This window comes from Xanthomonas sp. LF06-19, from assembly GCF_034105425.1.
GTDB classification, from domain to species: Bacteria; Pseudomonadota; Gammaproteobacteria; order Xanthomonadales; family Xanthomonadaceae; genus Xanthomonas_A; species Xanthomonas_A sontii.
The window spans coordinates 517,880-572,377 of sequence record NZ_JAXGGH010000001.1; the positions used below are offsets into that span (position 1 = coordinate 517,880).

Sequence of the window (54,498 nt, forward strand, 5' to 3'; positions counted from 1 at the left end):
AACCCGGATCCGCACGCGCATCCGGGTCTGCACCTGATCGCACTGCTGGAGGCCGGCAAGGGCCTGCTCGCGGTGCTGGCGGCCACGGGGCTGGAACTGATGGGTCCGGCCCCGCTGCGCGCGGGGGTGGACAAGCTGATCGTGCGTTTCAGCCTGGACCCGGACCACGGCGCCCTGCCCTCGCTGCTGACCATGATCAACCCCGGCGCGGTGCACCTGGCCGCCGCCGGCATGCTCGCCTACGGCGTGCTGCACATCATCGAGGCCTGGGGCCTGTGGCGCGCCAAGGCCTGGGCCTCGCTGCTGGGCTGCATCTCCGCGGCGATCTACCTGCCCTTCGACGTCTACGCGATCGTGCGCCACCCCGGCTGGGCGTCGTGGGCGGTGCTGGCGATCAATCTCGCCGTGGTCGGCATCCTCGCCCGCGATTTGGTGCGGCGGCGCCGGCATCCTCCTGCGGCCTAGCCGCACCCCGCGCCGCGGCGGTGCCGGCTTTCTTCAAGCGATATGCGCCTGCCAGGCACCGGTGGGCGCATTCGCGTTCCTGGCATTCGGCGGGCACCGCTGGCGGTCGCGCAGAAAACCGCATCCCACGCCGCATGATCATGCGGCAAGACCGCTCAGCGATCAGCGGGACGCACGTGCCTCGCCCGCTGTCGCATTCACTGCCGGCGCCCCATCCTCGGCACCGGGCGAACGCATCGCCTCCGAGTCGCTGGCGCGCACCGGCGGATGCGACAGCCGCACCGGCTCCGGCGCCACTTCCGCGCGCAGCAGCGGCAACGCGTAGGCATGCTCGCGCACCAGGAAATCCAGCATGCGTTCGCGCACGATGCAACGCAGGTCGAAGGCGTCGCCGGAGTTGCGCGCACTGACCAGCAGGCGCACCTGGATCGTGCGCTCGCTGGTGTCGGTCACCTGGGTCACGCAGACCCGTCCGTCCCACAGTGGCTCGCTCTTGCAGATCCGCTCCAGCTCGGCGCGCACTTGTGCGATCGGCGTGCGGTAGTCCAGCCACAGGAACGCGGTGCCGAGCAGGTCGGCGCTGTTGCGCGTCCAGTTCTGGAACGGGTTCTCGATGAACCAGGTCAGCGGCACCACCATGCGCCGCTCGTCCCAGATCCGCACCACCACGTAGGAACTGCCGATCTCCTCGATGCGGCCCCACTCGCCTTCGACGATGACCACGTCGTCGAGACGGATCGGCTGGGTCAGCGCGATCTGCAGGCCGGCGATCAGGTTGCCGAACACCGGCTTGGCGGCGATACCGGCGACCAGGCCGATGATGCCGGCCGAGGCCAGCAAGGTGGTGCCGATCTGCCGCACCGCCGGGAAGGTCAGCAGCACGATCGAGGTGCCCACCAGGATGATCGTGCCCATCGCCACCCGCGCCAGCACCCGGGTCTGGGTCTGCACGCGGCGTGCGGTGAGGTTGTCCGCCACCTCGATCGGATGGCTGCGCAGGATCGCCGTTTCCAGCGCCGCCACGCCGCGCACCAGCAGCCAGGTCACGCAGCCGATCATGCCGATGTGCAGCAGGTGCTGCAGGTCGGTCAGCGCCTTCTCGTCCAGCGGCGTGGATTCGAGCGCGAAGCTGAGCATCAGCATCGGCAGCAGGAAAGCGACCGGCACGCTGATCACGCGCACGATGCGCGCACGCCGGTAGTCGCGGCCGCGCATGCGCTGGGCGATGCGCAGCAACAGCCACCAGGCCAGGAAACCGAGAATCAGCGCGGCGCCGATCGGCAGCGTATAGGCACGCCAGGGCACCCAGTGAAGATCGAGGGTCAAGATGCGCTCCTTTGTCGGGGGGAGGAGTCGCGACAGTCTGGCAGTGGAGGGATTAGCACGATGTCGAGCACGCGCGGCGGCGCCGGGCGACGGCAGCCGCCTGGCATACAGGCGCGCGTGCAAACGCGTCCGAAAAGCGGCGCATGTCGCCGGCGACGCGAAGCCGACGGGCGGCATCGCACGCAGCGATGCCGCAGCCCTCGGGCCACGGCACGACAAGGCGCCGCACATGCGGCAGCGGCACGCGCCGCGGACTACACCAACCGACTACGCCAGCGGCGTGGCGACGTTGCGTCCGTTCTGCTTGCGCACGATCGCCATCGCGATCTCCAGCGACTGCTCGTAGTTCAGGCGCGGGTCGACGCTGGAACGGTAGGCCCGCTCCAGGTCGCGCTCAGTCAGTTCGCGCGCGCCGCCGGTGCACTCGGTGACGTCCTCGCCGGTCAGTTCCAGATGCACGCCGCCCAGGCGGGTGCCGGCCGCGGCGTGGATGTCGAACGACTGCTCCACCTCGCCCAGGACGTTCTGGTAGCGCCGGGTCTTGTAGCCGTTGCTGGTGCTTTCGGTGTTGCCGTGCATCGCATCGCACACCCACAGCACGCGGCGGCCGTCGCGCTTCACCGCGTCCAGCAGCGGCGGCAGCTTCTCGGCGATCTGCGCCGCGCCCATGCGGTGGATGAAGGTCAGCCGGCCAGGCTCGTCTTCCGGATTGAGCACGTCCATCAGGCGCAGCAACTGGTCCGGCTGCGCCGACGGCCCGACCTTGATCGCGATCGGATTGCGGATGCCGCGAAAGTACTCCACATGCGCGCCGTCCAGCGCCGCGGTGCGCATGCCGATCCACGGATAGTGCGTGCTGAGGTTGAACCAGCCCCACTGCCGCGGCACCTCTCGGGTCAGCGCTTCCTCGTATGGCAGCAGCAAGGCCTCGTGCGAGGTGTAGAAATCGACGCGGTTGAGGTTGTACAGCTGCGCGCCGGACAGGGTCTCCATGAAGCGCACCGCATCGCCGATCGAGGCCACCATCTTCTGGTAGTCCTCGGCCAGCGGCGAGCAGCCGACCCAGCTCAGGTTCCAGTACTCGGGATGGTGCAGGTCGGCGAAGCCGCCGTCGATCAGCGCGCGCACGAAGTTCATGGTCATCGCCGAACGCGAGTGCGCGGTGATCATGCGCCGCGGGTCCGGCACCCGCGCCTGCGCGGTGAACTCCGGGCCGTTGACCACGTCGCCGCGGTAGCTGGGCAGGGTCACGCCGTCGCGGGTCTCGGTATCGGCCGAGCGCGGCTTGGCGTACTGCCCGGCGTAGCGACCGACCCGCACCACCGGCAGGCGCAGGCCGTGCACCAGCACCAGACTCATCTGCAGCAGCACCTTGAGCCGGTTGGAGATGGTGCCGGATTCGCAATCGCTGAAGTTCTCCGCGCAATCGCCGCCCTGCAGCAGGAAGCGCTTGCCTTCCTGCGCCTCGGCCAGCTGCTTCTTCAGCGCGAAGATCTCCCAGGAGGTCACCAGCGGCGGCAACTGCCGCAGTTCCGTCAGCGCGGTCTCCAGCGCCTGCGGGTCCGGATACACCGGCATCTGCAGCGCCGGCCTGTCACGCCAACTGGCAGGTGACCAGGACGACGAGGCGGATGCGGACACGGCGGCGGCGGACAGATTCATGAAAGGACTCCTTGGCAGTGTGCGATGTTCGCAGAGCCGGGGCGCGCCGCATAGCGCCGCACGCCGGTCACGCTGGCAGCGCCAGGACATGAACGGCAAGCAACATCGCGATGCCACCATGACTTCCGGCCTACGCCGGCGTTTTTGCGAAAGCACACTGTTATTAAGTAACAATTCCTTTCCATTCGGTCCACCTCGCCATGACACGTCGCCCCCTCTCCTCCGCCATCGCCCTGATCCTCCTGGTCGCCCCCGGCCTCGCCCTCGCTGCGGATACCGCCGCCGACAGCAGCGCTGCCGCCGAGCCGACCGTCGATCTCGATCCGGTCACCGTCACCGCCAAGCTGGAAGCTGCGCGCAACGCGCTGTCGCCGGACATCGGCAGCAGCCAGTACGCGATCAGCGCCGAGGACATCGCGCGCCTGCCGCTGGGCGCTTCCACCCCGCTCAACCAGGTGCTGCTGCAGGCACCGGGCGTGGTCCAGGATTCCTATGGCGGCATCCATGTGCGCGGCGACCACGCCAACCTGCAGTACCGCATCAACGGCGTGATGATCCCCGAATCCATCTCCGGCTTCGGCCAGACCCTGGATCCGCGCACGATCAAGAACATCCGCCTGCTCGACGGCGCACTGCCGGCGCAGTTCGGCGACCGCACCGCGGCGGTGGTCGACATCACCACCAAGAACGGCGTGGAACTGGGCAACGGCGGCAGCGTCGGCATCACCGGCGGCTCCTACGGCACGCTCAACCCCAACGCCTCGTGGTGGGGCAGCGACGGCCGCTTCAGCTGGTTCGCCAGCGGCAACTACCTGCAGAACCGCATCGGCATGGAGAACCCGACCGACAGCGACAACCCGATCCACGACAAGACCCACCAGGGCAAGGGCTTCGCCGACCTCAGCTATCTGCTGAACGAGAACACCCGGCTCAGCCTGCTGGTCGGCTACGCCAACAACCGCTTCCAGATCCCCAACAACCCGGGACAGACGCCGGCGTTCACCTACCAGGGCAACAGCACCTTCGATTCGGCGCAGCTCGACGAGAACCAGCGCGAGAACACCCGTTTCGGCACCCTGGTGCTGCAGGGCGCGCTCGGCGACACCAGCTACCAGCTGTCGGCCGGCCAGCGCTACAGCAGCGTCGCGTTCTCCCCGGACATCGCCGGCGACCTGATCTTCAACGGCATCGCCTCGCAGGTGCAGCGCGCCAACCGTGCCAGCACCCTGCAGGCCGACTTCTCCACGCCGTGGGGCAGCACCCACACCTTGCGCTACGGCGTGTACGGCAACTTCGAACACGCCAACGCCAGCAACAACGCCTATGTGTTCCCGGCCAACGACGACGGCAGCCAGAGCAGCGACGTGCCGCTGTTCATTCCCGACAGCAGCCGCTTCCACGCCAGCACCTACGCGGTCTACCTGCAGGACGAGTGGCAGCCGAGCGACGCCTGGACCATCAACTACGGCGTGCGTGGCGACCGCTACAAGGCCTTCGGCACCACCGAGGGCCAGCTCAGCCCGCGCCTGGGCGTGGTCTGGCACGCCAGCGACAGCACCACCCTGCACGCCGGCTATGCGCGCTACTTCACCCCGCCGGCCACCGAGCTGATCTCCACCAGCGACATCGCCCTGTACGACGGCACCACCAACCAGCAGTCGGCGGCGGGCGGCCCGACCAAGCCGCTGAGCGAGCGCAGCGACTACTACGACCTGGGCATCTCGCAGATGGTCGGCGACCACCTGACCCTGGGCCTGGACACCTACTACCGCAAGGCCGATCGCCTGCAGGACGAAGGCCAGTTCGGCGCCGCCTACGTCTACTCCACCTTCAACTACCGCTACGGCCGCATCCGCGGCGCCGAGTTCAGCGCCGACTACAGCAACGGCCCGATCAACGCCTACTTCAACGCGGCCTACAGCAAGGCCATGGGCAAGCGGGTGATGACCAGCCTGTACAACTTCGACCCGGATGCGCTGGCCTACGCCTACGACCACTGGATCCACCTAGACCACGACCAGAAGCTGACCTCCTCCGGCGGCATCAACTACGCCCTGGCCGACGACAGCCGCATCGGCGCCGACTACCTGTTCGGCAGCGGCCTGCGCACCGACGCCGACGGCGTGCCCAATGGCGGCGAGCTGCCGGCGTACTTCCAGCTCAACCTCAGCGCCGGCCACGACTTCGCCCTGGCCAGCAGCCACCCGCTGCACGCACAGCTGGCCGTGCTCAACGTGCTCGACCGCCACTACCAGTTGCGCGACGGCGGCGGCATCGGTGTGTTCGCGCCGCAGTGGGCGCCGCGCCGCGGCGTCTACCTGAGCCTGCAGCAGGACTTCTGAGCAAGTCCCTGACGGCGGCCGGCGGCATGTCGCGCGACGTGCCGCAGGCCACGACACGATGGATGACGGCGGTTGTGGCGGAGTGATGCAAACGCAACGGCGGCCCCCCGCTACCGGTCGGTCTAGGGGCCGCCGCCAATCGCCGGGTAAGATGCATCCGGACCACCCGACCAAGGCACGTCCAGCAGGACAGCGAAGCCGCGCGCCGCGTCGTGGCCGTGGGATCGCCCAGCGGAGGCAGCGCCACACGGCACGCCGATCGCACACGAACCACCACCACGCGTTGCCACGCCCCTCCAGGCAGGTTTCGCACATGCGCCAGCACCTGTTCGCCGCCTTCGCGGCCACCCTTCTCGCCTGCGTTGCGCCATTGCCGGTGCATGCCAAGCGCGTTAAGGACTTCCGGATGCCGGTGGTCTTAGAAGGCGTCGGCTACGATCTCGCCGCGCGCGTGTATCGCCCCAAGGGCCCCGGCCCGTTTCCGCTGATCGTCATCCATCACGGCACGCCCGCGGACAAGCGCAAGCTCGCCGACACCCGGCTTGGTTTCGCCCGCGCCGCGCGCTGGTTCGCCGCCCGTGGCTACATGGTGGTGCTGGCCTTACGGCCTGGCTACGGCAGTTCCAGCGGCAGCTACCTGGAAGGCGCAGGCAACTGCCACGACGTCGATTTCGTCGTCGCCGGGCGCAGGATCGCGGCGGCCGAGGCGGCGATCGTCGACGCCGCCGCACGTCTTCCCGACGTGGACCCGCAACGCATCGTCGTGGTCGGCCAGTCCGCCGACGGCCTCGGCGCGGTGGCGCTGGCCGATGCGCCGCCACCCGGCGTGCGTGGCGTGATCAGCTTCGCCGGCGGGCGCGGCAGCAACGGCAAGGAGGTCATCTGCGCCGGCGAGGACCGCCTGGTCGAGGCGGAGAAGACGCTGGGCGCAGCGAATATGCTGCCCCAGCTGTGGCTGTACGCCGAGAACGATCACTTCTTCCGGCGCGACCTGGCGCATCGCATGTACGCCGCCTACCGCGCCGGCTCGACCCCGCCGGTGACCTTCGTCGATCTGCCGCCGTTCCGCGACGATGGCCACAAGACCTTCGCGCAGGCCGATCCGTCGGTGTGGGCAACACCGGTGGCGGCGTTTCTCGCCCAGGTCCTGCCGCAGGCTGCGAAGGCGCCTGCGCAGGCCGGTCTCGCGCCAGCGATGGAGGCGCCAGCCAAGTAGGTCGGCAGGATCGCAGGGCGACCTGTACGCGACGACAGCGAGCGCCGACGCTTCCCGGCGTGACCGCGGCACCGCCCAGCAACGCTGCCGCCAGGCGCCCGGTCAGGCCGGGCGATCGACGCGCAGCAGGCGCACGCTCAGATCAACGTGCGCTTGCGGCTCTTGAAGCCCGCATACAGCGCGAACACCGCCAGCAGCACGAAGCAGATCAGGCACCACATCGGCATCGACAGGCCGAGGAAGCGCCAGTCGATGTTGCCGCAGTCGCCGGTTCCGGTCAGCACCCGGCGCAGCACCTCGAACGGCCCCATGGTCTCGCGCAGGAAACTCAGCGGCGGGCCGCAGGACGCCATCGGGTCCGGGAACAGCTGCACCGAGACATGCTTGGTGGAGATGCCGGCGCCCACGAGCGCGGCCAGGAACGCCAGAACGCCATAAATCTTGCGCCCGCCGGCGCTGCGCGGCCCGTGCAGGGCACCGAGCAGGAACAGCACGCCCAGTGCGGCGAACGCGATGCGCTGGAAGATACACAGCGGGCACGGCTCGATGCCCAGCTGCAGCTGCACGAAGATCGCATAGCCCAGCAGGCCGGCACAGATCAGAAAGCCGAGCAGGAACTGCGCGCGGAAACCCCAACGTAACGGATTCATCGGACTCGAACTCGCATCGACGATCCACGCATTATCCGCGATCGTGCGCTCCATCACCATGTGTCATGGCGCTGTCCGCCGCCCCAGCCCGCGCCGCGACCGCGCTCTCCCCGTCCCCAAGCCCGACTCCGCGATCCCCCAAAAACAAAAAGCCCGGACATGCCGGGCTTCTTGATGCTGCAGATGCGAACCGATTACTCGGCCACTTCCTCGGCCACGGCCGGGCGATCGACCAGCTCGACGTACGCCATCGGCGCGTTGTCGCCGGCGCGGAAGCCGCACTTGAGGATGCGCAGGTAGCCACCCGGGCGCGCCTGGTAGCGCGGGCCCAGCGTGGTGAACAGGGTGCCGACCGCTTCCTTGTCGCGCAGGCGGGCGAACGCCAGGCGGCGGTTGGCGACGTTGTCGACCTTGGCCAGGGTGATCAGCGGCTCGGCGACGCGGCGCAGTTCCTTGGCCTTCGGCAGGGTGGTCTTGATCAGCTCGTGCTTGATCAGCGACGCCGCCATGTTCTTGAACATCGCTTCGCGGTGGGCGCTGGTGCGGCTGAACTTGCGGCCGGATTTCTGGTGACGCATGGGTTGGGATTCCTATAGAAGAGTGTGACTGTTGGAGATCGCTGTCGCCGTCGTGGCGTTGAAAGTGGACTGCGGATGGTCCGTGCCGGCCGTCCCTGACCGGGCGACGCCGCGGGCTTGGCGACCCGTCGACGTGGTGATGCGGATGAAGCGAACGACACGCGGCCGATGCCTTGCGGCACCGGCCGGATGCGCAAAACTCAGCCGAGCATGCCGTGCTGGGCGACGCCGGCCGGCGGCCAGTTCTCCAGCTTCATGCCGAGCGACAGGCCACGCTGGGCCAGCACTTCCTTGATCTCGGTGAGCGACTTCTTGCCCAGGTTCGGGGTCTTGAGCAGTTCGACTTCGGTCTTCTGGATCAGATCGCCGATGTAGTAGATGCTCTCGGCCTTCAGGCAGTTGGCCGAACGCACGGTCAGTTCCAGATCGTCGATCGGACGCAGCAGCACCGGATCCACGCCGTTGCTGGCCGGCTTGGCCGCGCCACGGTCGCGATGGGTGAAGTCGCCGAACACCGACAGCTGGTCGCTGAGGATGTCGGCGGCGGTGCGCACGGCTTCCTCGGCATCGATCGTGCCGTTGGTTTCGATGTCCAGGACCAGCTTGTCCAGGTCGGTGCGCTGCTCGACGCGGGCCGATTCGACCGCGTAGGCGACGCGGCGCACCGGCGAGAACGAGGCGTCCAGGACCAGGCGACCGATGGTGCGGGTCTCTTCGTCCGGACGGCGGCGCGCGGCGGCCGGCTGGTAGCCGAAGCCACGCTCGATCTTCAGACGCATGTTGATCGCCGTGTCCTTGGTCAGGTGGCAGATCACGTGGTCGTTGTTGAGGATCTCGACGTTGTGGTCGGTCTTGATGTCGGCGGCAGTGACCGTGCCCGGACCCTGCTTGGACAGCGACAGCGTGGCGCTGTCACCGGTATGCATGCGGATGGCCACGTCCTTGAGGTTCAGCAGGACTTCCAGCACGTCCTCCTGCAGCCCTTCGACCGTGGTGTACTCGTGCAGCACGCCGTCGATCTCGACTTCGGTGATCGCGAAGCCGGGAATCGAGGACAGCAGCACGCGACGCAGGGCGTTGCCCAGCGTATGCCCATACCCGCGCTCCAAGGGCTCGATCACGACCTTGGCGCGGTTGTCGGTAAGGCGTTCGATCTGCGGCCCACGCGGGCGCAGAACCTGGTTGGCGGTAACCGTCATGTTGCGGGTTCTCCTGACGAGCCTCCGTGGACCGGAGGCTCTCCGATGTGATTACTTCGAATACAACTCGACGATCAGCGCTTCGTTGATGTCGGCAGGCAGGTCCGCACGGTCCGGCACGGCCTTGAAGATGCCGCTGAACTTCTTCGAATCGACCTCGACCCACGACGGGTTCAGGTCGTGCGTTTCGGCAACGGTCAGCGCTTCCTGCACGCGAAGCTGCTTCTGCGCCTTTTCCGACAGGGCGATCGCGTCGCCGGCCTTGACCTGGTACGAGGCCAGGTTCACCGACTTGCCGTTGACCAGCACGCCACGGTGCGACACCAGCTGGCGCGCGGCCGGACGGGTGACGGCGAAGCCCATGCGATAGACGACGTTATCCAGGCGGGTTTCCAGCAGCTGCAGCAGGTTCTCGCCGGTGTTGCCCTTCTTGGTCGAGGCCTTCTTGTAGTAGTTGCGGAACTGACGCTCCAGCAGACCGTAGATACGCTTGACCTTCTGCTTCTCGCGCAGCTGGGTGGCGTAGTCGGACAGCTTGCCCTTGCGGGCGGTCGCGCCGTGCTGGCCGGGCTTCTGCTCCAGCTTGCACTTGGAGTCCAGCGCACGCGCCGGGCTCTTGAGGGAAAGATCGGCGCCTTCGCGGCGCGCGAGCTTACAGGTAGGACCGATATAACGAGCCATTTCTTATCGCTCCTTTAGACGCGACGCTTCTTCGGCGGACGGCACCCGTTGTGCGGGATCGGCGTCACGTCGATGATGTTGGTGATCTTGTATCCGACGTTGTTCAACGAACGGACGGCGGACTCGCGACCCGGACCCGGGCCCTTGATGCGCACTTCCAGCGACTTCACGCCGTAGTCGAGCGCAGCGCGCCCGGCCTTCTCGGCGGCCACCTGCGCCGCGAACGGCGTGGACTTGCGCGAACCGCGGAAACCGGCGCCACCGGAGGTCGCCCAGGACAACGCATTGCCCTGACGGTCGGTGATGGTCACGATGGTGTTGTTGAACGAAGCGTGGACGTGGGCGACGCCGTCGGTGACGACGCGCTTGATCTTCTTCTTGGTCTTTGCTGCTGCGGGCTTAGCCATGTCGGTCCCTTACTTCTTGATCGCCTTGCGCGGACCCTTACGGGTGCGGGCGTTGGTACGGGTGCGCTGACCGCGCAGGGGCAGGCCACGACGGTGACGCAGGCCGCGGTAGCAGCCCAGGTCCATCAGTCGCTTGATGGCGATGCCGATTTCGCGACGCAGGTCGCCTTCGACGATGTACTTGCCGACTTCGAGACGCAGGCGCTCGATTTCCGGCTCGGACAGGTCGCGGATCTTGGTGGTCGAGGTCACGCCTGCGGCTTCGCAGACCTTCTTCGAACGGGTACGGCCGATGCCGTAGATGCTTTGCAACCCGACCCAGACGTGCTTCTGGGCTGGCAGGTTGACGCCTGCAATACGCGCCATGACGCGGTTCTCCAACTGAGTGATGGCCCGACGGCGCACCACGGCGCCATCCGGCAGGATGGATCAAAAAGTGAACTTGTAAGTCTAGCAAGGTCTCGGGTTACATGGAAGCCCGCGGAACCGCAAGGTTCCGCAAGCCTGGCATGGGGAGTGTGCCCATGCTCCGGCGCCGGACGTCGTTGGCGAGGCGATGTATCCACCTTGCCGCCCGCGCTACTCCAGCGCAGGACCACCACGTCTCACCCGCGCACGAGACCGCTGCACGGGCCGCCCTTCAAGTCGGAAGACTGCGCCCGGGAGCCGGGGGCGTCTTAGCGGAAGGATTCAAACAGTATAGCAATCAACCGCGGGCAAAACCGCCGCCGCGCGAGCCGCCCTTGAGGTTGGCCTTCTTCAACAGGCTCTCGTACTGGTGCGACATCAGGTGCGCCTGGATCTGCGCGATGAAGTCCATCACCACCACGACCGCGATCAGCAGCGAGGTGCCGCCGAAGTGGAACGAGGTGCCAAGCTGGGCACGCATCACTTCCGGCAGCAGGCACACGATCACCAGGTACACCGAGCCGGCCGCGGTCAGGCGGGTCAGCACGCCGTCGACATAGTCGGCGGTGGCCTTGCCCGGACGGATGCCTGGAATCAGCGCGCCGGACTTCTTCAGGTTGTCCGCGGTTTCCTGCGAGTTGAACACCAGCGCGGTATAGAAGAACGCGAAGCCGATGATCAGCGCGGCGAACACGATCATGTGCACCGGCTCGCCCGGGCCCAGCGCGTTGGCGATGCGCTGCAGCCACATACCGAACGTGCTGTTGGAAGCGGCCTGGCCCGACCACATCGACAGCGTCGCCGGGAAGGCGAGGATGCTCGAGGCGAAGATCGGCGGAATCACGCCGGCCATGTTGAGCTTCAGCGGCAGGAACGAGGTCTGGTTCATGTACGCGTTGCGACCGCCCTGGCGGCGCGCGTAGTTCACCGTGATCCGACGCTGCCCGCGCTCGACGAACACCACGAACAGGGTGAAGGCGAGGATGGTCAGGACGATCAGCAACAGCGAGATGAAGCTCATGTTGCCGTCGCGGTAAGCTTCCACGGTCTGGATCGCCGCCGCCGGCAGGCCAGCGACGATGCCGGCGAAGATGATCAGCGAGACGCCGTTGCCGATGCCGCGCTCGGTCACCTGCTCGCCGACCCACATCAGGAAGATGGTGCCGGCGGTCAACGCGATCACCGCGGTGAGCACGAAGCCCATGCCGGGGGCGTAGACGACCGGCGCGCCGCCCGGTGCAGTCTGGTTCTGCAGCGCCAGGGCGATACTGCCGCCCTGCACCACCGCCAGCAGTACTGCGCCGATGCGCGAATACTGGGTGATCTTGCGCCGGCCCGACTCGCCTTCCTTCTGCATCGCCTTCAGCGACGGAAAGATGTGCGTGGCCAGCTGGATCACGATCGACGCCGAGATGTACGGCATCACGTTCAGCGCGAAGATGCTGAAACGGTGCAGGGCGCCGCCCGAGAACATGTTGAACATGTCCACGATGCCGCCGCCCTGCGCCTGCATCAGCGCAAGCATGGCTTCGGGATTGACGCCCGGCACCGGCACGTAGCAGCCGATGCGATAGACGATCAATGCGCCGAGAACGAACAACAGGCGCTGGCGAAGTTCCGTGAACTTGCCGAGCCCGCCGCCGAGGTTACCCATGCCAGCCTGCGCCATCTGCGTGTTACTCCTGCACGCTGCCGCCGGCAGCTTCGATTGCCGCCTTGGCACCGGCGGTCGCCGCAACGCCCTTCAGCACGAACTTCTTGGTCAGTTCGCCCTTCAGGACCACCTTGGCCTTCTTCGCGGTGCTCGGGACCAGCTTCGCGGCGCGCAGCGCAGCGAAATCGATCTCGCCGGCCGGCAGGTTGTCGAGCTGGTAGGACAGCACTTCGGCGGTGTCCTTGGCCATCTTCGAACGGAAGCCGATCTTCGGCAGGCGGCGCTGCATGGGGGTCTGGCCGCCTTCGAAGCCGGCCTTGATCTTGCCGCCGCCCTTGCGCGCGAACGAACCCTTGTGGCCGCGGCCGGCAGTCTTGCCGAGGCCGGAACCGATGCCGCGACCGACGCGGGTACGCTCGGTACGCGCGCCCGGAGCGGGCTTCAGATCATTCAGATGCAAAGTCATGGTCGATTACTCCTCAACCTGGACGAGGTACTGAACCTTGTTGATCAGGCCGCGCACTTGCGGGCTGTCCTTCAGTTCGCGCACATCGTTGAGCTTGTTCAGGCCCAGGGCACGCACCGACAGGCGGTGACGCGACTGGGTACCACGCAGGCCGCGCACCAGGCGCACCTTGACGGTCTTGGTGGATTCATTAGCCATGGGTCAGATCCTCCACCTTCTTGCCGCGCTTGGCCGCGATGCGGGCCGGCGACTGCATGTCTTCCAGGCCGCGCAGGGTGGCGCGCACCAGGTTGATCGGGTTGCGCGAACCGACGGCCTTGGCCAGCACGTTCTTCACGCCCACCGCTTCCAGCACGGCGCGCATCGCACCGCCGGCGATCACGCCGGTACCTTCAGAGGCCGGCATCATGAACACGCGCGCCGCGCCGTGGCCGGACTTCACCGGGTGCCACAGGGTGCCGTTGTTCAGATCGATGTTGAGCATGCCCTTGCGCGCATACTCCATCGACTTCTGGATCGCGACCGGCACTTCGCGCGCCTTGCCGTAACCGAAGCCGATCTTGCCGTTGCCGTCGCCGACCACGGTCAGCGCGGTGAAGGTGAACTGGCGACCGCCCTTGACCGTCTTGCTGACGCGGTTGACCGCGACCAGCTTCTCGATCATGCCGTCGTCGACTTTCTCTTCGCGGTTGCGGTCGCGATCACGACCCCGCGGTGCACGCTGTTCTTCAGCCATTGTGATGTCCTTGATAGAGGAAAAGATTTACGGCTTCGTTGCCGCTTGTGGTTGTGGTCTGGAGCCGTGTTCCCCGGACGCGCGCAGAAGGCGCGCCAAGGTCCGATGCAGCCCGCATCGGCGGGACGGACGCGGCATCGCCGCGCCCGCAAGGATCAGAACTGCAGGCCGCCTTCGCGCGCGGCGTCGGCCAGCGCCTTGATGCGGCCGTGGTAGCGGTAGCCCGAGCGGTCGAAGGCGACCTTCTCGACGCCCGCGGCCTTGGCGCGCTCGGCGATCAGCTTGCCGACCTTGGCGGCGGCGTCGCTGTTCTTGCCGTTCTTCAGGCCGTCCTTGACGTCGGCCTGCAGGGTGTTCGCCGCGGCGAGGACCTTGGAGCCGTCGGCGGTGAAGACCTGCGCGTACAGGTGCTGGCCGGTGCGCAGCACCGACAGGCGGGCGACGCCGAGCTCGCGGATGTGGGCGCGGGTCGACTTGGCGCGACGCAGGCGGGCGATGTTCTTGTTGATGCTCATGGTATGTGTCCTAGGAAAGCTGAAGGGGAACAGGCTTTTGCAGTGGAGAGTCCGGCCATGGATGGCCGGGCTCCTCGCAGAAGGACCTGCCTTAGGCCTTCTTGGCTTCCTTGCGAATGATGGCTTCACCGGCGTACTTCACACCCTTGCCCTTGTAGGGCTCCGGCGGACGGAAACCGCGGATCTTGGCGGCGACTTCGCCGACGCGCTGCTTGTCGGCGCCCTGCACCAGGATCTCGGTCTGGGTCGGAGCGGCCAGGGTGATGCCTTCCGGCGCGCTGAACACGATCGGGTGCGAGAAACCGAGCGCCAGGCTCAGGTCCTTGCCCTGCATCGTGGCACGGTAGCCGACGCCCACCAGCTCGAGCTTGCGCTCGAAGCCCGCGGACACGCCCTGCACCATGTTCGCCAGGATGGCACGAACCGTGCCGGTGATGGCGATGTGCGACGGATCGTTCGCCGACAGCGTGGCGACACCGTTTTCCTGCTTGATTTCGACGCCGGCCGGCTTCGGCAGCGACAGGGTGCCCTTCGGGCCCTTGACGCTGACCTGATCGGCCTGGACGGTGAGTTCGACGCCCTTCGGGAGGGAGATCGGCTTCTTGGCTACGCGGGACATGTGAGTGCTCCTTCCCTTAGGCCACGAAGCACAGGACTTCGCCACCGACGCCGGCCTGACGGGCCTGCGCATCGGTCATGATGCCCTTGGACGTGGAAATGATGGCAACGCCCAGACCGCCGAGAACCTTCGGCAGCTCGGTCTTGCCGCGATACTGGCGCAGACCCGAACGCGAAACGCGCTTGAGCGTATCGATGACCGGACGGCCCTCGAAATACTTCAGCACGATTTCCAGTTCGGACTTGTTGTTCTCGATCGCGTTGACGCGCAGATCGCTGATGTAGCCTTCGGCCTTCAGCACTTCCGCGATCGCAACCTTGATCTTGGAGGACGGCATCTTCACCGTCGGCTTGCCAACCGCGGCCGCATTCTTGATGCGGACCAGCAGGTCGGCGATGGGATCAGTCATGCTCATGGTGTCTACCTTTGAGTGCACCGATATCCGCTTTCGCGAAAATCTTGTGTGGTGGAGCGGTGGAATGACGCAGGGGGTGAAGCGCGCGACCGCCGGAGGAACCCGCGGCGACTGCCATACCCGTCCCTGCCGCGAGGCAAGGAGCGGGAGTATACGACAAAAAGTCCGACTTGCGTCGGACTCGTTGTCTGAACGACACGCGGGCGGCTAGACCGCCCTGCCCGGCCCCGCGAACGGGACCGGCGCCGCTGGCATTACCAGCTGGCCTTGCGCAGGCCCGGAACGTCGCCGTTCATGGTCGCCTTGCGCAGCATGTTGCGGCCCAGGCCGAACTTGCCGTACACGCCACGCGGGCGGCCGGACAGTTCGCAACGGGTGCGCTGGCGGCTCGGCGACGAATCGCGCGGCAGCTTCTGCAGCTTGGTCACGGCCTCGGCCTTCTCGTCGTACGAGGCGGTGCCGGAGGCGATGATCTTCTTCAGCGCATCACGCTTGTCGGCGAACTTCTTCGCCAGCTTCTTGCGCTTGATGTCGCGGTTGACCATGGAGGTCTTTGCCATCTGTAAATCCTCGGGATTCGAGAGTGGGGATTGGAGATTTCCAGAACCCGGGATGTGACGGGCGCAGCGCCCTTCCATCCCGAATCCCGAATCCCGAATCCCGGCTGTCAATCAGTTACGGAACGGGAACTTGAACGCTTCGAGCAGCGCCTTGGCTTCGGCGTCGGTCTTGGCGGTGGTGGTGATGGCGATATCCATACCGCGGATCGCGTCGACGGCGTCGAAGTCGATTTCCGGGAAGATGATCTGCTCCTTCACGCCCATGTTGAAGTTGCCGCGGCCGTCGAACGAACGACCCGAGACACCACGGAAGTCGCGCACGCGCGGCAGCGAGATGTTGATCAGGCGGTCCAGGAACTCGTACATCTTGGCGCGACGCAGCGTGGTCTTGCAGCCGATCGGCCAACCATCGCGGATCTTGAACGAGGCCACCGAGATGCGCGACTTGGTCACCACCGGCTTCTGGCCGGAGACCTTGGCCATGTCGGCAACGGCGTTTTCCAGGATCTTCTTGTTCGTCGCCGCCTCGCCCACGCCCATGTTCAGCGTGACCTTGACCAGCTTCGGCACTTCCATCGGATTGGTGTAACCGAACTTCTTCATCAGAGCCGGTACCACTTCTTCCTTGTAGATCTTTTCGAGACGGGAAGTCATTGTGTCATTCCTCAGGCGTCGAGCGCCTCACCGCTGGAGCGGAACACACGCAGTTTGCGTCCATCCTCCAGCACCTTGAAGCCAACGCGGTCGCCCTTGCCCGTCGCCGGGTTGACGATCGCCACGTTGGAAATATGGATCGACGCTTCGCGCTCGACCACGCCGCCGGCGACGCCCGCCTGCGGGTTCGGCTTGGTGTGGCGCTTGACGATGTTCGCGTTGGAGACGACCACGCGGTCGCCGTCGACGCGGACGACTTCGCCCTGCTTGCCCTTGTCCTTGCCGGTGGTGACGACGACCTGGTCGCCCTTCTTGATACGGTTAGCCATGTGTATGTCCTCCGCTCACAGCACTTCGGGAGCGAGCGAGACGATCTTCATGAACTTCTCGGACCGCAGCTCGCGGGTCACAGGCCCGAAGATGCGCGTGCCGATCGGCTCCTGCTTGTTGTTGAGCAACACCGCGGCGTTGCCGTCGAAGCGGATCAACGAACCGTCCGGACGACGCACACCCTTGCGGGTACGCACGACGACGGCGTCGTAGACTTCGCCCTTCTTGACCTTGCCGCGCGGGATCGCGTCCTTGACGGTGACCTTGATGATGTCGCCAATGTGCGCGTAGCGGCGCTTAGAGCCGCCGAGCACCTTGATGCACATCACTTCCTTGGCACCGGAATTGTCGGCGACGTCGAGGTAGCTCTGCATCTGGATCATGATTCAGATCTCCCTTATTCGGCCGCGCGGGTGACGATTTCCACCACCCGCCAGTTCTTGGTCTTGGACATCGGCGCAATCTCGGTCACGCGCACGACATCGCCTTCGTTGCAGGCGTTGTCGGCGTCGTGGGCATGGAGCTTGGTCGAGCGCTTGATGTACTTGCCGTACAGCGCATGCTTGACCTGACGCTCCACCAGCACGGTGACGGTCTTGTCCATCTTGTTGCTGACCACACGGCCTTCGACCGTGCGCAGCGTCTTGCTTTCGTTATTGTCGCTCATCGCGGCCATCCTTACTTCGTGCTGCCGAGCAGGTGCTTGACGCGAGCGATCTCGCGGCGCACCCGGCGGGTTTCGTGAGTCTTCGGCAGCTGCCCGGTGACCTGCTGCATGCGCAGGGCGAACTGCTCCTTGCGCAGATCGGTCAGGTGGGCCTTCAGATCGTCGGCCGACTTCTCGCGGAGTTGTTTGATGTCCATCAGCGTACCGTCCGGGTCACGAAGGTGGTGGTCACCGAAAGCTTGGCAGCGGCCAGGCGGAACGCCTCGCGCGCGACATCTTCGCCGACGCCTTCGATTTCATAGATCATGCGACCGGGCTGGATCTGCGCGACCCAGTACTCGACGTTACCCTTACCGGAGCCCATTCGCACTTCGATCGGCTTCTTGGTGATCGGCTTGTCCGGGAACACGCGGATCCACATCTTGCCGCCGCGCTTGACGTAGCGGCTGATCGAGCGGCGCGCCGCTTCGATCTGGCGCGCGGTCAGCTGACCGTGCGCCGTGGCCTTCAGCCCGTACTCGCCGAAGCTGACGGCGTTTCCGCTCCACGCCAGGCCGTCGTTACGACCCTTGTGCATCTTGCGGTATTTGGTTCGCTTGGGTTGCAACATTGCCGTTACCTCGCTTCACGGGCCGGACGCGACGGACGGTCGCCACGGTCGCCGCGATCGTTACGATCGTTGCGCGGGGAATCGTCCTGCTTTTCCTGGCCAACCTGGGAGAAATCGAAGATCTCGCCCTTGTAGATCCAGACCTTGATGCCGATGATGCCGTAGGTCGTCTTGGCTTCGGCGAAGCCGTAGTCGATGTCGGCACGCAGCGTGTGCAGCGGCACGCGGCCCTCGCGGTACCACTCGGAACGGGCGATTTCCGCACCGTTCAGACGGCCGGCGACGTTGACCTTGATGCCCAGGGCACCCAGGCGCATCGCGTTGCCGACCGAGCGCTTCATCGCGCGGCGGAACATGATGCGACGCTCCAGCTGCTGCGCGATCGACTCGGCGACCAGCTGCGCATCCAGCTCCGGCTTGCGCACTTCGGTGACGTTGATGTGGGCGGGGACGCCCATCATCTCGCTCACTTCCTTGCGCAGCTTCTCGATGTCCTCACCGCGCTTGCCGATCACCACGCCCGGACGGGCGGTGTGGATCGTCACGCGCGCGGTCTTGGCCGGACGCTCGATCAGGATCTTGCTGATGCCCGCCTGCGCCAGCTTCTTGCGCAGCATTTCGCGGACCTTGAGGTCGGCTGCCAGGTAACCGGCAAACTCGGCCTTGTTGGCGTACCACTTGGAATTCCAGTCCTTGGCGATACCCAGGCGGATTCCGATCGGATGAACTTTATGACCCATCGTCTTTTCCTTTCCGCTTACTTGGCGGCGCCCACAACCACAGTGATGTGGCTGGTGCGCTTGAGGATGCGGGTACCGCGGCCTTTCGCCCGCGCCATGAAACGCTTCAGGGTCGGACCTTCATCAACCATGATGGTCTTGACCTTCAGCTCGTCGACATCCGCGCCTTGATTGTTCTCGGCATTGGCGATCGCCGACTCCACCACCTTCTTGATCAGGTGGGCAGCCTTCTTGTCCGAGAACTTCAGCAGGTTGACCGCCCGCTCGGCGGAAAGACCGCGCACCTGGTCGGCGACCAGGCGGGCCTTCTGCGGGGAGATGCGCGCGGTGCGCAGGATTGCTTTCGCTTCCATCGTCATCTCTCCTTACCGGCCCGACTTCTTGTCGCCACCGTGACCCTTGAAGGTCCGGGTGACGGCAAATTCGCCGAGCTTGTGGCCGACCATGTTCTCGTTGACCAGCACCGGAACGTGGTTCTTGCCGTTATGCACGGCGATGGTGAAACCCACCATCTCCGGCAGGATCATCGAACGACGCGACCAGGTCTTGATCGGACGCTTGCTACCGGCCGCGGCCTCCACCTTCTTGACGAGGTGGTGATCGACGAACGGGCCCTTCTTGAGTGAACGTGCCATGGTCGATTAGCCCCTACGATCGCGGACGATGAATTGTTCGGTGCGCTTGTTATGGCGCGTCTTGTAACCCTTGGTCGGGACACCCCACGGGGTGACCGGATGCGGATTACCCTGACCGGCCTTCGCCTCACCACCACCGTGCGGGTGGTCGACCGGGTTCATGGCCGCACCGCGAACGGTCGGACGCACGCCGCGCCAGCGCTTGGCGCCCGCCTTGCCCAGCTTCTCGAGGTTGTGCTCGTCGTTGCCGACTTCACCGATGGTGGCGCGGCACTCGGACGGCACCTTGCGCATTTCGCCGGAGCGCAGACGCAGGGTGGCGTAGATGCCTTCACGCGCGACCAGCTGCACCGCGGCGCCGGCGGCACGCGCGATCTGCGCGCCCTTGCCCGGCTTCAGCTCGATCCCGTGGACGGTGGTACCGACCGGGATGTTGCGCAGCGGCAGGGTGTTGCCGGTCTTGATCGGCGCATCCGAACCCGCGATCACCTGGTCGCCGGCCTTCAGGCCCTTCGGCGCGATGATGTAGCGGCGCTCGCCGTCGGCGTAGCACAGCAGGGCGATATGGGCGGTGCGGTTGGGATCGTATTCGATCCGCTCCACGCGCGCCGGGATACCTTCCTTGTTGCGCTTGAAGTCGATGACGCGGTAGTGCTGCTTGTGGCCACCGCCGACGTGGCGGGTGGTGATGCGGCCGTGGTGGTTACGACCACCGGACTTGCTCTGCTTTTCCACCAGTGCAGCGTGCGGGGCGCCCTTGTGCAGATCGGGCGTGACCACGCGCACGGCCGAACGACGGCCTGCGGAGGTGGGCTTGAATTTCATCAATGGCATGGGATGTACCTCAGGCCTTGGCCGTTACGTCGATGGACTGGCCTTCGGCCAGACGCACGTACGCCTTGCGCCAATCGCCGCGACGACCGCTGCGCGAACGAAAGGACTTGTTCTTGCCCTTGACGTTCAACACGTTGACCGACTCGACCTTGACGTCGAACAGCTGCTCGACCGCGGCCTTGACATCGGCCTTGGTGGCTTCGTTCGAAATCTCGAAGACGTACTGATTGGAGAGTTCCTGCAGGCGCGCGGTCTTTTCGGAGACACGCGGAGCGCGCAGCACGCTGAAGATTTTTTCGTTGCTGCTCATGCCAGCCACTCCTCGACCTTCTTGACCGCATCGGCGGTGATCACGACCGTATCGGCCCCGACCAGCGACACCGGATCCAGGCCCTGCACGTCGCGCACTTCCACGTAGGGAAGGTTGCGGGCGGACAGGTACAGATGCTCGGACGCTTCTTCGGTCACGATCAGCGGGCGATTGCCCACTTCCAGACCCTTCAGCTTCTCGACCAGGCCCTTGGTCTTGCTGGCCTCGACGTCGAACGCGTCGACGACCATCAGGCGGCCCTGGCGGTTCAGTTCCGAGAGGATCGCGCAAATGGCCGCGCGGTACATCTTGCGGTTGACCTTCTGCTCGAAGCTGCGCGGCTTGGCCGCGAAGGTCACGCCACCGCCGACGAAGATCGGAGCGGTCAGCGCGCCGTGGCGAGCGCCACCGCCCTTCTGCTTCTTCGACTTCTTGGTGGTGCCGTTGACTTCCGAACGCGTCTTCTGCGCCTTGGTGCCGGCGCGGCCGGCGTTGCGATAGGCGACGACGACCTGGTGAACCAGATCCTCGCTGAAATCGCGGCCGAACACGGCGTCGGAGACCGAGACCTTGTTGTTGCTACCCGTGATAACGAGTTCCATCGTCATCTCTCCTTATGCCTTGCTAGCCGGACGCACGATCACGTCGCCACCGGCAGCGCCAGGCACAGCGCCGCGAATGGCGATCAGGCCACGCTCGACGTCGACCTTGACCACTTCCAGATTCTGCGTGCTCTGCTGCACCGCGCCCATGTGGCCGGACATCTTCTTGCCCGGGAAAACGCGACCCGGGGTCTGGCGCTGACCCAGCGAACCCGGCGCGCGATGCGACAGCGAGTTACCGTGGGTGGCATCGCCCATGCGGAAGTTGTGCCGCTTGATGGTGCCCTGGAAGCCCTTACCCTTGGTGACGCCCTGGACGTCGACCTTCTGGCCGACGGCGAAGATGTCCGCCTTGATTTCGCCGCCGACGGCGAACTCGCCCAGCTGCGCGTCCTCGACGCGGAACTCCCACAGGCCGCGACCCGCTTCGACCTTCGCCTTGGCGAAATGGCCGGACGCCGGCTTATTGACCAGCGCGGCGCGACGGGCGCCCACGGTGATCTGCACGGCGCTGTAGCCGTCGGCTTCGACGGTCTTGAGCTGGGTGATGCGGTTCGGGGTCGCTTCGATCAGGGTGACCGGGATGGAGCGGCCGTCTTCGGTGAAGACGCGGCTCATGCCGGCCTTGCGGCCCACGAAGCCCAACGAATACTTCTTCGTCATGGTCGTAGTCCTCAGGTCAACTTGATCTGGACATCGACGCCAGCCGCGAGCTCGAGCTTCATCAGCGCGTCCACGGTCTTGTCGTTGGGGTCGACGATGTCGAGCACGCGCTTGTGCGTGCGGGTCTCGTACTGGTCACGCGCGTCCTTGTCGACGTGCGGGGAAACGAGGATGGTGTAGCGTTCGATCTTGGTCGGCAGCGGGATCGGGCCACGCACTTGCGCGCCGGTCCGCTTGGCCGTCTCGACGATCTCGCTGGCCGAACGGTCGATCAAACGATGATCGAACGCCTTCAGCCGAATCCGGATCTTTTGGTCCGCCATGACGGTGGGTTCCTTCGTTAAAAGAGCGACGGGCAAGGCCTCTGGGATACCTGCCCCGGTTGTTTCCTGATGTCGTACCGCAGAGCATCCGGCTCGGCGGGGGCATTCCTCCGCCCCAAAAACTGGGGCAGACCAGTCGACCCGGCCTGCCCAGACGGAAAAGTATAATGCGCAGCTAGAGCAGCGTCAACAACCCGGGGCTGTTGAGTGCTCCATGCGACGCGACCTTCCCGGTCCTGCGAACACGAGCGGCGTCCTGCCTCTCTTTTCGCTGTCTTACCGGCGCCCTACCCAGGAACGCCGAGCCGCGCATTATAGCGACGACTTCACACCTCCGCAACACCTCGCGCCAACAAATCGCCAGAACGTTCGCATGCCCGGAAACGACGAAGGGCCGGCTTGCGCCGACCCTTCGCGATGCCGGCGACCGAGGTCGCTGGCGATCCCAGCCGGCGGCCTGCGCCGCCGGAGGGCATTACTTGATGATCTTGGCCACCACGCCGGCGCCGACGGTACGGCCGCCCTCGCGGATCGCGAAGCGCAGGCCTTCGTCCATCGCCACCGGGTTGATCAGCGTCACCACCATCTTGACGTTGTCGCCCGGCATCACCATCTCCACGCCTTCCGGCAGCTGCACCGCACCGGTGATGTCGGTGGTGCGGAAGTAGAACTGCGGACGGTAGCCCTTGAAGAACGGGGTGTGACGGCCGCCCTCGTCCTTCGACAGCACGTACACCTCGGCTTCGAACTCGGTGTGCGGCTTGATCGAACCCGGCTTGCACAGCACCTGGCCGCGCTCCACGTCGTCACGCTTGGTGCCGCGCAGCAGCAGGCCCGCGTTGTCGCCCGCCTGGCCCTGGTCGAGCAGCTTGCGGAACATTTCCACGCCGGTCACGGTGGTCTTCTGCGTCGCACGGATGCCAACGATTTCGATTTCGTCGCCCACCTTGATGATGCCGCGCTCGATACGACCGGTCACCACGGTGCCGCGGCCCGAGATCGAGAACACGTCTTCCACCGGCATCAGGAACGGCTTGTCCACGTCGCGCTGCGGCTCCGGGATGAACGAATCCAGCGCGTCCACCAGCTTCAGGATCGCCGGCACGCCGATCTCGCTCTGGTCGCCTTCCAGCGCCAGACGCGCCGAACCGTGGATGATCGGGGTGTCGTCGCCCGGGAAGTCGTACTTGCTCAGCAGCTCCCGCACTTCCATCTCGACCAGCTCGAGCAGCTCGGCGTCGTCGACCATGTCGGCCTTGTTCAGGAACACCACGATGTGCGGCACGCCGACCTGGCGCGACAGCAGGATGTGCTCGCGGGTCTGCGGCATCGGGCCGTCAGCGGCCGAGCACACCAGGATCGCGCCGTCCATCTGCGCCGCACCGGTGATCATGTTCTTGACGTAGTCCGCGTGACCCGGGCAATCCACGTGCGCGTAGTGGCGCGTCGGGGATTCGTATTCCACGTGGGCGGTCGAGATCGTGATGCCGCGCGCCTTCTCTTCCGGCGCCGCGTCGATCGCGTCGTACGCCTTGAACTCGCCGCCGAAGCGCTCTGCGCCGATCTTGGTCAGCGCCGCGGTCAGCGTGGTCTTGCCGTGGTCGACGTGACCGATGGTGCCGACGTTGACGTGCGGCTTGGTGCGCTCGAACTTACCCTTTGCCATGTCTTCTCTACCTCGTGATTCGTATTGGGGGACGAGCGAGCGGGATGCGGCGCGGATCGAGTCCGCGGCACGCATCCCGTCGCTCTAATCTCAGTTCTTCTTGATGACCGAGTCGGCGATGTTGGCCGGCGCTTCGGCGTAGTGGTCGAACTCCATCGAGAAGGTGGCGCGACCCTGCGACATCGAGCGCAGCGTGGTGGCGTAGCCGAACATTTCGCCCAGCGGCACCATCGCGTTGATCACCTTGCCCGACGGGCTGTCGTCCTGACCCTGCAGGATGCCGCGACGACGGCTCACGTCGCCCATCACGTCGCCCAGGTAATCCTCCGGGGTGACGATCTCGACCTTCATGATCGGCTCCAGCAGCACCGGGTTGGCCTTGTTGAAGCCTTCCTTGAAGCCCATCGAGCCGGCGATCTTGAACGCCATTTCCGACGAGTCGACGTCGTGGTACGAACCGTCGATCAGGCGCACCTTGACGTCCACGATCGGGTAGCCGGCCATCACGCCGTTGGCCACCGCTTCCTGGATGCCCTTATCCACCGCCGGGATGTATTCCTTCGGCACCACGCCGCCGACGATCGCGTTCTCGAAGGTGTAGCCCTGGCCGCGTTCCTGCGGCTCGATCTCGAGCACCACGTGACCGTACTGGCCCTTACCGCCGGACTGACGCACGAACTTGCCTTCCTGCTTGACCGCCTTGCGGATGGTCTCGCGGTAGGCCACCTGCGGCTTGCCGACGTTGGCTTCGACGTTGAACTCGCGCTTCATGCGGTCGACGATGATTTCCAGGTGCAGCTCGCCCATGCCGCGGATGATGGTCTGGCCGGACTCTTCGTCGGTGTTGACGCGGAACGAGGGATCTTCCTGCGCCAGACGGCTCAGCGCGATGCCCATCTTTTCCTGGTCGGACTTGGTCTTCGGCTCGACCGCCATCGAGATCACCGGCTCCGGGAACACCATGCGCTCCAGGGTGATGATGTGGTCCTGCGCGCACAGCGTGTCGCCGGTGGTGACGTCCTTCAGGCCCACCGCCGCGGCGATGTCGCCCGCGCGCACTTCCTTGATCTCTTCGCGGTTGTTGGAGTGCATCTGCAGGATGCGACCCACGCGCTCCTTCTTCGACTTGACCGGGTTGTACACCTGGTCGCCGGAGTTCAGCGTGCCCGAGTAGACGCGGAAGAAGGTCAGCGAGCCGACGAACGGGTCGGTCATGATCTTGAACGCCAGCGCCGAGAACGGGGCGTTGTCGGTGGCCGGACGGCTGTCTTCCTTCTCGTCCTCGTCGATGCCCTTGACCGGCGGACGGTCGCTGGGCGACGGCAGCAGCTGGATCACGCCGTCGAGCATGGCCTGCACGCCCTTGTTCTTGAACGCGGTACCGCAGTACACCGGCACCACTTCCACCTTCAGGGTGCGCTCGCGCAGACCGCCCAGGATCTCGGCCTCGGACAGGTCGCCCTCGTTGAGGTACTTGTCCATCAGGTCTTCGTTGGCTTCGGCCGCGGCCTCGACCATGAACGCGCGCGCTTCGGTGGCCTTGTCGACCAGGTGCGCGGGGATGTCGCGGTATTCGAACACGGTGCCCTGCGAGGCGGTATCCCAGTGGATCGCCTTCATCTTGACCAGGTCGACCACGCCCTCAAAGCCGTCTTCGGCGCCGATCGGCACCTGCATCGGCACCGGGTAGGCGCCCAGGCGGGCCTTCAGCTGCTCGACGACCTTGTCGAAGTTGGCGCCGGTGCGGTCCATCTTGTTGACGAACGCCAGACGCGGCACCGCGTACTTGTTGGCCTGACGCCACACGGTCTCGGACTGCGGCTGCACGCCGCCGACCGCGCACAGCACGAACACCGCGCCGTCGAGCACGCGCAGCGAGCGCTCGACTTCGATGGTGAAGTCCACGTGCCCGGGGGTGTCGATGATGTTGAAACGGTGCTGCGGCATGGACTTGTCCATGCCGGTCCAGAACGCGGTGGTGGCCGCGGAGGTGATCGTGATGCCACGCTCCTGCTCCTGCTCCATCCAGTCCATCGTCGCGGCACCGTCATGCACCTCGCCGATCTTGTGGCTGACGCCGGTGTAGAACAGGATGCGTTCGGAGGTGGTGGTCTTGCCGGCATCGATGTGAGCCATGATGCCGAAGTTGCGGTAACGCTCGATGGGAGTGGTACGGGCCACAGGGAGCCTCTCAAATTTCTTGGATTTCGGATGGCCGAACGCCGCCTTGCGGCGGCCTTCGGATTTGTGCCACGCGCAACGGCGCGGCTAGCGGCACTCAGATGGTGCCAGCGGGCCCCGTTTCCAAGGCCCGGAAGGTCACCAGCGGTAGTGCGCGAACGCCTTGTTCGCTTCCGCCATGCGGTGAGTCTCTTCGCGCTTCTTGATGGCGCCGCCACGGTTTTCCGAAGCATCGACCAGCTCGGCCGCGAGCTTGCGCGGCATCGAGTTCTCGCCGCGCTTGCGCGCCGAGTCGATCAGCCAGCGCATCGCCAGCGCCATGCGACGGGAGGAACGCACCTCGACCGGCACCTGGTAGGTGGCACCGCCGACGCGGCGGGACTTGACTTCGACCGCCGGAGCGACGTTGTCCAGCGCCTTCTGCACCAGCTCGATGGCGTTGGGGTTCTTCTCGCCGATCACGTCCATCGCGCCGTACACGATCTTTTCGGCGACCGACTTCTTGCCGCTCAGCATCACCATGTTGATGAAGCGGGCGATGGTTTCGCTCCCGTGCTTGGGGTCCGGGAGAACGGCGCGCTGCGGCGTATTACCTTTACGAGACATGTGTACTTTCCCTTAGCTCTTCGGGCGCTTGGCGCCGTACTTGGAACGACCCTGGCGACGCTTGGCAACGCCGGCGGCGTCGAGCGAACCGCGCACGGTGTGGTAGCGCACGCCCGGCAGATCCTTGACGCGGCCGCCGCGGATCAGGACCACGGAGTGCTCCTGCAGGTTGTGGCCTTCGCCGCCGATGTAGCTAATGACCTCTTCCTGGTTGGTCAGGCGCACCTTGGCGACCTTGCGCAGGGCCGAGTTCGGCTTCTTCGGGGTGGTGGTGTACACGCGCGTGCAGACGCCACGGCGCTGCGGGCACTTGTCCAGCGCCGGAGAGGCGCTCTTGTAGGTGGTCGCCTGCCGCGGCTTGCGGACCAGCTGGTTGATCGTCGCCATCAGTGGATTCTTCTGATTGAGGCCGTCGGGCCTGGATGCGTGAAAACGAAGGCAGGCCGAAGGACGGCCTGCCGAGACAGGAAAGTATAGCGGGCAAGTCAAAGCGCCGTCAACACAACGGAATTTTTACTTGCTGGCCCATCCGGGGCCGGAATACGGGGCGCTTCCGCTGCGCCCCCTTTCGCGTGGTAGACCGGCCCCGCGGGCGGGACCGGTCCGGCGTGTTGCTTACTCTTCGCTGCCGGCAGCCGCCGGGGCGGAGGTCTCGACCGCCGGCTCGGCGCTGCCGCCGGACAGGGTCTGCATCTCCGACTCGGTCAGGCCGCTGGCGTTGCGGCGGCGCGTGTTGTGGTACGCCAGGCCGGTACCGGCCGGGATCAGGCGACCCACGATCACGTTTTCCTTCAGGCCGCGCAGCGTGTCACTGGTGCCGCGGACCGCCGCCTCGGTGAGGACGCGGGTGGTCTCCTGGAACGACGCGGCCGAGATGAACGACTCGGTCGCCAGCGAGGCCTTGGTGATGCCCAGCAGCACCGGCTCGTACTTGGCCGGCAGTTCGTTGCGGGTCACCAGGCGGGCATTCTCCTCGATGACGCGCTGGCGCTCGGCCTGCTCGCCGTTGAGGAACTTGCTGTTGCCCTGGTCGGTGATCTCGACCTTGCGCAGCATCTGCCGGGTGATGACCTCGATGTGCTTGTCGTTGATCTTCACGCCCTGCAGGCGGTACACGTCCTGGATTTCCTTGACCAGGTACGCGGCCAGCGGCTCGACGCCCAGCAGACGCAGGATGTCCTGCGGGCTCGGCTCGCCGTCCACCACGGTTTCGCCCTTGGCCACGTGCTCGCCTTCGAACACGATGATCTGGCGGTACTTCGGGATCAGCTCTTCGTGCTCCGACCCGTCGGTGTCCTTGATGATCAGGCGCTGCTTGCCCTTGGTGCCCTTGCCGAAGCTGATGATGCCCGAACGCTCGGCCAGGATCGCCGGATCCTTCGGCTTGCGCGCCTCGAACAGGTCGGCCACGCGCGGCAGACCACCGGTGATGTCGCGGGTCTTGGACGCTTCCTGCGGGATCTTGGCGACCACATCGCCCACGCCGACCGGCGCGCCGTCCTGCAGGTTGACGATCGAGCGCGGCGGCAGCAGGTACTGCGCCGGCAGATCGGTGCCCGGGATGGTCAGGTCGTTGCCCTTGGCGTCGACGATGCGCACGATCGGGCGCAGGTCCTTGGCCTGGGTGCCGCGACGCTTCGGATCGGTGATCTCGCGCGAGGCCAGGCCGGTCAGTTCGTCGGTCTTCTCGATGACGGTGACGCCGTCGATGAAGTCGATGAAGCGGATGAAACCGGCCACTTCCGACACGATCGGGTGGTTGTGCGGATCCCAGTTCGCCACCGACTGGCCGGCCTTGACGGCGTCGCCGTCCTTGGCGGTGATGGTGGCGCCGTACGGCAGCTTGTAGCGCTCGCGCTCGCGGCCGTGGCCGTCGAGCACCGACAGTTCGCCCGAACGCGACACCGCCACCAGCGAGCCGTTGGCGTGCTCGACCGACTTGAGGTTGTTGAACTTGATCGAACCGGTGGTCTTGACCGTGATGTTGTCCACCGCCGCCGCACGCGAGGCCGCGCCGCCGATGTGGAAGGTACGCATGGTCAGCTGGGTACCCGGCTCGCCGATCGACTGCGCGGCGATGACGCCGACCGCTTCGCCGATGTTGACCAGGTGGCCACGGGCCAGGTCGCGGCCGTAGCAACGCGCGCACACGCCGAACGCCGATTCGCAGGTGATGGTCGAGCGGACCTTGACCGACTGCACGCCGGCCTCTTCCAGCTTGGCCACCCACTGCTCGTCGAGCAGGGTGTTGCGGGTGACGATCGGATCCTCGTCGTTGCCCGGCAGGAACACGTCCTCGGCCACCACGCGGCCGAGCACGCGGTCGCGCAAGGGTTCGACCACGTCGCCGCCTTCCACGATCGGGGTCATGGTCAGGCCGTCGGTGGTGCCGCAATCCGGCTCAGTGATCACCACGTCCTGCGCCACGTCGACCAGGCGGCGGGTCAGGTAACCGGAGTTGGCGGTCTTCAGCGCGGTATCGGCCAGACCCTTACGGGCACCGTGGGTGGAGTTGAAGTACTCCTGCACGTTCAGGCCTTCGCGGAAGTTCGCCTTGATCGGCGTCTCGATGATCGAGCCGTCCGGGCGGGCCATCAGGCCGCGCATGCCGGCCAGCTGGCGGATCTGCGCCTGCGAACCACGCGCGCCGGAGTCGGCCATGATGTACAGCGAGTTCATCGACTTCTGGTCGATGGTCTCGCCCTTGGCGTTGACCACCTTCTCGGTGCCGATGGTGTCCATCATCGCCTTGGCGATGCGCTCGTTGGTGCGCGACCAGATGTCCACGACCTTGTTGTAGCGCTCGCCGGCGGTGACCAGGCCGGACTGGTACTGCTCCTGGATTTCCAGCACTTCCTGCTCGGCTTCGCCGAGGATGCCCTTCTTCTCCGACGGGATCAGCATGTCGTCGATGCCGATCGACACGCCGGCGCGGGTCGCGTAGGCGAAGCCGGTGTACATCAGCTTGTCGGCGAACACGACGCTGTCCTTCAGACCCAGCTGGCGGTAGCTGGAGTTGATCAGGCGGCTGATGTTCTTCTTGGTCAGCTCGGTGTTGGCCAGCGCGAACGGCAGGCCTTCCGGCAGGATCTCGGCCAGCAGCGCGCGCCCGATCGTGGTGTCCACGATCGAGGTCTTCTTGCTGCGGTTGCCTTCTTCGTCGATCACCGTCTCGGTGATGCGGACCTTGACCTTGGCGTGCAGTTCGACCGCACGGTTGTCGTAGGCGCGCTTCACTTCGGCGATGTTGGCGAAGACCATGCCCTCGCCCTTCTTGTTCTCCAGGGCGCGACTCATGTAGTACAGGCCCAGCACCACGTCCTGCGACGGCACGATGATCGGCTCGCCGTTGGCCGGCGACAGGATGTTGTTGGTGGACATCATCAGCGCGCGCGCTTCCAGCTGCGCTTCCAGCGACAGCGGCACGTGCACGGCCATCTGGTCACCGTCGAAGTCGGCGTTGAACGCGGTGCAGACCAGCGGGTGCAGCTGGATCGCCTTGCCTTCGATCAGCACCGGCTCGAACGCCTGGATACCCAGACGGTGCAGGGTCGGCGCACGGTTCAGCAGCACCGGGTGCTCGCGGATCACCTCTTCCAGGATGTCCCAGACTTCGGCTTCTTCGCGCTCGACCAGCTTCTTGGCGGCCTTGATGGTGGTGGCCAGGCCGCGACGCTGCAGCTTGGCGAACACGAACGGCTTGAACAGCTCCAGCGCCATCTTCTTCGGCAGGCCGCACTCGTGCAGACGCAGGGTCGGGCCGACCACGATCACCGAACGGCCGGAGTAGTCCACGCGCTTGCCGAGCAGGTTCTGGCGGAACCGGCCCTGCTTGCCCTTGATCATGTCGGCCAGCGACTTCAGCGGACGCTTGTTGGTGCCGGTGATGGCACGGCCGCGACGGCCGTTGTCCAGCAGCGCATCGACCGATTCCTGCAGCATGCGCTTTTCGTTGCGCACGATGATGTCCGGCGCGTTCAGCTCGAGCAGGCGGCGCAGGCGGTTGTTGCGGTTGATGACGCGGCGGTACAGGTCGTTCAGATCGGAGGTCGCGAAGCGGCCGCCGTCCAGCGGCACCAGCGGACGCAGATCCGGCGGCAGCACCGGCAGCACGGTCATCACCATCCACTCCGGACGGTTGCCGGACTCGATGAAGGCCTCGATCAGCTTGATGCGCTTGGTCAGACGCTTGAGCTTGGTTTCCGAACCGGTGCTGGCGATCTCTTCGCGCAGGCGGGTCATTTCCGACTGCAGGTCGATGGTGCGCAGCAGTTCGTACACGGCCTCGGCGCCCATGGCGGCGTCGAAGTCGTCGCCGTGCTCCTGGCGCGCGGTCAGGTACTGCTCTTCGGTCAGCAGCTGGCGGCGCTCCAGGGCGGTCAGGCCCGGCTCGGTCACCACGTAGGCTTCGAAGTACAGCACGCGCTCGATGTCGCGCAGGGTCATGTCCAGCATCAGGCCGATGCGCGACGGCAGCGACTTCAGGAACCAGATGTGCGCGACCGGCGAAGCCAGGTCGATGTGGCCCATGCGCTCGCGGCGCACCTTGGCCAGGGTCACTTCGGTGCCGCACTTCTCGCAGACCACGCCGCGGTGCTTCATGCGCTTGTACTTGCCGCACAGGCACTCGTAGTCCTTGATCGGGCCGAAGATGGCGGCGCAGAACAGGCCGTCGCGCTCGGGCTTGAAGGTCCGGTAGTTGATGGTTTCCGGCTTCTTCACTTCGCCGAAGGACCACGAACGGATCAGGTCCGGCGAGGCCAGCGCGATCTTGATCGCGTCGAAGTCCAGCGTCTGGCGCTGCTGGTTGAAGAGGTTGAGCAGGTCTTTCATTTGATTTCTCCGGGAATCGGGAATAGCGAATAGGGAATCGTTGGAAGCGGAGAGGCGGGACAGGAAACGCCGGCGGCCTGTGGGCAAACGCCCGGGCGGTTTCCTAGTCCCGACTCCTCATTCCCTGCCCTCAGTCTTCCAGTTCCATGTTGATCGCCAGCGAGCGGATTTCCTTCACCAGCACGTTGAAGGACTCCGGCATGCCGGCGACCATCTCGTGCTCGCCGTCGACGATGTTCTTGTACATCTGGTTGCGGCCCTGCACGTCGTCGGACTTCACCGTCAGCATTTCCTGCAGGGTGTAGGCCGCGCCGTAGGCTTCCAGCGCCCAGACTTCCATTTCGCCGAAGCGCTGGCCGCCGAACTGCGCCTTGCCGCCCAGCGGCTGCTGGGTGACCAGCGAGTACGGGCCGGTGGAGCGCGCGTGCATCTTGTCGTCGACCAGGTGGTTCAGCTTCAGCATGTGCATGTAGCCCACCGTGGTGTGGCGATCGAACGCCTCGCCGGTGCGGCCGTCGTACAGCTGGGTCTGGCCGCTGATCGGCAGGTCGGCGAGTTCGAGCATGTGCTTGATCTCGGCCTCGGTGGCACCGTCGAACACCGGGGTGGCCATCGGCACGCCGTCGGTCAGGTTCTTCGACAACGCCAGCAGTTCCGCGTCGCTGAACTGGTCCAGGTCCACGCGGTCCTCGCCCAGCTTCTGGTCGTGGTTGTAGATCTGCGCCAGGAACTTGCGCAGGTCGGCGACCTTGGCCTGGGCCTCGAGCATGTTCTGGATCTTGCGACCCAGGCCCTTGGCGGCCCAGCCCAGGTGCACTTCCAGCACCTGACCGATGTTCATACGCGACGGCACGCCCAGCGGGTTCAGCACGATGTCCACGGTCTCGCCGTTGGCCATGTACGGCATGTCCTCGATCGGCTGGATCATCGACACGACACCCTTGTTGCCGTGGCGACCGGCCATCTTGTCGCCGGGCTGGATGCGGCGCTTCACCGCCAGGAACACCTTGACCATCTTCAGCACGCCCGGGGCGAGGTCGTCGCCGGCGGTGATCTTGCCGCGCTTGTCGGCGAAGCGACGCTCGAACTCCTTCTCGTGCGCCTGGATCTGCTTCTGCGCGCGTTCGATCGCCTCGGAGGCGTCCTCGTCCTTCATGCGCAGCGCGAACCAGTCGGACTTCTTCAGGCCGTCCAGGTAGGCGTCGCTGATGGTGTCGCCCTTCTTCAGGTTCGGACCGCCGTTGGCAACCTTGCCGATCAGCTGGCCACGCAGACGCGCGTAGATCGCGCTTTCCAGGATGCGGAACTGGTCGTCGAAGTCCTTCTTGACCCGCTTGATCTCGTTTTCCTCGATCTGGCGGGCACGCTTGTCCTTCTCGATTCCGTCGCGGGTGAACACCTGCACGTCGATGACGGTGCCGTCCATGCCCGGCGGCACGCGCAGCGAGCTGTCCTTCACGTCCGAGGCCTTCTCGCCGAAGATCGCGCGCAGCAGTTTCTCTTCCGGGGTCAGCTGGCTCTCGCCCTTCGGCGTGACCTTGCCGACCATGATGTCGCCGGCGCGCACTTCCGCACCGATGTACACCACGCCGCTCTCGTCCAGACGGTTCAGCGCCTGCTCGGACACGTTGGGGATGTCGGCGGAGATTTCCTCCGGCCCCAGCTTGGTGTCGCGCGCCACGCAGGTCAGCTCTTCGATGTGGATCGTGGTGTAGCGATCCTCTTCCACCACGCGCTCGGAGAGCAGGATGGAGTCTTCGAAGTTGTAGCCGTTCCACGGCATGAACGCGATCAGCATGTTCTGGCCCAGAGCCAGCTCGCCGATGTCGGTCGAGGGGCCGTCGGCCAGCACGTCGCCGCGCGCGATCACGTCGCCCACGTTCACCAGCGGACGCTGGTTGATGCAGGTGTTCTGGTTGGAGCGGGTGTACTTGATCAGGTTGTAGATGTCGACGCCGGCGTCGGTGCCGCCGCCGATCTCGGCCTCGTTGACCTTGACCACGATGCGGCCGGCGTCGATCTGCTCGATCACGCCGCCACGGCGGGCGTTCACGGTCACGCCCGAGTCGCGCGCCACGGCGCGCTCGATGCCGGTACCGACCAGCGGCTTCTGCGCACGCAGCGTCGGCACGGCCTGGCGCTGCATGTTCGCGCCCATCAGCGCGCGGTTGGCGTCGTCGTGCTCCAGGAACGGCACCAGCGCGGCCGCGATCGACACGGTCTGCATCGGCGACACGTCCATGAAGTGCACTTCCGCCGGCGGCTTCAGCAGCGACTCGCCCTGGTAGCGACACGGCACGAACTGCTCGGTCAGGCGGCTCTTGGCGTCGTGCAGCGCGTTGGCCTGGGCGATGACGTACTCGTTCTCTTCGATCGCCGACAGGTACTCGACTTCGTCGGTGATCTGGCCGTCCACGACCTTACGGTACGGCGTCTCGAGGAAGCCGTACTGGTTGGTGCGGGCATACACCGCCAGCGAGTTGATCAGGCCGATGTTCGGGCCTTCCGGCGTTTCGATAGTGCAGACGCGGCCGTAGTGGGTCGGATGCACGTCGCGCACTTCGAAGCCGGCACGCTCGCGGGTCAGACCGCCCGGACCCAGCGCGGAGACGCGACGCTTGTGCGTCACTTCCGACAGCGGGTTGTTCTGGTCCATGAACTGCGACAGCTGCGAGGAGCCGAAGAACTCCTTGATCGCGGCGGCCACCGGCTTGGCGTTGATCAGTTCCTGCGGGGTCAGGCCTTCGGACTCGGCCATCGACAGGCGCTCCTTGACCGCGCGCTCGACGCGGACCAGGCCCACGCGGAACACGTTCTCGGCCATTTCGCCGACCGAACGCACGCGACGGTTGCCCAGGTGATCGATGTCGTCGACCACGCCGCGACCGTTGCGGATCTCGGTCAGGACCTTGATCACGTCCAGGATGTCGGAGCTGTCGGCGTGCTCGGCGACCAGGCGCTTGGACTCCTCGTCGTTGCGCTCGCCGAAGTACTTCTTGTCGTACAGCACCGACTCGCCGGTGACTTCCTTGCGGCCGACACGGCGGTTGAACTTCATGCGGCCGACCGTGGACAGGTCGTAGCGCTCGAAGGTGAAGAACAGGTTGTGGAACAGGTTCTGCGCGGCGTCCTTGGTCGGCGGCTCGCCCGGACGCATCATGCGGTAGATCTCGACCAGCGCCTCGAGCTGGGTCTTGGTCGGATCGATGCGCAGGGTGTTGGACAGGTACGGGCCGCGATCCAGGTCGTTGACCCACAGCGTGCCCACGGCATCGACGCCGGCCTTGCGGAACGCGGTCAGCTGATCTTCGCTGATTTCGTCGTTGGCGCTGGCCAGCAGTTCGCCAGTCGAGGCATCGACCACGTCGTGCGACAGGATGCGGCCGACCAGGTACTCGTCGGGCACGGCCAGCGCGGCGATGCCGGAGGCCTCGAGTTGCTTGACGTGGCGCGCGGTGATGCGCTTGCCGGCTTCGACAATGACCTTGTCGCCGTCGGCCAGATCGAAGTTCAGGGTCTCGCCGCGCAGGCGCTCGGGCACCAGCTCCAGCTGCACGCCTTCCTTCGGGTCGATGTGGAAAGTGTTGATCTCGAAGAACTCGGACAGCATCTCCTCGTTCGAGTAGCCGAGCGCGCGCAGCAGGATCGACACCGGCAGCTTGCGGCGGCGGTCGATACGGGTGAACAGCGCGTCCTTCGGGTCGAACTCGAAGTCCAGCCAGGAGCCGCGGTACGGGATGATGCGGGCGCTGTACAGCAGCTTGCCCGAGCTGTGGGTCTTGCCGCGGTCGTGGTCGAAGAACACGCCCGGCGAGCGGTGCAGCTGCGAGACGATGACGCGCTCGGTGCCGTTGACGATGAAGGTGCCGTTGTCGGTCATCAGCGGGATTTCGCCGAGGTAGACCTCCTGCTCCTTGACGTACTTGATCGCCTTGGTCGAGGACTCGCGGTCGTAGATCACCAGGCGCACGGTCACGCGCAGCGGCGCGCCGTAGCTCATGCCGCGCTGGCGGCATTCACGCTCGTCGAACACCGGTTCGCCGAGCTTGTAGCCGACGTACTCCAGTGCCGCGTTGCCGCTGTAGCTGGAGATCGGGAACACCGATTTCAGGGCCGCGTGCAGGCCGTGGTCCGAACGCTTGTTCGGGTCGGTGTTCTCCTGCAGGAACTCGCGGTAGGAATCCACCTGGATGGCGAGCAGGAACGGCACTTCGAGGATCGAGCGCTGCTTGCCGAAGTCCTTGCGGATACGCTTCTTTTCGGTGAACGAATAAGACGTCATGAGGTATCACCTTGGCTGATGCGGGCCACGCGTCCGCGGCCCTGAGTGAACATAAATTGTCAGTTGGAAGTCGCTGGTATTGCCGGCACCAGCACGCCTTCTCCCGCTACTTCCAACTACCAACTCGATGAGAACGAGATTGGGGATGAGGGGATTCGGGATGGGTCGACGACCGCCTCTCGAATCTCCGATGCCGAATATCCAATCCCGGCATTGCAACAACGGCCAAAGGCCGGGGGCTTTCGCCCCCAGCCTTCAGTGCATCGCCTTGAACGGCTGGCGATGCAAGGGACTGCTTACTTGACTTCGACCTTCGCGCCAGCGGCTTCCAGGTCCTTCTTGAACTTGTCGGCGTCTTCCTTCGACACGGCTTCCTTCAGGACGCCGCCGGCCTCGGTGAGGTCCTTGGCTTCCTTCAGGCCCAGGCCGGTGATGGCGCGGACGGCCTTGATGACGTCGACCTTCTTGGCGCCGGCGTCGATCAGGATGACGTTGAACTCGGTCTGCTCTTCGACCGGCGCGGCGGCCACGGCCGGACCGGCAGCGGCGACCGGGGCGGCGGCGGAGACGCCGAACTTGTCTTCGATGGCCTTGACCAGCTCCATCACTTCCATGAGGGTCTTTTCGGCGATTGCGTCGACGATCTGCTCGTTAGACAGGGACATTGTGATTACCTTTGGAATTTTTTCTGGATGAGGTTCTAGTGAACCGTTTCAGGTGTCGCGAACTTAAGCCGTTTCGGCCGGGGCTTCCGCTTCGGCGTCGGCAGGCGCGGCGTCGCCACCACCCTGCTTGTCGCCCACGGCCTTGACCGCACGGGCGAACATGCTCGCCGGCTCGGCCAGGACGCGTGCCAGCATGGCCAGCGCCTGCTCGCGGGTCGGCAGCGACGCCAACACCTCGAGATGAGCGGCCGGATACAGCTGACCACCCAGCGACACGACCTTGGCCTGCAGCTTGTCGTTACCCTTGGCGAATTCCTTGATCAGACGACCGGCAGCGCCGGGTTCTTCCGTCGAGAACGCATACAGCAGCGGACCGACCAGCGCGTCCTGGACGCACTCGTATTCGGTACCGGCAACGGCACGCGCGGCCAGGGTGTTCTTGACAACACGCAAGTACACACCGGTTTCGCGCGCCTTCTTGCGCATCGCGGTCATTTGCGAGACCGTGATGCCGGCGTACTCGGCAGCAACCAAGGAGTGGGCCTTCGCGGCGACGTCGGCCAGTTCGGCGACGACTTCTTGCTTCTGGGACAGATTGAGAGCCATTGCACTCCTCCGTTAAAGCCGGGAGTTGAAATGCGCGACCTGGGATGCGTCAGGAGCGATACCGCCGCTCTTGCCAATCCCCAATCCCGAATCCCGAATCCCTGCTTCAAACTTACTCCGCTCGCGGCTCCTGCCGCTTGCGGTCCTGGGCGGCCTCCTTCCTGGATGCCGGGGATGCCGCATGGCATCCCAGTTGGTGGCCGTTCCAGACCTGGAGTGAGCGCGCCCGGAACACCGGGCTGGCCTGCACCAGAAAAACTCCAGAAAGGCGGCACCATCTACGCCGGCTGGCCCCGAGGGGCTGATTAAGCGATCCCGCTGTACCGACGGCGACTCCTTGCCGTGTCGAGCTTCCGTGCCCGTCGTCGGTGTGCGCAGACCGCGCCTGCGGTCTTTGACGGCTTCGCGTCGGGTTGCCCCGGGCGACGCCTTCAAAAGGGTGACACCGGCGCCGCACCTGTCGGGCGGCGCCGTGTTGCGATTACTTCAGGGACAGCGAAGCCTGATCGATGGTGACGCCCGGACCCATGGTCGAGCTCACCGAGATCTTCTGCAGGTAGGTGCCCTTCGAGGTCGCCGGCTTGGCCTTGACCAGGTCCAGCAGCAGCGCCTGCAGGTTGCTCTTCAGCGCGTCGTCTTCGAAGCTGGCCTTGCCGATGGTGCAGTGGATGATGCCGGCCTTGTCGGTGCGGTAGCGCACCTGGCCCGACTTGGCGTTCTTGACCGCTTCGGCCGGGTTGGCGGACACGGTGCCGACCTTGGGGTTCGGCATCAGGCCGCGCGGGCCCAGCAGGGTGCCCAGCTTGCCGACGACGCGCATCGCGTCCGGGGTGGCGATGACCACGTCGTAGTTCAGGTCGCCGCCCTGCATCTTCTCGGCGAGGTCGTCCATGCCGACGGCTTCGGCGCCGGCGGCCAGCGCCTCATCGGCCTTGGCGCCGGCGGGAGCGAACACCGCCACGCGCACGCTCTTGCCGGTACCGGCCGGCAGCACGGTGGAACCGCGCACCTGCTGGTCGGACTTCTTCGCGTCCACGCCCAGGCGCACGGCCACGTCGACGGCTTCGACGAACTTGGCCTTGCTGGTGGTCTTGACGATCTTCAGCGCTTCGTCGATCGAATACGCCTTGCCCGGCTGCACGGCAGCACGGATCGCTTTCTGTCGCTTGGTCTGTGCCATTGCTTAACCCTCCACCGTCAGGCCCATGCTGCGGGCGGAACCCGCAATCGTGCGTACCGCCGCTTCCAGCTCCGCCGCCGTCAGGTCGGCTTCCTTCGCCTTGGCGATCTCTTCGAGCTGCTTGCGGGTCACCTTGCCCACCTTCTCGGTGTTCGGGCGCTTGGAGCCGGAGCTGACGCCCGCGGCCTTCTTCAGCAGCACGCTGGCCGGGGTGCTCTTGGTGACGAAGGTGAAGGTACGGTCCGAATAGGCCGTGATGATGACCGGAGTCGGCAGGCCCGGCTCCAGCTTCTGCGTGGCGGCATTGAACGCCTTGCAGAATTCCATGATGTTCAGGCCACGCTGACCCAGCGCAGGACCGACCGGCGGCGAGGGGTTGGCCTGACCGGCCTTCACCTGCAGCTTGATGTAACCGACGACTTTCTTTGCCATTTTAGTGTCTCCGGGTGCTAGCGCCTAAACCGCAGGCTCCCCATCGCGACGGGAAAATCACGTGTCCCGCCATCACGTTTTTGAAGTGCGCAGAAAGCCGCCTCGCGGCGGCTTCCGTTCTGCCCGACGGCTTGCCTGGACAGGGAGCCGCGCAGTATAGCAGAGATTTTGGCGCCCGGCGCAGCCGCGCCGGGACGGGCTCAGGCCTTCTCGACCTGACCGAATTCCAGTTCCACCGGGGTGGAACGGCCGAAGATCAGCACCGCCACGCGCAGGCGGCTCTTCTCGTAGTTGACTTCCTCGACCACGCCATTGAAGTCGTTGAACGGGCCGTCGGTGACGCGGACCATCTGGCCCGGCTCGAACAGCACCTTCGGACGCGGCTTCTCCACGCCATCCTGAACGCGCTGCAGGATCGCATCAGCCTCTTCGTCGCGGATCGGCAGCGGACGATCGGCGGTACCGCCGATGAAGCCCATCACCTTCGGCGTTTCCTTGACCAGGTGCCAGCTTTCGTTGTCGATGCGCGGAATGCCGCCTTCGTCGTGGGTTTCGATCTGGACCAGCACGTAACCCGGGAAGAACTTGCGCTCGGAACGGCGCTTCTGGCCGGAGCGCATCTCGATCACTTCCTCGGTGGGGACCAGCACGTCACCGAAGCGCTCCTGCATCTCGTCACGCGCAATACGGTCGCGCAGCGCTTGGGCCACGGACTTCTCGAAGCCTGAATAGGCGTGAACGACATACCAACGCTTCACTGCTGCACTCTCCTCAACGGCTCACGAACCACTGCATCAGCTTCTGGATCAGGAAATCGAACCCGCCCAGCAACAGACTCAGAATGATCACCACCACGATCACCACCCAGGTGGTGCGGATGGCTTCCTGGCGGGTCGGCCACACCACCTTGCGCAGTTCGAAACGGGATTCGGACAGGAACTCGCGGCCCTCGCGGCCCTTGGCCGTCAACAGGAACACCGCGGCACCGGCGACCAGACCGGCCACAACCGCCAGTCCGCGCAGCGGACCGGACCAACTCCCTAGCTGTGCAGCACGGCTCGCATCGCCGAACCAGAACCAGACAAACAGGCCGGCGACCACCAGCAACGCAGCGATGACGTACTTGACGATATCGCCACCGACAGAGGCGGCGGGGCCTTTGGAATGCTCGATCTTGCTGTTCATCCGACTCTTGCTGCTATGCGACCGAGGTCACTGGATAGGGAGCGGCAGATTGGCACGCCAGGAGGGACTCGAACCCCCAACCTGCGGTTTTGGAGACCGCTGCTCTGCCAATTGAGCTACTGGCGTGTAGTAAGAACGACTGCACTTCCCTGAGACGGCGAAGGCGGACCGAAGGTTCCGGCCCGCCCTTCGCTGAACCCGACGGCCATAGCCGCCTGCACCTCGTCGGATTCCGGCGACCGAGACCGCCATCCTGCCGTCGAGCCCGGCGGCCTTCGCCGCCGGAGGGCATTACTTGATGATCTTGGCCACCACGCCGGCGCCGACGGTACGGCCGCCTTCGCGGATCGCGAAGCGCAGACCTTCGTCCATCGCCACCGGGTTGATCAGCGTCACCACCATCTTGACGTTGTCGCCCGGCATCACCATTTCCACGCCTTCCGGCAGCTGCACCGCACCGGTGATGTCGGTGGTGCGGAAGTAGAACTGCGGACGGTAGCCCTTGAAGAACGGGGTGTGACGGCCGCCCTCGTCCTTCGACAGCACGTACACCTCGGCTTCGAACTCGGTGTGCGGCTTGATCGAACCCGGCTTGCACAGCACCTGGCCGCGCTCCACGTCGTCACGCTTGGTGCCGCGCAGCAGCAGGCCCGCGTTGTCGCCCGCCTGGCCCTGGTCGAGCAGCTTGCGGAACATTTCCACGCCGGTCACGGTGGTCTTCTGCGTCGCACGGATGCCAACGATTTCGATTTCGTCGCCCACCTTGATGATGCCGCGCTCGATACGACCGGTCACCACGGTGCCGCGGCCCGAGATCGAGAACACGTCTTCCACCGGCATCAGGAACGGCTTGTCCACGTCGCGCTGCGGCTCCGGGATGAACGAATCCAGCGCGTCCACCAGCTTCAGGATCGCCGGCACGCCGATCTCGCTCTGGTCGCCTTCCAGCGCCAGACGCGCCGAACCGTGGATGATCGGGGTGTCGTCGCCCGGGAAGTCGTACTTGCTCAGCAGCTCCCGCACTTCCATCTCGACCAGCTCGAGCAGCTCGGCGTCGTCGACCATGTCGGCCTTGTTCAGGAACACCACGATGTGCGGCACGCCGACCTGGCGCGACAGCAGGATGTGCTCGCGGGTCTGCGGCATCGGGCCGTCAGCGGCCGAGCACACCAGGATCGCGCCGTCCATCTGCGCCGCACCGGTGATCATGTTCTTGACGTAGTCCGCGTGACCCGGGCAATCCACGTGCGCGTAGTGGCGCGTCGGGGATTCGTATTCCACGTGGGCGGTCGAGATCGTGATGCCGCGCGCCTTCTCTTCCGGCGCCGCGTCGATCGCGTCGTACGCCTTGAACTCGCCGCCGAAGCGCTCTGCGCCGATCTTGGTCAGCGCCGCGGTCAGCGTGGTCTTGCCGTGGTCGACGTGACCGATGGTGCCGACGTTGACGTGCGGCTTGGTGCGCTCGAACTTACCCTTGGCCATGGCTGCTTCTTCTCGGTGATCGTAGAAAGATTTGACGACTGAATATGGTGCTCACGAAAGGAATCGAACCTTCGACCTCCTCCTTACCAAGGAGGTGCTCTACCGACTGAGCTACGTGAGCGTTGTTCTATTGTGACACAAGCGCGTTCAATGGAGCGGGAGACGGGAATCGAACCCGCACCATCAGCTTGGAAGGCTGAGGTTCTACCGTTGAACTACTCCCGCTACGGGATGCCGCACTGCCACAACAAAATAACTGGTGGAGGGAGGTGGATTCGAACCACCGAAGGCGTAAGCCAGCAGATTTACAGTCTGCCCCCGTTGGCCGCTTGGGTATCCCTCCAACTTACCCACTCGAACCCGGCTGCGAGGCCGAAATCAGAGAGGGGTGAAACAGCCCGCTATTCTTCCCTGACATCCCCGCCTTGTCAACAGTATTTTGACGCGATGTCGCAGGAAATCGTCGTTGCCCGCGCGCGCCCGGCCAGGACACGCGCACGCATCAGACGTTGAAGCGGAAATGCAGGATATCGCCTTCCTGCACGCGGTACTCCTTGCCTTCCAGACGCAGGCGCCCGGCTTCCTTGGCGCCGGCCTCGCCCTTGTACTTGATGAAGTCGTCGTAGGCGATGGTTTCGGCGCGGATGAAGCCCTTCTCGAAGTCGGTGTGGATCACCGCCGCGGCCTGCGGCGCGGTCGACCCGGCCTTGACCGTCCAGGCGCGCACTTCCTTCACGCCAGCGGTGAAGTAGGTCTGCAGCCCCAGCAGGGTGTAGCCGGCGCGGATCACCCGGTTCAGGCCCGGCTCGCTCAGACCCAGATCGGCCAGGAACGCATCGCGGTCGGCGTCGTCCAACTGCGACAGCTCTTCCTCGATCGCCGCCGACACCGGGACCACCTCGGCGCCCTCGGCGGCGGCATGCGCGCGCACCGCATCCAGGTGCGGATTGTTCTCGAAGCCGTCTTCCAGCACGTTGGCGATGTACATCACCGGCTTGAGGGTGAGCAGGAACAGGTCGCGCACCAGCGCCTTCTCCTCCTCGTCCAGCCCGGCGTTGCGCCCGGCCTTGCCCTCGGCCAGCGCGGCCTGCAGCTTGGCCAGCACCGGCTTGCGCGCCGCCGCGTCCTTGTCTCCGCCCTTGGCCGAACGCTCGGCGCGGTTGAGCGCCTTCTCGACGCTGTCCAGGTCGGCCAGGGCCAGTTCGGTGTCGATGGTCTCGATGTCGGAAACCGGGTCGACCTTGTTGTTCACGTGGATGATGTCGCCATGCTCGAAGCAGCGCACCACGTGGGTGATCGCATCGACCTCGCGGATGTGCGCCAGGAACTTGTTGCCCAGGCCCTCACCGCTGGCCGCACCGGCGACCAGGCCGGCGATGTCGACGAACTCGACCGCGGTCGGCACGACCTTCTGCGGATTGATGATCGCCGCCAGCGCGTTCAGGCGCGGATCCGGCACCGGCACCACGCCCACGTTCGGCTCGATGGTGCAGAACGGAAAATTGGCCGCGGCGATGCCCGCCTTGGTCAGCGCATTGAACAGGGTCGACTTGCCGACGTTGGGCAGGCCGACGATGCCGCATTTGATGCCCATGTGTGTAATCCGGGAATGGAGAATCGGGAATAGGGAATCGGAAAGCATAGCCGCCTTTCCATTCCCCATTCCCCATTCCCTATTTCCCCTGCGTATGCAACCGCTTCATCGCCTCGTTGAAGTCGCCCTGCACGGCCAGCGGCAGCACGTCGATGGCGTCGTCGATGGCGCGATCGATGAGCACCTGGTCGTCCTTGCCGGCGCGCCCCAGCACCCACGGCACCACCTTGTCCTTGTGGCCGGGATGGCCGATGCCGATGCGCAGGCGGTGGAAGCCGGCGTGCCCGAGCAGGCGGATGGTATCGCGCAGTCCGTTCTGGCCGCCGTGGCCACCGTCGAACTTGAGCCGCGCCGTGCCTGGCGCCAGGTCCAGCTCGTCGTGCGCCAGCAGCGCCTGCGCCGGTTCGATCTTCCAGAAGCGCAAGGCGGCCGTGACCGATTTGCCGCTGAGGTTCATGAAGGTGGCCGGCTTCAGCAGCCACACCGACTGCCCCGCGACCTCGACCCTGGCGGTCTCGCCGAACAGCTTGGCGTCCACACTCCAGCGCGCGCCGGCCCGCTCGGCCAACGCGTCGACAAAACGAAACCCGGCGTTGTGCCGGGTATTCGCGTGTTCGGCGCCGGGGTTGCCCAGGCCGACGATCAGACGCAGACCAGTCATGCGCAATGCATCGCCGCGGCGTCCGGACCGATGGCCCGGACGCCGCGCAGGCGATTACTTGCCGTCCTTCTTGGCCGGCTCGGCGGCGGCCGCCGCGTCGGTGGCTTCCGGCTCTTCCTCGACACGGCCGTGCTTGGCGATGACCACCGCCACGTCGTGCTCCTTGCCCAGCTTCAGTTCCGGCAGCTCGACGCCGGCCGGCAGCTTCAGGTCGGACAGGTGGATCACGTCGCCGACCGACAGCGCGGCCAGGTCGACTTCGACGAACTCCGGCAGGTCCTTCGGCAGGCACACGACCTGGATTTCGTTCAGCTCGTGGGTGACGACCACTTCGGCCGACTTGCCGGCCGGGGACACGTCCTCGTTGATGAAGTGCAGCGGCACCGAGGCATGCAGAGCCTCGTTGTCGTTTACGCGCTGGAAGTCGATGTGCATGATCAGCTGCTTGAACGGGTGACGCTGCATATCGCGCAGCAGCACCTTCTGCACGTCGCCGTTCAGACTCAGGCTGAGGATGGACGAATAGAACCAGTCGTTCTGGCTGGCCAGCCAGACTTCGTTGTGGTCGAGCTGGATGTTGACCGGCTTCAGATCGCCACCGTAGACGATCGCCGGGATCAGGCCGTCGCGACGGAGGCGGCGGCTCGCACCCTTGCCCTCGACTTCGCGGCGCTGAACCTTGATTTCATGCGTGGTTGCCATTTGCGTTTACTACCTTGGTTGAATGAACCGCCTCGCGGCGGTTTGAAGGACTCTTCCGCGACCAGAAGAGTCTGTGAAGCCGGGAGTGGGGAATCGGGAATGGGGAATCGCAACAGCGCAATACCGCGCTTCGCCCATTCCCTATTCCCGATTCCCCATTCCCAGCCTTTAATCCACGTACAACGAGCTCACCGACTCGCCGAAGGCGATGCGGCGGATGGTTTCGGCCAGCAGCTCGGCGACGCTGAGTTGGCGGATCTTGCCGCAGGCGCGGGCGGCCTCCGACAGCGGGATGGTGTCGGTGACCACCAGTTCGTCCAGTTGCGAATTGCTGATGTTGCTCACCGCCGGTCCGGACAGCACCGGATGCGTGCAGTACGCGGCGACCTTCAGGGCGCCACGCTCCTTCAGCGCGGCCGCGGCGGCGCACAGGGTGCCGGCGGTGTCGACGATGTCGTCGACCAGCACGCAGGTCTTGCCCTCGACGTCGCCGATGATGTTCATCACCGTGGACACGTTGGCGCGGGGACGGCGCTTGTCGATGATCGCCAGGTCCGCATCGTCCAGGCGCTTGGCCACCGCGCGGGCACGGACCACGCCACCCACGTCCGGCGAGACCACGATCAGGTTGTCGGTGCCGTAGGCGCGCCAGATGTCGGCCAGCAGCAGCGGCGAGGCGTAGACGTTGTCGACCGGGATGTCGAAGAAGCCCTGGATCTGGTCGGCGTGCAGGTCGACGGTCAGCACGCGGTCGGCGTTGACCGCGCTGAACATCTTCGCCGCGACCTTGGCGGTGATCGGCACGCGCGAGGAGCGCATGCGCCGGTCCTGCCGCGAGTAGCCGAAGTACGGCACCACCGCGGTGACGCTGGCGGCGCTGGCGCGCTTGAGCGCGTCGATGATCACCAGCAGCTCCATCAGGTTCTCTGCGCTGGGCGCGCAGGTCGGCTGGATCACGAACACTTCCTGCCGGCGCACGTTCTCCTCGATCTCCACCTGCACTTCGCCGTCGGAGAAGCTGGAGACCATCGCCTTGCCCGGACGCACGCCCAGCTCGCGGCAGATGCTTTTGGCCAGGGGCTTGTTGGCGTTGCCGGAGAACACCAGCAGGTTGCGTTGGTCTTGCATGAGGGGTCTCTCGGGTGGCTGCAAAGAGCGTGTGGCGACGATAACTACGTGGATCAGGAATCCAGGAGGAGCGATGCTTCTACCTGTTGAATTCCCGCACATGGATGTGCGGGCTTTTGCGAGGGACTCGCATAATGGCAGGGGCGGTAGGATTCGAACCTACGAATGCCAGGATCAAAACCTGGTGCCTTGGGCCTCTTGGCGACGCCCCTGCGTAAACCTGTGTCAAGCCTCCAGCGCGTCGAGCAGCGGCGAACGCGGGACGCCGCCTGCCACCCAGGCGCGCATCCCGTCCGGCAAGTCCGCCAGCGCGCGCACGGCGGCAGCGCGATCGGCGAACTCGACGAAACAACCGCTCCCCGACCCGGTCAGGCGTGGCGTGCCGATCCGCGCAAGCGCCTGGAACGTGGCCTGGACGGCCGGTTCGCGGCGAAGCAGGACCGGCTCGAACGCATTGCCGAGCAGGAAACCTGAAACGAAGTCCGCTATTTTCGCGGGCGCAGCATCCCGCGTCAAATCCGGGGACTGGAACAGGGCCGCGGTGGGCACGTGCACCCCCGGATCGGCCAGCACATACCAGGCCGGCGGCAGGGTGATCGGGGTCAGTTGCTCGCCCACGCCCTCGGCCCAGGCGTCGCGCCCGCGCACGAACACCGGCACGTCCGCGCCCAGCGACAGGCCTAGGCCGGCCAGGGCGTCTTCGTCCAGCCCGGCGCCCCACAGGGCGTTCAGCGCCACCAGCGCGGTCGCCGCATCGGACGAACCGCCACCGAAGCCACCGCCGGCCGGGATACGCTTTTCGACGCGGATATCCACACCTTGGGCGATATTTGCCGATTTTTTCAGCAGACGCGCGGCACGCACCAGCAGATCGTCGGCCTCGGCGACGCCGGCCACGGACGGACCGATCCGCGCCACCACCCCGTCCGCACGCGGCCGCAGATGCACCGTATCGCCCCAGTCCAGCAGGCGGAACACGGTCTGCAACTGGTGGTAGCCGTCCGGCCGGCGGCCGGTGATCTGCAGGAACAGGTTCAGCTTCGCCGGGGCCGGCCAGGACGACCAGCCCCCGTCGGTGCCCCCGCTCATGGCGCAGGCACGGTCCAGGCGTCGACCAGCAGGCGCACCTTGGCGTCGCCGTTGCGCGCCTCGATGCGCCGCGGCAGCGCCGGACGACCGTCGCTGGGCGGATACCAGTCCTGGAATTCGATCTCCCAACCCATCTGCCGCAGCGTATGCGGCCGGCCCTGCGCGTCGTAGTCGACCCGCTCCGGCGCCTGCGCGTCGGTCGCCACCAACCCGCGCACCCAGTCGGGCAGCAGGTTGACCGGGATCTCCCAGCCGGTCGCCTCCAGCAGCAGCTGCTCGGCGTTCTCGCCGTCGCGCGGACCGCCCTCCAGCCCCTCCAGGCGCCCGGCCTCGGAGTGGCTGTCGCCAGTCAGGCGCCAGCTCTGCCGGGTCACCGGCGCACTGAGTTGCACCTCGTACTGGCGCTGCCGCTGGGTCCAGTCGATGCGGCCGCTGCCGCCGTTGCGTCCCTTGGTGATCGCCACCCGCCCCTGGAACGACCAGTCCGGATGCGCCCGCAGCCACTGCGCACGCGCGGCCTCGGCCTGCTGCGCAGCGGCGTCGGGGGCGGCGACGGCGACCGGCGACGGGGTGCGGGTCGGCAGCGCACTGCAACCAGCCAGCAGCAGCCCGGCGGCCAGCGCCCAGGCGGTGCGCAGGCCGGCGGTCACGGCGCCACCTTGTCCAGGGCGCGGCGCAGCGCGCGATTGTCCGGATCGAGCTTGCGCGCCTCGTCGAAGTACTTGTTGGCCTCCTCGTGCTTGCCCTGCTCCCACAGCACCTGGCCGATGTGCGCGGCGATCTCCGGATCCTTCACCAGGCTCCAGGCACGGCGCAGTTGCACCAGCGCCTCCTGGGTCTTGCCGAGCCGGTACAGCACCCAGCCGTAGCTGTCGATGATCGCGGCATTGTCGGGATCGGCGGTGCGGGCGCGGTCGATCAACTGCAGCGCCTCGCGATAGCGCTTGGTGCGGTCGGCCAGGGTGTAGCCGAGCGCGTTCAGCGCCGCCACGTTCTCGGGATCGGTGACCAGGATCTTGCGCAGGTCGGCCTCGGCGCGGTCGATGCGGTCGCGACGCTCCCAGGACAGGCCGCGCGCGTACAGCAGCGCATTGTCGTCCGGATACGCAGCCAGGCCGCGCTCGAACACCTGCAGCTCGCCGGCGTCGTCCCCGCTGCGCTGGCGCAGTTCCGCTTCCAGCACGTAGGCGTCGCGGCGCGCGGCATCGTCGGCCTCGGCATCGTCCTGCAGCGCGCGCGCCTCGGCGAAGGCCGCGTCCTTCTGGCCGAGCGCGTACAGCGCGCCGGCGGCGCGCAGCCGCGCCTCGCTACGCAGCGGGCCGCCCGGCACGCCGCGGTACCAGTCCACCGCCTCCTGGTTGCGCTTGAGGAACTCGGCGATCTTGCCGAGCAGCAGGCGCCGCTCCGGATCGGGCCGGTCGGCACCCTTGCGCAACTCGTCGTACAGCGCGGTCAGGGCCGCATTGTCCTGCAGCTTGGCCAGCATCGAGGCGCGCAGGCCGTAGTTCTGGGTGGTCTGCGGACCCAGCGCCAGCACCCGCGCCGCGGCGGCGGTGTCGCCGATCGCGTCGTAGGCATAGGCCAGCGCCGTGCGCAGTTCCGGGTCGCCGGACACCTTGGGCTCCACGCCCTGCAGCAACGCGCGCGCCTGTTCGGTCTTGCCCGCCTGCTGCAACTGCGTGGCATGCAGCAGCGCCACCCGCGGCTCCTGTGGGAAGCGCTTGACCAACTGGTCGACGATGCGCTCGGCCAACTTGGGCTGATCCAGGCGCAGCGCCAGGCGTCCGAATTCCTGCCAGGCCTCGAGCTGGTCGGGGATGGCATTGGCGTCGAGCAACTGGTCCAGGGCCTTGGCCGCCACCTCCGGATCGCGGTTGCCGCTGACCAGGGCGATCAGCGCGAAACGCCAGCCGCGCGGGTCCTTGTCGCGCAACAGGGCCACCAGCAGGCTGCGCGCCTGGCGCAGGTTGCCGTTGCGCAGGGCCAGCGAGGCCTCGGCGCTGCGCATGGCCAGCGACTCGGGCGCACGCTGCCGCCACAGCGCCAGCGCCTGGGTGGCGGCGGCGCTGTCGTTGGCGAGCATGGCGATGCGGGTGGCGCGCTCTGCCAGGCCGGCATCGCCGGGGCTGTCGTTGGCGGCCTGCAGATACCAGCGCGAGGCGTCGGCCAGTTGCCCGGCCTGCAGGGCGAACTCGCCGGCCAGCACCGGGGTCATCACATCCTGGGCGGGACTCGGCGCCTTGGCCGCGGCCGGTGCGGCCACGGCGGCGATTGCGGACAGCAGCAGAAAGGTACGGATGCGAATCAGTGCGGGCATCGGAAGCGGCCGGGCCGTAAAATGGGGCCCTGAATGGCCAGCAGCTTATCGCAAGCAACTGAACAGATGACGTTGTGGGTGCTCGGATTGAACCACCAGACCGCGCCGGTCGACCTGCGCGAACGGGTGGCATTCGCCGGCGACGCATTGCCGCGCGCGCTGCAATCGCTGCGCGGGCTGCCCGACGTCGCCGAGGCGGCGCTGCTGTCCACCTGCAACCGCACCGAGCTGTACGCCATCGCCGGCGATGCGCAGCACCTGGCCGACTGGCTGGACTCGCATGCCGCCGGCCTGCACGGCTATCTGTACCAGCATCAGGACGCGGACGCGGTGCGGCACCTGTTCCGGGTCGCCACCGGGCTGGACTCGATGGTGCTGGGCGAACCGCAGATCCTCGGCCAGGTGAAGGACGCCTGGTCGCTGGCGCGCGAGCACGGGGCGATGGGCAGCCGCCTGGACCGCCTGTTCCAGCAGACCTTCTCGGTGGCCAAGCGCGCGCGCACCGACACCCGCGTTGGCGCCAATCCGGTCTCGGTCGCCTCCACCGCAGTGCGCCTGGCGCAGAGCTCGTTCGCCCGGCTCAGCGAATCCACCGTGCTGCTGGTCGGCGCCGGCGAGACCATCGAGCTGGCCGCCAAGCATCTCAGCGAAGGCCGCGTACGGCGCCTGCTGATCGCCAACCGCACCCTCGCCCACGCGCAGGAACTGGCCAGCCGCCACGGCGGCGTGGCGCTGCCGCTGAGCGAGCTGGAGCGCCACCTGCACGAGGCCGACGTGGTGTTCTCGGCCACCGCCGCGCGCGAGCCGGTGGTGACGCGAGCGCAGGTCGAGCAGGCGCTGCGCGCGCGCAAGCACAAGCCGATGCTGCTGTTCGACCTGGCGGTGCCGCGCGACATCGAGGCCGGCGTGGCCGATCTCGCCGACGCCTACCTGTACACCGTCGACGACCTGGAGCGCGCGGTCGAGGACAACCGCCGCGGCCGCCGCGAGGCTGCCGAGGCGGCCGAGGCGATCATCGACCTGCAGGTCGTGCGCTACATGGAGGCGCTGCAGGCCAGCACCCGCCAGGCGCCGCTCAAGCGCCTGCGCGCGCACGGCGACAGCACCCGCGACGACGTGCTGGCCAAGGCGCGGCAGCAACTGGCGCACGGCAAGCCTGCCGACGAGGTGCTGGAATTTCTCGCCAACACCCTGACCAACCGCCTGCTGCATCCGCCCACCGCGGCGCTGCGCGAGGCGGCGCTGCGCGGCGACGCCGAGCTGGCCCGCGCTGCCGAGCGCCTGTTCCCGGAGAAGCCGGGCTATTTCCACCCCATTCTGAAGACCGATGACACCGACCCTGCGCCGTAAGCTGGAGGCGCTGGCCGAGCGTCGCGAAGAACTCGAACGCCTGCTGTCCGACCCCGAGGTGGTGAGCGACAACACGCGCTTCCGCGACTACTCGCGCGAATTCGCGCAACTGGAGCCGGTCGCCGCCGCGCTGGCCGCCGAGGCGGCGGCCAAGGCCGACCTGGCCTCGGCCGAGGCGATGCGCGCCGATCCGGAACTGCGCGAACTGGCCGAGGAGGAAATCGCCGCCGCGCAGGCACGCCTGGCCGAACTCGACGCGGAACTGGCGCTGCTGCTGGTGCCGCGCGACCCGCGCGACGACGGCAACCTGTTCCTGGAAGTGCGTGCCGGCACCGGCGGCGACGAGGCGGCGATCTTCGCCGGCGACCTGTTCCGCATGTACGCCCGCTACGCCGAACGCCAGGGCTGGAAGGTGGAAGTGGAATCGGACAGCCCCGGCGAGCACGGCGGCTACAAGGAAGTCGTGGCGCGCATCGTCGGCCGCGGCGCCTACTCCAAGCTGAAGTTCGAATCCGGCACGCACCGCGTGCAACGCGTGCCGGCGACCGAGTCGCAGGGCCGCATCCACACCTCCGCGGCGACGGTGGCGATCATTCCCGAGGCCGACGACGTGGAGGAGATCGCGATCAATCCGGCCGACCTGAAGATCGACACCTTCCGCTCCTCCGGCGCCGGCGGCCAGCACGTCAACAAGACCGAGTCGGCGATCCGCATCACCCACGTGCCCAGCGGCGTGGTGGTGGAGTGCCAGACCGAGCGCAGCCAGCACGCCAACCGCGACAAGGCGCTGAAGCGGCTCAAGGCGCAGCTGCTGGAGGCCGAGCGCAGCAAGCAGGCCGCGGCCGAGGCGCAGGACCGCAAGCTGCAGGTCGGCAGCGGCGACCGCAGCCAGCGCATCCGCACCTACAACTTCCCGCAGGGCCGCATCACCGACCACCGCGTCGAGGGCCTGACCCTGTACGACCTGCCGAACGTGATCGAGGGCGACCTCGATGCACTGATCGGACGCCTGAGCCACGAGCACCAGGTCGACGAACTGGCGCGCCTGAGCGACAGCCCATGAGCGTGCGCGTGCGCCAGGCCGATGCGCACGACCTGCCGGCGCTGGCAGCGCTGTTCGATGCCTACCGGCAGTTCTATGGGCAGGCGCCGGACCCGGCGACCGCGCACGCGTTCCTGGCTGCGCGCCTGGCCAAGGCCGAGTCGGTCGTGCTGCTGGCCGAACGCGATGCGCAGGCCGCCGGCTTCGTGCAGTTGTATCCGTCCTTCTCTTCGGTGCGGGCAGCGCGGCTGTGGATCCTCAACGACCTGTACGTCGCCCCGGCGCACCGCCGCCACGGCGTGGCGCAGGCGCTGCTGCATGCCGCCGAACGCCATGCCGCGAACGATGGCGCGGCACGCATCGTGCTGGAGACGGCGCAGGACAATCTGTCCGCGCAGGCCCTTTACCGCGCCTGCGGCTGGCAGCAGGACCTGAGCGCGCAGCACTACGCCAAGGCGCTGGTGCCGTGAGCGTGCACCGCCCGCGGTCGATCGCGGCCGCCACGGCCGCATGAACGGCGGCGGCGTCGACGAACGCCTGCAACTGCAGGCCGCGGTGCGGCGCGATCCGCAGGACTTCCTGGCCTGGGTGATGCTCGCCGACGCCGAACTCGGCGCCGGCGCAGTGGCGGCCGGCGAACAGGCCGCCGTGCGCGCGCTGCAGTTGCGCCCGGGGCATCCGGAGGCGCTGGCGCGACTGGGCCGGGTGCGCTGGACCCAGGGTCGTCATGCCGACGCAGCGCAGGCATTGCGCGAGGCACTGCGGCAGGCGCCCCAGCACCCCGGCATCGCGGTATGGCTCGGCCACGCCCTGGAAGACAATGGCGAGGCGGAAGCCGCGGCGCAAGCCTATGCCCACGCGCATGCACTGTTGCCGCAGGAACCGTCGATCGCCGCCTACCTGCTGAACTGGCGGCGCAAGCTGTGCGACTGGCGCGGACTGGACGCGCTATCGCAGCAGGTGCGCGGCGCGGTACGGCAAGGCCACCCGGCGATCGAACCGTTCGCCTTCCTCAACGAGGACACGGGCGCGGACGAACAACTGCGCTGCGCGCGCAACCGCGCCCAGGCGCTGGCGCGCGCTCTCGCGCCGCTGCCCGCTGGGCAGGTACGCGGCGATGGCCCGCTGCGCATCGGCTTCCTGTCCAACGGCTTCGGCGCGCATCCCACCGGCCTGCTGACCGTTGCCCTGTTCGAGCGCTTGCGCGCGCATGCCGACCTGCAGGTGCACCTGTTCGCGCTCAACGGCGACGACCGCAGCGCGCTGCGTGCGCGGCTGCAGGCGGCTGCACATGCCTGGCACGACGTGGCCGGACAGCCGCATCGGCAGATCGCCCAGCGCATCCGCGATACCGGCATCGACCTGCTGTTCGATCTGCGCGGCTGGGGCGGCGGCGGCACGCCGGAAGTGCTGGCGCTGCGTCCGGCGCCGGTGCAGGTGAACTGGCTGGCCTACCCCGGCACCTCCGGCGCACCCTGGATCGATTACGTGGTCGGCGACGCCTACGCGTTGCCGCCGGCGCTGGCCGCGCACTACAGCGAGCGGGTGCTGCGGCTGCCGCGCGCGTTCCAGCCGTCCGACGATACCCGCCATGTCGGCACCCCGCCCGCGCGCCGCGACTGCGGCCTGCCCGAGCACGGCACCGTGTTCTGCTGCTTCAACAACAGCTACAAGCTCGGCCCGCGCAGCATGGCGCGGATGCTGGAGGTGCTGCGCCAGGTGCCGGACAGCGTGCTGTGGCTGCTGTCCGGCCCGGGCCAGGCCGATGACCGACTGCGTGCGGCCGCCGCGGCGGCCGGCGTGGACCCGACGCGCCTGCGTTTCATGCCCAAGCTGGCGCATCCGGACTATCTGGCACGCTACCGGCAGGCCGACCTGTTCCTGGACACGCATCCGTACAACGCCCACACCACCGCCTCCGATGCCTTGTGGGCCGGCTGCCCGGTGCTGACCTGCCCCGGCAGCACCTTTGCCGCACGCGTGGCCGGCAGCCTCAATCATCATCTCGGCCTGGACGACATGAATGCCGCCGACGACGCAGCGTTCGTCGCCACCGCGGTGCGCCTGGGGCGCGATCCCGCGGCGCGGCAGGCGCTGCGCGAGCGGCTGCAGGCGCGGCGCGCGGACAGCGGCCTGTTCGACATGCGCGGCTTCGCCGACGACTTCGCCGCGCTGCTGCGCGACACGGCTTCGCGGCATGGATGGGAAGGCGCAGGCTCGACCTGATCGATCGCTCACGGATGCGCCACAAGGCCGCGGCGGCACATCCAGCAACGGACGGCGTAGCGACGTATCGCCAGTCAACGTCGCCATCGACATCACCGCCGGTACATCCGCATCGCCGTCTCCCATCGCCGAGCGCGCTTGCGTCACAGCGCACGGGTGGTGTGGACGAGCGTCGCTGCAGGTCGCAGCGACCCAGCCAACGGCAGCCCGTGAGGCGCAGGGGCGCAGTCGCCAGCGTGCAAGTCGAGCTACCGAAGCGCTTGACCTCAAGCGAACTTGAGGTCCGACACTGCGCGTACGCTCCTCGTGCAGATCCCGCAATGTCGCTGCCGCTCCCGATTCCGACGCCCGCTCCTTCCGCCTCCGTACGCAGCATGCTGCTCGCCGAAGCCCCCATTCCGGATCGCGCCGCGCTGCTCGACTGCATGCGCGGCCTGTGCGACCACCGGCTGCATGCCCTGACCTGGATGGAATCGCTGGGCGATGCCCCCGACCTGCTGTACGCACGCTGCTGCTGCGACGCGGCGCCAGCACTGCATGGACTGCTGCGCGCACGCCTGCCGGCGCTGCGGCGGACGCTGCGGCGCTACCGGCGCATCCGCAGCGGCGTATCCGATCCGCACCGGGCAGCGTCCTGCGTGGTGATGACCCGCGTCCAGACCCGCAATGCAGCGCAGGCGCAGGGCCGCGCCGATGCCGCCTTCGCCGCCCTGCAGGATGGCGCACATGCGCTGCGCGGCCTGATCGCCGCGCACCTGTATCTGTCGGACGACGGCCGCACCCTGCTCGAATGCACCGAGTGGCACAGTGCGGAGGCACAGCGACGTGCCCTGCAGCGCGAACCCGAGCGCTTGCCGCTGGCCGCCGATCGCGCCGCCAGCGTCCGTCGCTTCCGGCCACGCACCCTGGTCCTGCCATGCGACGGCACGACCCCGGTCCACCTCCACGCCTGAATCGGCGGGCGCGCGCCAGCAACGTGCGCGGATGCGGCTCCCCGCCCGGGC

The 54,498-nt window shown here is 66.6% G+C and carries 58 protein-coding genes and 5 tRNA genes (1 of these 63 running past the window's edge); 8 read left to right on the forward strand and 55 right to left on the reverse strand.

Annotated elements, in window-relative coordinates; all coding sequences use genetic code 11:
- Positions 1–465, forward strand: the 3' portion of a protein-coding gene (locus tag SLW55_RS02290) for a DUF2127 domain-containing protein (protein ID WP_017913015.1). Its footprint begins 21 nt before the window's first position; the window shows 465 of its 486 coding nt (coding positions 22–486); the start codon falls outside the window, past its left edge; its stop codon occupies positions 463–465.
- A 162-nt stretch (positions 466–627) separates the two neighbouring features.
- On the opposite strand, the gene SLW55_RS02295 is transcribed toward SLW55_RS02290, so the two are convergent.
- Both SLW55_RS02295 and SLW55_RS02300 read right to left on the reverse strand, forming a co-directional pair.
- Positions 628–1,791, reverse strand: a complete 1,164-nt coding sequence (locus SLW55_RS02295) for a mechanosensitive ion channel domain-containing protein (RefSeq protein ID WP_026143871.1) — start codon at positions 1,789–1,791, stop codon at positions 628–630.
- Between the two features lie 267 nt (positions 1,792–2,058).
- Positions 2,059–3,453 (reverse strand): 3-deoxy-7-phosphoheptulonate synthase class II, encoded by a 1,395-nt coding sequence (locus SLW55_RS02300; RefSeq protein WP_043093024.1) that lies wholly within the window; start codon positions 3,451–3,453, stop codon positions 2,059–2,061.
- A gap of 200 nt (positions 3,454–3,653) precedes the next feature.
- Between SLW55_RS02300 and SLW55_RS02305 the strand changes: the two genes are divergently transcribed.
- Positions 3,654–5,795, forward strand: coding sequence for a TonB-dependent receptor (locus SLW55_RS02305; protein ID WP_267100337.1), 2,142 nt, complete (start codon positions 3,654–3,656; stop codon positions 5,793–5,795).
- Between the two features lie 313 nt (positions 5,796–6,108).
- Complete coding sequence (locus SLW55_RS02310) at positions 6,109–7,011, forward strand: CocE/NonD family hydrolase (RefSeq protein WP_267100338.1); 903 nt, start codon at positions 6,109–6,111, stop codon at positions 7,009–7,011.
- Positions 7,012–7,148: 137 nt separating this feature from the next.
- Here SLW55_RS02310 and SLW55_RS02315 read toward each other — a convergent pair whose 3' ends face one another.
- From SLW55_RS02315 to SLW55_RS02575, 53 genes are all read right to left on the reverse strand, one after another.
- The gene (locus SLW55_RS02315; RefSeq protein WP_043095224.1) at positions 7,149–7,661 is read right to left on the reverse strand and encodes a disulfide bond formation protein B; all 513 of its coding nucleotides are present in this window, start codon (positions 7,659–7,661) and stop codon (positions 7,149–7,151) included.
- Positions 7,662–7,855: 194 nt separating this feature from the next.
- Complete coding sequence (gene rplQ / locus SLW55_RS02320) at positions 7,856–8,239, reverse strand: 50S ribosomal protein L17 (RefSeq protein ID WP_010340456.1); 384 nt, start codon at positions 8,237–8,239, stop codon at positions 7,856–7,858.
- A 200-nt stretch (positions 8,240–8,439) separates the two neighbouring features.
- Entirely contained in the window at positions 8,440–9,438 is a 999-nt protein-coding gene (gene rpoA, locus SLW55_RS02325) for a DNA-directed RNA polymerase subunit alpha (RefSeq protein WP_010340455.1), read from the reverse strand.
- A 51-nt stretch (positions 9,439–9,489) separates the two neighbouring features.
- Positions 9,490–10,119, reverse strand: a complete 630-nt coding sequence (rpsD, locus tag SLW55_RS02330) for a 30S ribosomal protein S4 (RefSeq protein ID WP_010340454.1) — start codon at positions 10,117–10,119, stop codon at positions 9,490–9,492.
- A gap of 14 nt (positions 10,120–10,133) precedes the next feature.
- Positions 10,134–10,526 carry a 30S ribosomal protein S11 gene (gene rpsK / locus SLW55_RS02335; protein WP_003470632.1) on the reverse strand — a complete coding sequence of 131 codons (393 nt, stop codon included), beginning with the start codon at positions 10,524–10,526 and terminating at the stop codon, positions 10,134–10,136.
- 9 nt (positions 10,527–10,535) lie between these two features.
- Positions 10,536–10,892 carry a 30S ribosomal protein S13 gene (rpsM, locus tag SLW55_RS02340; protein WP_010340453.1) on the reverse strand — a complete coding sequence of 119 codons (357 nt, stop codon included), beginning with the start codon at positions 10,890–10,892 and terminating at the stop codon, positions 10,536–10,538.
- Positions 10,893–11,232: 340 nt separating this feature from the next.
- Positions 11,233–12,603, reverse strand: coding sequence for a preprotein translocase subunit SecY (gene secY / locus SLW55_RS02345; protein ID WP_026143874.1), 1,371 nt, complete (start codon positions 12,601–12,603; stop codon positions 11,233–11,235).
- Positions 12,604–12,610: 7 nt separating this feature from the next.
- Positions 12,611–13,054 (reverse strand): 50S ribosomal protein L15, encoded by a 444-nt coding sequence (gene rplO, locus SLW55_RS02350; protein WP_010340451.1) that lies wholly within the window; start codon positions 13,052–13,054, stop codon positions 12,611–12,613.
- 6 nt (positions 13,055–13,060) lie between these two features.
- A complete protein-coding gene (gene rpmD, locus SLW55_RS02355) occupies positions 13,061–13,252 on the reverse strand; it encodes a 50S ribosomal protein L30 (protein ID WP_010340450.1) in 192 nt (63 codons plus the stop codon).
- Complete coding sequence (rpsE, locus tag SLW55_RS02360; protein ID WP_010340449.1) at positions 13,245–13,790, reverse strand: 30S ribosomal protein S5; 546 nt, start codon at positions 13,788–13,790, stop codon at positions 13,245–13,247. The genes rpmD and rpsE overlap by 8 nt, the downstream gene beginning before the upstream one ends.
- Positions 13,791–13,945: 155 nt before the next feature.
- Entirely contained in the window at positions 13,946–14,305 is a 360-nt protein-coding gene (rplR, locus tag SLW55_RS02365) for a 50S ribosomal protein L18 (protein ID WP_010340448.1), read from the reverse strand.
- A gap of 91 nt (positions 14,306–14,396) precedes the next feature.
- Positions 14,397–14,924, reverse strand: a complete 528-nt coding sequence (gene rplF, locus SLW55_RS02370; RefSeq protein WP_017908703.1) for a 50S ribosomal protein L6 — start codon at positions 14,922–14,924, stop codon at positions 14,397–14,399.
- 16 nt (positions 14,925–14,940) lie between these two features.
- Positions 14,941–15,339: a 30S ribosomal protein S8 gene (gene rpsH, locus SLW55_RS02375; protein WP_010340446.1), complete on the reverse strand. Its 399-nt coding sequence runs from the start codon at positions 15,337–15,339 to the stop codon at positions 14,941–14,943.
- A gap of 254 nt (positions 15,340–15,593) precedes the next feature.
- The gene (gene rpsN, locus SLW55_RS02380; RefSeq protein WP_010341607.1) at positions 15,594–15,899 is read right to left on the reverse strand and encodes a 30S ribosomal protein S14; all 306 of its coding nucleotides are present in this window, start codon (positions 15,897–15,899) and stop codon (positions 15,594–15,596) included.
- A 111-nt stretch (positions 15,900–16,010) separates the two neighbouring features.
- A complete protein-coding gene (gene rplE, locus SLW55_RS02385) occupies positions 16,011–16,553 on the reverse strand; it encodes a 50S ribosomal protein L5 (protein ID WP_010341606.1) in 543 nt (180 codons plus the stop codon).
- 11 nt (positions 16,554–16,564) lie between these two features.
- Positions 16,565–16,882 carry a 50S ribosomal protein L24 gene (rplX, locus tag SLW55_RS02390; protein ID WP_043093029.1) on the reverse strand — a complete coding sequence of 106 codons (318 nt, stop codon included), beginning with the start codon at positions 16,880–16,882 and terminating at the stop codon, positions 16,565–16,567.
- 15 nt (positions 16,883–16,897) lie between these two features.
- Complete coding sequence (gene rplN, locus SLW55_RS02395) at positions 16,898–17,266, reverse strand: 50S ribosomal protein L14 (RefSeq protein WP_003486699.1); 369 nt, start codon at positions 17,264–17,266, stop codon at positions 16,898–16,900.
- A gap of 14 nt (positions 17,267–17,280) precedes the next feature.
- Positions 17,281–17,550: a 30S ribosomal protein S17 gene (rpsQ, locus tag SLW55_RS02400; protein WP_010341599.1), complete on the reverse strand. Its 270-nt coding sequence runs from the start codon at positions 17,548–17,550 to the stop codon at positions 17,281–17,283.
- An 11-nt stretch (positions 17,551–17,561) separates the two neighbouring features.
- Positions 17,562–17,747, reverse strand: a complete 186-nt coding sequence (gene rpmC / locus SLW55_RS02405; protein ID WP_010341597.1) for a 50S ribosomal protein L29 — start codon at positions 17,745–17,747, stop codon at positions 17,562–17,564.
- The gene (gene rplP / locus SLW55_RS02410) at positions 17,747–18,160 is read right to left on the reverse strand and encodes a 50S ribosomal protein L16 (protein ID WP_003470657.1); all 414 of its coding nucleotides are present in this window, start codon (positions 18,158–18,160) and stop codon (positions 17,747–17,749) included. Before rplP ends, rpmC begins: the two co-directional genes overlap by 1 nt.
- A gap of 5 nt (positions 18,161–18,165) precedes the next feature.
- A complete protein-coding gene (gene rpsC / locus SLW55_RS02415) occupies positions 18,166–18,900 on the reverse strand; it encodes a 30S ribosomal protein S3 (protein ID WP_010341595.1) in 735 nt (244 codons plus the stop codon).
- A 17-nt stretch (positions 18,901–18,917) separates the two neighbouring features.
- Positions 18,918–19,253: a 50S ribosomal protein L22 gene (rplV, locus tag SLW55_RS02420; RefSeq protein ID WP_003470663.1), complete on the reverse strand. Its 336-nt coding sequence runs from the start codon at positions 19,251–19,253 to the stop codon at positions 18,918–18,920.
- 12 nt (positions 19,254–19,265) lie between these two features.
- The gene (gene rpsS / locus SLW55_RS02425; RefSeq protein ID WP_010341594.1) at positions 19,266–19,535 is read right to left on the reverse strand and encodes a 30S ribosomal protein S19; all 270 of its coding nucleotides are present in this window, start codon (positions 19,533–19,535) and stop codon (positions 19,266–19,268) included.
- 6 nt (positions 19,536–19,541) lie between these two features.
- Positions 19,542–20,369, reverse strand: a complete 828-nt coding sequence (gene rplB / locus SLW55_RS02430) for a 50S ribosomal protein L2 (RefSeq protein ID WP_010341593.1) — start codon at positions 20,367–20,369, stop codon at positions 19,542–19,544.
- A 10-nt stretch (positions 20,370–20,379) separates the two neighbouring features.
- On the reverse strand, positions 20,380–20,679 hold the full coding sequence (rplW, locus tag SLW55_RS02435) for a 50S ribosomal protein L23 (protein WP_010341592.1): 300 nt from the start codon (positions 20,677–20,679) through the stop codon (positions 20,380–20,382).
- Entirely contained in the window at positions 20,676–21,281 is a 606-nt protein-coding gene (gene rplD / locus SLW55_RS02440; protein WP_295966166.1) for a 50S ribosomal protein L4, read from the reverse strand. Before rplD ends, rplW begins: the two co-directional genes overlap by 4 nt.
- A 12-nt stretch (positions 21,282–21,293) precedes the next feature.
- Entirely contained in the window at positions 21,294–21,944 is a 651-nt protein-coding gene (rplC, locus tag SLW55_RS02445) for a 50S ribosomal protein L3 (RefSeq protein ID WP_010341590.1), read from the reverse strand.
- An 11-nt stretch (positions 21,945–21,955) separates the two neighbouring features.
- Complete coding sequence (gene rpsJ, locus SLW55_RS02450; RefSeq protein ID WP_010341589.1) at positions 21,956–22,267, reverse strand: 30S ribosomal protein S10; 312 nt, start codon at positions 22,265–22,267, stop codon at positions 21,956–21,958.
- A gap of 475 nt (positions 22,268–22,742) precedes the next feature.
- Positions 22,743–23,933 carry an elongation factor Tu gene (gene tuf / locus SLW55_RS02455; protein WP_043093035.1) on the reverse strand — a complete coding sequence of 397 codons (1,191 nt, stop codon included), beginning with the start codon at positions 23,931–23,933 and terminating at the stop codon, positions 22,743–22,745.
- 90 nt (positions 23,934–24,023) lie between these two features.
- Complete coding sequence (gene fusA / locus SLW55_RS02460) at positions 24,024–26,114, reverse strand: elongation factor G (RefSeq protein WP_010341333.1); 2,091 nt, start codon at positions 26,112–26,114, stop codon at positions 24,024–24,026.
- Positions 26,115–26,252: 138 nt separating this feature from the next.
- Positions 26,253–26,720: a 30S ribosomal protein S7 gene (rpsG, locus tag SLW55_RS02465; protein ID WP_010341334.1), complete on the reverse strand. Its 468-nt coding sequence runs from the start codon at positions 26,718–26,720 to the stop codon at positions 26,253–26,255.
- 12 nt (positions 26,721–26,732) lie between these two features.
- Positions 26,733–27,107, reverse strand: coding sequence for a 30S ribosomal protein S12 (gene rpsL / locus SLW55_RS02470; RefSeq protein WP_003469157.1), 375 nt, complete (start codon positions 27,105–27,107; stop codon positions 26,733–26,735).
- Positions 27,108–27,335: 228 nt separating this feature from the next.
- Positions 27,336–31,553: a DNA-directed RNA polymerase subunit beta' gene (gene rpoC / locus SLW55_RS02475; protein ID WP_320744475.1), complete on the reverse strand. Its 4,218-nt coding sequence runs from the start codon at positions 31,551–31,553 to the stop codon at positions 27,336–27,338.
- A gap of 130 nt (positions 31,554–31,683) precedes the next feature.
- A complete protein-coding gene (rpoB, locus tag SLW55_RS02480; protein WP_017908393.1) occupies positions 31,684–35,835 on the reverse strand; it encodes a DNA-directed RNA polymerase subunit beta in 4,152 nt (1,383 codons plus the stop codon).
- Between the two features lie 296 nt (positions 35,836–36,131).
- Entirely contained in the window at positions 36,132–36,500 is a 369-nt protein-coding gene (gene rplL / locus SLW55_RS02485) for a 50S ribosomal protein L7/L12 (RefSeq protein ID WP_010341338.1), read from the reverse strand.
- 63 nt (positions 36,501–36,563) lie between these two features.
- On the reverse strand, positions 36,564–37,106 hold the full coding sequence (gene rplJ / locus SLW55_RS02490; RefSeq protein ID WP_010341340.1) for a 50S ribosomal protein L10: 543 nt from the start codon (positions 37,104–37,106) through the stop codon (positions 36,564–36,566).
- 481 nt (positions 37,107–37,587) lie between these two features.
- Complete coding sequence (rplA, locus tag SLW55_RS02495) at positions 37,588–38,286, reverse strand: 50S ribosomal protein L1 (protein ID WP_048490044.1); 699 nt, start codon at positions 38,284–38,286, stop codon at positions 37,588–37,590.
- Positions 38,287–38,289: 3 nt separating this feature from the next.
- On the reverse strand, positions 38,290–38,718 hold the full coding sequence (gene rplK, locus SLW55_RS02500; RefSeq protein WP_010341342.1) for a 50S ribosomal protein L11: 429 nt from the start codon (positions 38,716–38,718) through the stop codon (positions 38,290–38,292).
- 200 nt (positions 38,719–38,918) lie between these two features.
- Positions 38,919–39,476 carry a transcription termination/antitermination protein NusG gene (gene nusG, locus SLW55_RS02505; protein WP_010341344.1) on the reverse strand — a complete coding sequence of 186 codons (558 nt, stop codon included), beginning with the start codon at positions 39,474–39,476 and terminating at the stop codon, positions 38,919–38,921.
- 13 nt (positions 39,477–39,489) lie between these two features.
- Complete coding sequence (gene secE, locus SLW55_RS02510; RefSeq protein ID WP_017908390.1) at positions 39,490–39,903, reverse strand: preprotein translocase subunit SecE; 414 nt, start codon at positions 39,901–39,903, stop codon at positions 39,490–39,492.
- A 50-nt stretch (positions 39,904–39,953) separates the two neighbouring features.
- Positions 39,954–40,029 (reverse strand) — tRNA-Trp (locus SLW55_RS02515).
- A gap of 165 nt (positions 40,030–40,194) precedes the next feature.
- Complete coding sequence (gene tuf / locus SLW55_RS02520) at positions 40,195–41,385, reverse strand: elongation factor Tu (protein WP_043093035.1); 1,191 nt, start codon at positions 41,383–41,385, stop codon at positions 40,195–40,197.
- 45 nt (positions 41,386–41,430) lie between these two features.
- Positions 41,431–41,506, reverse strand: a tRNA-Thr gene (locus SLW55_RS02525).
- A 30-nt stretch (positions 41,507–41,536) separates the two neighbouring features.
- Positions 41,537–41,610: transfer RNA gene (locus tag SLW55_RS02530), tRNA-Gly, on the reverse strand.
- A 32-nt stretch (positions 41,611–41,642) separates the two neighbouring features.
- Positions 41,643–41,728, reverse strand: a tRNA-Tyr gene (locus tag SLW55_RS02535).
- 159 nt (positions 41,729–41,887) lie between these two features.
- A complete protein-coding gene (ychF, locus tag SLW55_RS02540; RefSeq protein WP_010341267.1) occupies positions 41,888–42,979 on the reverse strand; it encodes a redox-regulated ATPase YchF in 1,092 nt (363 codons plus the stop codon).
- A 79-nt stretch (positions 42,980–43,058) separates the two neighbouring features.
- The gene (gene pth / locus SLW55_RS02545) at positions 43,059–43,640 is read right to left on the reverse strand and encodes an aminoacyl-tRNA hydrolase (protein ID WP_043093037.1); all 582 of its coding nucleotides are present in this window, start codon (positions 43,638–43,640) and stop codon (positions 43,059–43,061) included.
- 54 nt (positions 43,641–43,694) lie between these two features.
- Positions 43,695–44,342 carry a 50S ribosomal protein L25/general stress protein Ctc gene (locus SLW55_RS02550; protein ID WP_017907366.1) on the reverse strand — a complete coding sequence of 216 codons (648 nt, stop codon included), beginning with the start codon at positions 44,340–44,342 and terminating at the stop codon, positions 43,695–43,697.
- A gap of 168 nt (positions 44,343–44,510) precedes the next feature.
- Entirely contained in the window at positions 44,511–45,470 is a 960-nt protein-coding gene (locus SLW55_RS02555) for a ribose-phosphate diphosphokinase (RefSeq protein WP_017911658.1), read from the reverse strand.
- 135 nt (positions 45,471–45,605) lie between these two features.
- Positions 45,606–45,682: transfer RNA gene (locus SLW55_RS02560), tRNA-Gln, on the reverse strand.
- A gap of 13 nt (positions 45,683–45,695) precedes the next feature.
- Entirely contained in the window at positions 45,696–46,559 is an 864-nt protein-coding gene (gene ispE, locus SLW55_RS02565; protein WP_320744478.1) for a 4-(cytidine 5'-diphospho)-2-C-methyl-D-erythritol kinase, read from the reverse strand.
- Positions 46,556–47,209 carry a lipoprotein insertase outer membrane protein LolB gene (gene lolB / locus SLW55_RS02570; protein WP_150411156.1) on the reverse strand — a complete coding sequence of 218 codons (654 nt, stop codon included), beginning with the start codon at positions 47,207–47,209 and terminating at the stop codon, positions 46,556–46,558. Before lolB ends, ispE begins: the two co-directional genes overlap by 4 nt.
- Positions 47,206–48,876 carry a tetratricopeptide repeat protein gene (locus tag SLW55_RS02575; RefSeq protein WP_152236311.1) on the reverse strand — a complete coding sequence of 557 codons (1,671 nt, stop codon included), beginning with the start codon at positions 48,874–48,876 and terminating at the stop codon, positions 47,206–47,208. The genes lolB and SLW55_RS02575 overlap by 4 nt, the downstream gene beginning before the upstream one ends.
- 66 nt (positions 48,877–48,942) lie before the next feature.
- Between SLW55_RS02575 and hemA the strand changes: the two genes are divergently transcribed.
- From hemA to SLW55_RS02600, 5 genes are all read left to right on the forward strand, one after another.
- Entirely contained in the window at positions 48,943–50,226 is a 1,284-nt protein-coding gene (gene hemA / locus SLW55_RS02580; protein WP_017908875.1) for a glutamyl-tRNA reductase, read from the forward strand.
- Complete coding sequence (prfA, locus tag SLW55_RS02585) at positions 50,204–51,289, forward strand: peptide chain release factor 1 (protein WP_010341257.1); 1,086 nt, start codon at positions 50,204–50,206, stop codon at positions 51,287–51,289. Before hemA ends, prfA begins: the two co-directional genes overlap by 23 nt.
- Positions 51,286–51,738 (forward strand): GNAT family N-acetyltransferase, encoded by a 453-nt coding sequence (locus tag SLW55_RS02590; protein ID WP_267100044.1) that lies wholly within the window; start codon positions 51,286–51,288, stop codon positions 51,736–51,738. The genes prfA and SLW55_RS02590 overlap by 4 nt, the downstream gene beginning before the upstream one ends.
- 40 nt (positions 51,739–51,778) lie before the next feature.
- Positions 51,779–53,494, forward strand: coding sequence for a tetratricopeptide repeat protein (locus SLW55_RS02595; RefSeq protein ID WP_267100043.1), 1,716 nt, complete (start codon positions 51,779–51,781; stop codon positions 53,492–53,494).
- A gap of 320 nt (positions 53,495–53,814) precedes the next feature.
- Positions 53,815–54,447, forward strand: coding sequence for an antibiotic biosynthesis monooxygenase (locus tag SLW55_RS02600; protein WP_267100042.1), 633 nt, complete (start codon positions 53,815–53,817; stop codon positions 54,445–54,447).
- The last annotated feature ends 51 nt before the right edge of the window (positions 54,448–54,498 follow it).

What these genes read in the sequence shown, in the direction of transcription:
- SLW55_RS02300 (WP_043093024.1), bottom strand. Translation starts at nt 3,453, where the DNA reads ATGAATCTGTCCGCCGCCGCCGTGTCCGCATCCGCCTCGTCGTCCTGG.
- SLW55_RS02305 (WP_267100337.1), top strand. Translation starts at nt 3,654, where the DNA reads ATGACACGTCGCCCCCTCTCCTCCGCCATCGCCCTGATCCTCCTGGTC.
- SLW55_RS02310 (WP_267100338.1), top strand. Translation starts at nt 6,109, where the DNA reads ATGCGCCAGCACCTGTTCGCCGCCTTCGCGGCCACCCTTCTCGCCTGC.
- SLW55_RS02315 (WP_043095224.1), bottom strand. Translation starts at nt 7,661, where the DNA reads ATGAATCCGTTACGTTGGGGTTTCCGCGCGCAGTTCCTGCTCGGCTTT.
- rplQ (WP_010340456.1), bottom strand. Translation starts at nt 8,239, where the DNA reads ATGCGTCACCAGAAATCCGGCCGCAAGTTCAGCCGCACCAGCGCCCAC.
- rpoA (WP_010340455.1), bottom strand. Translation starts at nt 9,438, where the DNA reads ATGACGGTTACCGCCAACCAGGTTCTGCGCCCGCGTGGGCCGCAGATC.
- rpsD (WP_010340454.1), bottom strand. Translation starts at nt 10,119, where the DNA reads ATGGCTCGTTATATCGGTCCTACCTGTAAGCTCGCGCGCCGCGAAGGC.
- rpsK (WP_003470632.1), bottom strand. Translation starts at nt 10,526, where the DNA reads ATGGCTAAGCCCGCAGCAGCAAAGACCAAGAAGAAGATCAAGCGCGTC.
- rpsM (WP_010340453.1), bottom strand. Translation starts at nt 10,892, where the DNA reads ATGGCGCGTATTGCAGGCGTCAACCTGCCAGCCCAGAAGCACGTCTGG.
- secY (WP_026143874.1), bottom strand. Translation starts at nt 12,603, where the DNA reads ATGGCGCAGGCTGGCATGGGTAACCTCGGCGGCGGGCTCGGCAAGTTC.
- rplO (WP_010340451.1), bottom strand. Translation starts at nt 13,054, where the DNA reads ATGACTTTGCATCTGAATGATCTGAAGCCCGCTCCGGGCGCGCGTACC.
- rpmD (WP_010340450.1), bottom strand. Translation starts at nt 13,252, where the DNA reads ATGGCTAATGAATCCACCAAGACCGTCAAGGTGCGCCTGGTGCGCGGC.
- rpsE (WP_010340449.1), bottom strand. Translation starts at nt 13,790, where the DNA reads ATGGCTGAAGAACAGCGTGCACCGCGGGGTCGTGATCGCGACCGCAAC.
- rplR (WP_010340448.1), bottom strand. Translation starts at nt 14,305, where the DNA reads ATGAGCATCAACAAGAACATCGCCCGCCTGCGTCGCGCCAAGTCGACC.
- rplF (WP_017908703.1), bottom strand. Translation starts at nt 14,924, where the DNA reads ATGTCCCGCGTAGCCAAGAAGCCGATCTCCCTCCCGAAGGGCGTCGAA.
- rpsH (WP_010340446.1), bottom strand. Translation starts at nt 15,339, where the DNA reads ATGAGCATGACTGATCCCATCGCCGACCTGCTGGTCCGCATCAAGAAT.
- rpsN (WP_010341607.1), bottom strand. Translation starts at nt 15,899, where the DNA reads ATGGCAAAGACCTCCATGGTCAACCGCGACATCAAGCGCAAGAAGCTG.
- rplE (WP_010341606.1), bottom strand. Translation starts at nt 16,553, where the DNA reads ATGACTTCCCGTCTCGAAAAGATCTACAAGGAAGAAGTGGTACCGGCT.
- rplX (WP_043093029.1), bottom strand. Translation starts at nt 16,882, where the DNA reads ATGGCTAACCGTATCAAGAAGGGCGACCAGGTCGTCGTCACCACCGGC.
- rplN (WP_003486699.1), bottom strand. Translation starts at nt 17,266, where the DNA reads ATGATCCAGATGCAGAGCTACCTCGACGTCGCCGACAATTCCGGTGCC.
- rpsQ (WP_010341599.1), bottom strand. Translation starts at nt 17,550, where the DNA reads ATGAGCGACAATAACGAAAGCAAGACGCTGCGCACGGTCGAAGGCCGT.
- rpmC (WP_010341597.1), bottom strand. Translation starts at nt 17,747, where the DNA reads ATGGACATCAAACAACTCCGCGAGAAGTCGGCCGACGATCTGAAGGCC.
- rplP (WP_003470657.1), bottom strand. Translation starts at nt 18,160, where the DNA reads ATGTTGCAACCCAAGCGAACCAAATACCGCAAGATGCACAAGGGTCGT.
- rpsC (WP_010341595.1), bottom strand. Translation starts at nt 18,900, where the DNA reads ATGGGTCATAAAGTTCATCCGATCGGAATCCGCCTGGGTATCGCCAAG.
- rplV (WP_003470663.1), bottom strand. Translation starts at nt 19,253, where the DNA reads ATGGAAGCGAAAGCAATCCTGCGCACCGCGCGCATCTCCCCGCAGAAG.
- rpsS (WP_010341594.1), bottom strand. Translation starts at nt 19,535, where the DNA reads ATGGCACGTTCACTCAAGAAGGGCCCGTTCGTCGATCACCACCTCGTC.
- rplB (WP_010341593.1), bottom strand. Translation starts at nt 20,369, where the DNA reads ATGCCATTGATGAAATTCAAGCCCACCTCCGCAGGCCGTCGTTCGGCC.
- rplW (WP_010341592.1), bottom strand. Translation starts at nt 20,679, where the DNA reads ATGAGCAGCAACGAAAAAATCTTCAGCGTGCTGCGCGCTCCGCGTGTC.
- rplD (WP_295966166.1), bottom strand. Translation starts at nt 21,281, where the DNA reads ATGGAACTCGTTATCACGGGTAGCAACAACAAGGTCTCGGTCTCCGAC.
- rplC (WP_010341590.1), bottom strand. Translation starts at nt 21,944, where the DNA reads ATGACGAAGAAGTATTCGTTGGGCTTCGTGGGCCGCAAGGCCGGCATG.
- rpsJ (WP_010341589.1), bottom strand. Translation starts at nt 22,267, where the DNA reads ATGGCGGACCAAAAGATCCGGATTCGGCTGAAGGCGTTCGATCATCGT.
- tuf (WP_043093035.1), bottom strand. Translation starts at nt 23,933, where the DNA reads ATGGCAAAGGGTAAGTTCGAGCGCACCAAGCCGCACGTCAACGTCGGC.
- rpsG (WP_010341334.1), bottom strand. Translation starts at nt 26,720, where the DNA reads ATGTCTCGTAAAGGTAATACGCCGCAGCGCGCCGTTCTCCCGGACCCC.
- rpsL (WP_003469157.1), bottom strand. Translation starts at nt 27,107, where the DNA reads ATGGCGACGATCAACCAGCTGGTCCGCAAGCCGCGGCAGGCGACCACC.
- rpoC (WP_320744475.1), bottom strand. Translation starts at nt 31,553, where the DNA reads ATGAAAGACCTGCTCAACCTCTTCAACCAGCAGCGCCAGACGCTGGAC.
- rpoB (WP_017908393.1), bottom strand. Translation starts at nt 35,835, where the DNA reads ATGACGTCTTATTCGTTCACCGAAAAGAAGCGTATCCGCAAGGACTTC.
- rplL (WP_010341338.1), bottom strand. Translation starts at nt 36,500, where the DNA reads ATGTCCCTGTCTAACGAGCAGATCGTCGACGCAATCGCCGAAAAGACC.
- rplJ (WP_010341340.1), bottom strand. Translation starts at nt 37,106, where the DNA reads ATGGCTCTCAATCTGTCCCAGAAGCAAGAAGTCGTCGCCGAACTGGCC.
- rplA (WP_048490044.1), bottom strand. Translation starts at nt 38,286, where the DNA reads ATGGCACAGACCAAGCGACAGAAAGCGATCCGTGCTGCCGTGCAGCCG.
- rplK (WP_010341342.1), bottom strand. Translation starts at nt 38,718, where the DNA reads ATGGCAAAGAAAGTCGTCGGTTACATCAAGCTGCAGGTGAAGGCCGGT.
- secE (WP_017908390.1), bottom strand. Translation starts at nt 39,903, where the DNA reads ATGAACAGCAAGATCGAGCATTCCAAAGGCCCCGCCGCCTCTGTCGGT.
- tuf (WP_043093035.1), bottom strand. Translation starts at nt 41,385, where the DNA reads ATGGCCAAGGGTAAGTTCGAGCGCACCAAGCCGCACGTCAACGTCGGC.
- ychF (WP_010341267.1), bottom strand. Translation starts at nt 42,979, where the DNA reads ATGGGCATCAAATGCGGCATCGTCGGCCTGCCCAACGTCGGCAAGTCG.
- pth (WP_043093037.1), bottom strand. Translation starts at nt 43,640, where the DNA reads ATGACTGGTCTGCGTCTGATCGTCGGCCTGGGCAACCCCGGCGCCGAA.
- SLW55_RS02550 (WP_017907366.1), bottom strand. Translation starts at nt 44,342, where the DNA reads ATGGCAACCACGCATGAAATCAAGGTTCAGCGCCGCGAAGTCGAGGGC.
- SLW55_RS02555 (WP_017911658.1), bottom strand. Translation starts at nt 45,470, where the DNA reads ATGCAAGACCAACGCAACCTGCTGGTGTTCTCCGGCAACGCCAACAAG.
- ispE (WP_320744478.1), bottom strand. Translation starts at nt 46,559, where the DNA reads ATGAGCGGGGGCACCGACGGGGGCTGGTCGTCCTGGCCGGCCCCGGCG.
- SLW55_RS02575 (WP_152236311.1), bottom strand. Translation starts at nt 48,876, where the DNA reads ATGCCCGCACTGATTCGCATCCGTACCTTTCTGCTGCTGTCCGCAATC.
- hemA (WP_017908875.1), top strand. Translation starts at nt 48,943, where the DNA reads ATGACGTTGTGGGTGCTCGGATTGAACCACCAGACCGCGCCGGTCGAC.
- prfA (WP_010341257.1), top strand. Translation starts at nt 50,204, where the DNA reads ATGACACCGACCCTGCGCCGTAAGCTGGAGGCGCTGGCCGAGCGTCGC.
- SLW55_RS02590 (WP_267100044.1), top strand. Translation starts at nt 51,286, where the DNA reads ATGAGCGTGCGCGTGCGCCAGGCCGATGCGCACGACCTGCCGGCGCTG.
- SLW55_RS02595 (WP_267100043.1), top strand. Translation starts at nt 51,779, where the DNA reads ATGAACGGCGGCGGCGTCGACGAACGCCTGCAACTGCAGGCCGCGGTG.
- SLW55_RS02600 (WP_267100042.1), top strand. Translation starts at nt 53,815, where the DNA reads ATGTCGCTGCCGCTCCCGATTCCGACGCCCGCTCCTTCCGCCTCCGTA.